Below are 56321 nucleotides of genomic sequence, written 5' to 3' on the forward strand. Positions count from 1 at the left end.
GCTGGGGGCCGAACAGGTGCAGGCGCCAGCCCAAGGGGCTAGGTTTTTAGCAAAATTGGCCGCTAGCGCTTATCCATAAAGCGCTTACAGCTATTATTTTTGTAGTTATTTGGGTGCGGCCCGTCATGCCGAGAATACCGCAGCCCACAGCGCCAGGACGGCCTCGCGCTCGGCTTGCACGGTCTCTGGCGGCACGCGGGTGGGCTCTTCGTTCAAGCGTGCGCGGTGCTGTATCTGGCGCAGGCGCCGGTAGGCGGCACCGGCCGCTGCCCCCACGCCTGCTGGCAGCAGGCCGGCGTCTTCCGCGATCTGCAGCAAAGCGATATTGCCTTTGTTCTCCACCAGAGCGTGGTGTGTGCGTGATTGCGACAGCACCAGAAACTGCATCGCGAACTCCGCGTCCACCATGCCGCCCTGGCTGTGCTTCACATCAAAGCTGCCCGCCGGCACCGGGTGGGCGGCGCGCACGCGTTCGCGCATGGTGGTGATTTCCTGCGCCAGCGCGACGGGGTCGCGTTCGGCGGTGACCACGGCGGTGCGCACCGCGTCAAAGCGGCGTTCCAGCTCGGGGCTGCCAAGCACGAAGCGCGCCCGCGTCATGGCCTGGTGCTCCCAGGTCCAGGCGGTGTTGCTGCCGCGCCGTTCCTGGTAGTTGGCAAAGGCTTCGAAGCTCGTGACGAGCAGGCCTGAGTTGCCGTTGGGGCGCAGGGCGGTGTCGATTTCGAACAAATCGCCCTCGCCGGTCTTCACGGTGAGCCAGTTGATGAGCTTGCGCACGAAGGCCGCGTAGATCTCGGGGGCGTTCTCGTCGTCATCGTCAAAAACGAACACGATGTCCAGGTCGCTGCCGTAGCCCAGCTCTTTGCCGCCGAGCTTGCCGTAGCCAATGATGCCGAACTGCGGCACTTCGCGGTGGCGGCCGCGCAGCCGCTCCCAGCACCAGCGCGCGGTCAGGCGCAGCACGCTGTCGGCCAGGGCGCTCAGGTCGTCGGCCACCTGCTCGACGGTGATGCGGCCTTCCAGGTCGCGCGCCAGGGTGCGGAAGGTTTCCGCGTGGTGGGCGCGGCGCAGCAGGTCGAGCAAGGCTTCGTCGTCGTCTTCCTGGGTCGATTGCAGCGAGTGGCGGCGCAGCTCCAAATCGCGTTCAAAGTCGGCGGGCACGAAGCGCTCGGCCAGCATCTCGGTGCCGGCCAGCTCGTCGATCACCCCGGGGTGCTGCTGCAGGTAGCGTGCCGGCCAACGGGCGGCGCCCAGCAGGTGCAGCAACTGCTCGTGCACCGCCGGGCGTTCCAGCAACAGCGCCAGGTAGCTCTCGCGGCGCAACAGCGTTTCAAGCCAGTCGACGAGGCGAACGGCGGCTTCCTCGCTGACGCGGCCCTCGGTGACCCACTGGGCGGTGCGCTGCACCAGGCGCAGCAGGCGCACGCGGGCCTCGTGGCGCAGAGCGGTCACGCGCGGGTTGCTGCGCCATTCCGCGACGCGCTCTTGGAGCTGCCCGGGGAGCGCCTCGATCAGGCCTTCCAGGTCGGGGGCGCTGGCCATGGCCTCGCCGGCTGCGTTGCGCGGCGTGCAGCGCTTGCCGTTGCAACCGCGCTCCTCGCCGCCGAGCAGCTTGTCGAACTCCTCTGCCACGAGTTCGCGGTGCGCGTCCAGTTCGTGCAGGAAAGCGCAGCAGTTGGCACTTCCCAAGGTGTCGGCAATCCAGGCCAGGTCGTCGTCGCGCGTCGGCAGGATGTGCGTTTGCAGGTCGTCCAGGTACTGGATGCGGTGCTCTACCCGGCGCAGGAAGACATAGGCACGCGCCAGTGCCTCGGCCGTCTCTGGCGGCATCAGCCCGGCCTGGGCGATACGCGGCAGCGCATCCAGCGTGGGGCGCCGGCGCAGTTCGGGAAACTGGCCGCCGCGCACCACCTGCAGCAACTGCACGGTAAATTCAATCTCGCGTATGCCGCCGCGCGAGAGCTTGACGTCGTTGGCCCGCTCCGGGTGGCCGGCGCTGCGCCGCGCCGCGTGCTCGCGAATCTGGCGGTGCAGGGCGCGCAGTGCATCGAACACGCTGTAGTCCAGGTAGCGGCGGAACACGAAGGGCAGCACCACGCCGCGCAGCGCCTGCACGCCCTCGCCGGTGATGCTCGCGCGCGGCGCCACCACGCGGCTCTTGAGCCAGGCAAAGCGCTCCCATTCGCGCCCCTGCACCTGCAGGTACTCCTCCAGTGCCGCGAGCGATACGGCAGCCGGGCCCGAATTGCCGTTGGGCCGCAGGGCCAGGTCGACACGGAACACGCAGCCGTGCTCGGTGACTTCGCCCACCAGGGCGTAGATCATCTTCACCGCGTGGGCGAAGTATTCGTGGTGCGAGATGCGGCCGCGCCCCTCGGCGGTGCCCGCGGTCTCGCCGTCGCAGGCGTAGACATAGATCAGGTCGATGTCGCTCGACACATTGAGCTCGCGCGCTCCGAGCTTGCCCATGCCGATCACCCACAGATCGACAAAGGCACCGCCTTCCCCTTGCGGGGCGCCGTGGCGGCTGTCGAGCTCGGCGCGGGCGTGTCGGCAGGCTTCGTCCAGGGCCAGCTCGGCGAGATCGGTCATGGCGTGCGTGACGTCGGCCAGATTCGCCTGTCCGGCGCAGTCGAGCCGCATGGTGCGTTCGAGCACGATCTGGCGCAGGATGCGCAGCGCCACCGGCAGCGCGTGGCCCTGGGCGCGCAGCGCTGCCAGGGCGGTTTCCATGGCCTCCCGCACCGGCATACCCGCTGGCAGCAGCGCCATTTCAGCCGCATAGCGGCGGTGCAAGCGCTGGAAAAACCGGGAATGGGCGGCCGGTTCGGTCGTGGCGGCGGCGCGGGCGGGCAGTTCTATGGGCATGGCCTGTGCGGCACCTCTGGTGCTGCGGATGGGTCTCGGGTTCTAGAACCCCTGGGCGCCCTCAGCGGGTCATAATTCTTGTCAGCTCCCGCCAAAACATGACAGAACCTGTTGCCCACCCCACACGCCTCCTGAAACTGGTGGCGCTGTTCGCGCGGTGGTCACTGGGTCTGCTGCTGGCGTTCAGTTTGCTGCTGGCGGTCGCCTGGGGCGTACTTCACGGCTGGATTGTGCCGCGTATCGGGCAATACCGTGCGTTCATCGAGGCGCGCGCCGAGCAGGCCCTGGGCGTGCCCGTGCGGCTGGGCTCGATCAGCGCGCGGACCGAGGGCGTCATTCCCACGTTGGAACTGGGTGATCTGGCCTTGCTCGATGCCCAGGGCCGCGAGGCGCTGCACCTCAAGCAGGTCGTGGTCGCCCTCTCTCCCCGCTCGCTGCTGAGCCTGGAGTTCGAACAGCTTTTCATTCAAGGCCCAGACCTGGACGTGCGGCGCACGCCGGATGGGCATATCTGGGTGGCGGGCTTGGACCTCAGCGCAGCAGGCGAGGGCAGCGGGGCGGCGGACTGGCTTTTTTCCCAGCCCGAGGTGGTGGTGCGCGGCGGGCGGGTGCGCTGGACCGACGAACTGCGCGGTGCGCCGCCGCTCTCGCTGGACAACGTGGAGGTGTTGCTGCGCAATGGCAATTGGCGCCACGCCGCACGGATCGATGCCACGCCGCCGGCTGGCTTTGGCGAGCGTTTCACGCTGATGGCGCGCATGCGCGAGCCGCTGCTGTCGGTGCACAGCGGGCGCTGGCAACAGTGGAGCGGGCAGGTGTATGCCTCTTTTCCGCAAGTGGACGTGTCGCAGCTTGGGCGCCATGTGGATTTGGGTCAGGTCGCGCTCACGCAGGGTGCCGGGGCCCTGCGCGCCTGGCTGGACGTGGAGCATGGCCAGGCCAGGGGCGGCGCAGCGGATGTCGCCATTGCACAGCTCGATTTGCGCCTCGCCCCGGAGCTCGAGCCCTTGGTCCTGCACGGCGTTCAGGGCCGCGTGGGCGGCCAGCGCGATGCAGCAGGCTTTCAAATCTTCACGCAAGGCCTGCGCTTTGCCAGCGAGGACGGGAACTGGCCTGGCGGCAACCTGCGTCTGTCTTACCAGCAGGCGCAGCGTGGGGCCGTGGCACGCGGGCAGTTCGACGCCGACCAGCTCGATCTTGCGGCGCTCGCGCGCATTGCCGAGCGGCTGCCGTTTTCCAAGGAGGTGCATGCCCAGCTCCACCGCTACGCACCCAGCGGCCTGGTGGAACGCATTGCCGCGCGCTGGCAGGGGGCGCTTGAAGCGCCGCAGAGCTACGAGGCGCGCGGGCGCGTCAGCGCGCTGGCCCTGGCCGCTACGCCCGCGGCAGGCGAGGCGCTGGCGCCGGGCGAGCAGGCCCCGCCGGGGGTGCGCGGACTGGACGTGGATTTCGACCTGACGCAGCTAGGCGGCAAGGCGGCGCTGCAAATGACTGGCGGCGCCCTGGTGCTGCCGAACGTGTTCGAGGACGCCACGCTCCCGCTGGACGAACTGCATGCCGATGTGACCTGGAAGCTGGCCGGTGAGCGTATCTCGGTCGAAGTGCCACGGGCGCAGTTTGCCAATGCCGACGCCGCCGGCGAAGCGCGTGCCAGCTGGCACACCAGCGACCCGGCCAAGTCGCCTTCCAAGGCACGCTTTCCTGGCGTGCTCGACCTGCGTGGGCAGTTGACCCGCGCCGACGGTACGCGCGTGCACCGCTACCTGCCGCTATCGGTCCCTGCCGAGGCACGCCACTATGTGCGCGACGCCGTGCAGACCGGACGCGCCAGCAGCGTCACGTTCCGGGTGCGGGGGGATCTGCACGACATGCCCTTCACCGACCCGCACCAGGGGGATTTCCGCATTGCGGCGCGTGTCAACGGCGTGACCTATGCCTATGTGCCGCCGCAGTTGCAAGCGGCAGGCGAGGCCCCCTGGCCGGCGCTGGTGAAACTCTCGGGCGAGTTGATTTTCGAGCGCGCAGGCATGCAGGTGAAGGGCGCGGTCGGAAGCTTTGCTGGTCTGCCAGGTGTCGAGGCACGCAATGTCGAGGCCAGCATTCCCGACTTCTCGCACAGCGTGGTCAGCGTGGCGGCGGACGCGCGCGGCCCCCTGGCGCAATTGTTGGGCTTTGTCGCGGCATCGCCCCTGGCACACATGACAGGCGGTGCGCTGGCGCAGGCCAGTGGCACGGGCAGCGGTCAGTTGCACCTGCGCCTGCATCTGCCGATCAGTGAACTGCAAGCATCCAAAGTGCAGGGCAACCTGCAGCTGGCCGGGAACGACGTGCGCATCACGCCCGATACGCCGCTGCTGGCACGCGCGCGCGGCAGCGTCCAGTTCACGGAAAGCGGCTTCTCGCTCTCGGGCGTGCAGGCGCAGGCGCTGGGCGGCGAGGTGCGTATCGAGGGCGGCATGCGGGGGGCGCCGGAGGGCGCCGGTGTGCAATTGCGTGCCCAGGGAACGGCCAGCGCCCTGGGTCTGCAACAGGCCAGCGAACTGGGCCTGCTTTCGGCGCTGGCGCGCCACGCCACGGGGACGGCCCCGTATACGCTGGCGCTCACCGTGCGCCGTGGGGTGCCGGAAGTGCTGCTGACCACGGGCCTGCAGGGGATGGCGCTTGACTTGCCCGCGCCGCTCGCCAAATCGGCCGACAGCAGCTTGTCCGTGCGCTTTGAGAACCAGTTGACCGCGGCCTCGCTGGCCCTCCCTGCAGAGGCGACTGCTCTGCAGGACAGGCTGAGCGTGGAAGTAGGCTCGCTGGCCGCGCTGACCTATCTGCGCCAGTTGGGCAACGCTGCACCCGAGGTGCTGCGCGGCAGCATTGCGTTGGGGGTGCCGGATGTCCAACTGCGCACTCTGCCGGAGAAAGGCGTCGAGGCGAACCTGCGCTTTGGTGACCTGGACCTGGACGCCTGGCAGGCCGCGCTGGCGGCTCCGGGGGATGGCACGAAGGCCGTTGGCGCCCCCAGCGCGACTTCCGCCGTTCCAGGCGCATTGCAGCGCTACCTGCCCGACATTTTCGCTCTGCAGGCGGGCAGCCTGCGCCTGGACGGCCGCACCTTGCACAGTCTGGTGGTGGGCGGCTCGCACGAGGGGGCGGTGTGGCGCGCCAACCTCGACGCGCAGGAACTGGCCGGCTACCTCGAATACCGCCAGGCGGCGAGCGGCAACCAGGGCGCGGGCGGGCTTTTTGCGCGGCTTTCGCGCCTTTCCGTGCCGGAGAGCGCGGCCACGCAGATCGACGCCCTGCTCGACGAGCAGCCCGCCAGCCTGCCGGCGCTCGACATCGTCGCCGAGGCCTTCGAGCTGCGCGGGCGCAAGCTCGGGCGCCTTGAAATCGATGCCCGCAACCGCGGCGGCGAAGATGCGCAGCGCGAATGGCGGCTGGCCAAGTTCAACCTCTCCAACCCCGATGCGGTGTTCACCGCCAGCGGCAACTGGACGCAGGTACAGGCCGCAGGCGTGCACACGGGTCCGCAGCCAGGAAAGGCCGATGCCGCCGCGCCGCAGCGGCGCACCGTGCTCGGCTTCGCGCTGGATATCCGCGACGCCGGCGCACTGCTGGGGCGCTTTGGCATGCAGGACGTGGTGCGGCGTGGGCGCGGGCGCATGGAGGGGCAGATCGCCTGGCTGGGCGCCCCCATCAGCCCCGATTACCGATCCATGACGGGGCAGGTCCATCTTGACGTCGGTACGGGGCAGTTCCTCAAGGCCGAGCCAGGTCTGGCCAAGCTGCTGGGCGTGCTCAGCCTGCAATCGCTTCCGCGCCGTTTCGCGCTCGACTTTCGGGACATCTTCAGCCAGGGGTTTGCCTTTGATTTCGTGCGCGGCGACGTGCGCATCGCACGCGGTGTCGCCACGACCAACAACCTGCAGATGAAGGGCGTCAACGCCGCAGTGCTCATGGAAGGCAGCGCCGACATCGAGCACGAGACGCAGGACCTGCACGTGGTGGTCGTGCCGGAAATCAATGCGCTGACCGCCTCGCTCGTGGCCACCGCCATCAACCCTGTGGTGGGCCTGGGCAGCTTTCTTGCGCAGGTGTTTCTGCGCGGACCCTTGATCGCGGCCGCTACACAGGAGTTTTCCGTGCACGGAACCTGGAGCGACCCGGAAGTAACGAAACTCCCCAGGCGGCTTCTGCAGGCGCCGCCGGAGCCTGCGCCCGCACCCACTCCGTCTGCGGCTGCTGCCGAAGCGTTGGAGGAAAAACCATGAAAATCGCTGCCCTACAAATGGTGTCTGGGCCGCGCGTGCCGGACAACCTCGCCACTGCCCGCGCTCTGCTGGAGCGCGCTGCCGCGGGCGGCGCCGAACTGGCGGTGCTGCCCGAGTATTTTTCGGCCATGGGGCTGCGCGAGCGCGACAAGCTTGGCCATGCAGAGCAGCCGGGCGACGGCCCCGTACAAGCGTTTCTGGCGCGTGCCGCGCAGGAACTTGGCCTGTGGATTGTCGGCGGCACGCTGCCGCTCGCCTGCAGCGACCCAGAGCGCGTGCGCAACAGTTCGCTGGCGTTTTCGCCCCAAGGCGAGTGCGTGGCGCGCTACGACAAGGTGCACTTGTTCCGGCTGGCGCACGGCGACGAACACATCGACGAGAGCCGAACCATAGAGCCGGGTGGCGCGCCAGTGCAGCTGCATCTCACCGACCGCAGTGGCCGGGATTGGTGCGTCGGCCTGTCCATCTGCTACGACCTGCGCTTTCCTGAGTTCTACCGGTTGCACGCGCAAGCAGGTGCTGACCTGCTCGTGGTGCCGGCTGCGTTCACGTGGACCACTGGCAGCGCCCATTGGGAGGTGCTGCTGCGTGCCCGCGCGATTGAAAACCAGGCCTTTGTATTGGCCGCGGCGCAAGGCGGCCGGCACGAGAATGGCCGCCGCACCTGGGGCCAGAGCCTGGTGGCCGACCCCTGGGGCAAGGTGCTGGAGGCACTGCCGGATGGGGCCGGCATGGTCCTGGCGGACGCCGACCCGGCGCGGCTGGACGAGGTGCGGCGCCAGTTGCCGGCGCTTTCGCACCGGGTTTTTTAGCCTCTGCCGGGCTCGCCAACGTAAATTTCGACGCGGCGGTTCTGTGCCCGGCCTTGTGCCGTATCGTTGCTGGCCACCGGCTGGTGCGAGCCATGGCCTTCGATACGGATGCGCGCCGGGTCCACACCGCGCGCGGCCAGGTAGCTGCGCGTGCTGGCGGCGCGGTCCACCGACAGCGGGTCGTTCACGGCGTCGCTGCCGGTGCTGTCGGTGTGGCCGACGATGCGCACCTCGGTGTGTGGGTTGTCGCGCAGGCCCTGGGCGAACTGGTCCAGCAGCGGGCGGAAGGCACCGCGAATGTTGCTGCTGTTCGTATCGAAGGAAATATCGCTCGGAATCTCCAGGCGCAGCTGGTTGTCGGCCGTCTGCGTCACGCCGACGCCAGTGCCGCGGGTCGCCTGCTCCATGCTGCGGCGCTGGTTTTCCATGTTGCGTGACCAGATATAGGTGCCCAGCGCTCCTACGCCCGCGCCCAGCACGGCGCCGGTGCCTGCGCTGCCGCCGGTGGCTGAGCCAATGACTGCGCCGGCGAGCGCGCCGACGCCTGCGCCGGTGGCCGTGCGGCGCTGGGTGTCGTCCATATTGGCGCAGCCGGTGATGAGGAGCGCGGTGGCGGCGGCGGCGAGGATTCGGGAATGGTGCATGTCGGAACTCCTTGGCAAATACAGGAAAAGGCCCACCCCCGCGTGGGCAGCAGGCTGGCTTTTCATTGTTTTCCAAGGCGCCTGGCGCCGCAGCGGCGTCAGCGGCCGTGTCGCTGTAGGACGCGGGCGACGGTGTCAGGCGGCGGGCGGTGGGGGTTCCGAGGGCGGCGGCGCCTTGGCGGTTGCTTTCTCGCCGCTGTCTTCCTTGTGCTGCCGCGGCGGTTCGCCGCGCGGCCGCCCCGAAAACATCGTCCACCAGACAATGAGCAGCAGCGCCACCATGGCGCCGAACGCCTCAAGCAAAATAACTCCCATGAATGTCACACTCCTGCGCCGTGCGCTCCTGGCCCTGATTGTAGGAAGCCTGGCGGCTTGCGCCAGTCGGCCCGCGCCAGAGCCCACGCCCGCCGGGCCACCGATCGCCGAAGTGGCGCCCCTTCCCGGAGAGCCGGCCGCCTTGCCGGCGCCGCTTGCCCAGCCGCGCAGCCACTGGGTGCCGGTGCATTGGGGCGCGCTGCCCGGCTTCTCGGACGATGCCCTGTACGAAGCCTGGAACGCCTGGATCAAAAGCTGCGAGCGCCCCGCGCCGGTATTCGCCCCGCTGTGCAGCGAGGTGCGCCAGCTCAGTATTGCCAGCCCCGAAGAGCAGCGTGCCTGGATGGTCGCGCGCCTGCAGCCCTACCGGGTCGAAGCGCCGGGTGGTGGGGGCGAGGGCCTGCTGACCGGGTATTTCGAGCCCGAATACGACGCCGCCCGTGTGCCCGGCAATGGCTTCTCGGTGCCGCTGTATGCGCCGCCGGCAGACTTGGGGCGTCGCCGTCCCTGGTATTCGCGCCAGGAAGTCGACACCCTTCCCCAGGCCCAGGCGGCGCTGGCCGGCCGCGCCATCGCCTGGCTGCGCGATCCGATCGAGGCCATGGTGCTGCACATTCAGGGCTCAGGCCGGCTCAATCTGTTGGAGCCCGACGGCACCCGCCATCTGGTGCGCGTCGCCTACGCCGGGACCAACGATCTGCCGTACCGCAGCATCGGCCGCTGGCTGCTCGACCAGGGCCTGGTGCGCGACGCCACCTGGCCGGGCATCCGCGCCTGGATGGCGCAGAACCCACAGCGGGTGAACGAGCTGCTCTGGGCCAACCCGCGCTACGTGTTCTTCCGTGAAGAGCCCATGGACGCGCTCGACGCCGCCTTCGGCCCACGCGGCGCCCAGGGCGTGCCGCTGACGCCGGGGCGCTCGATTGCGGTGGACAAGGCGAGCATCCCCTACGGCACACCGGTATGGCTGGCCTCGCCCGGGCCGCTCGTGCCGCTCTCGCGCCTGGTGCTGGCGCAAGATACGGGCAGTGCCATCGTCGGCGCGGTGCGGGCCGACTTCTTCTTGGGCTGGGGCGCGCAGGCAGGGAATACGGCGGGTCGCCTCAAGCAGCCGCTGCGCCTGTGGGCGCTGTGGCCGAGGCAGAGAAATTAAGAGTCAAATTGGCCTCCAGCGCTTTGTGCATAAGCGCTGGCAGCTATCAATACAGTAGTTTTTGTTGATGTGGCGTGCTGCGGATTCCGATTTTTGCCGGACTACCGCCCGCCGCCCAGGTGCGACAGCGGCAGGGCGCCACCCGCCTTCACCTCGCCCAGCGAAAAGCTGGTGTGCATGTCTTTCACGTTGGGCAGGTGCAGCAGCACGTCGCGCGCGAATTGCGAAAAGCTGTCCAGATCGCGTGCCACCACCTGCAGCTCGAAAGTGCCGGTGCCGCTGATGTAGTGGCAGGACACCACTTCGGGAATCTGGCGGATGGCCTCTTCCATGGCGCGTGTGACGCCGCCGGTGTTGCGGTCGGCGTCCAGCCGCACAAAGGCCAGCACGCCCAGGCCAATCTTGCGCCGGTCGATTTCGGCCCGGTAGCCCAGGATGAAGCCGGCCTGCTCCAGCGCGCGCACCCGCCGCCAGCAGGGCGCGGCGGAGAGCCCCACGCGCTGCGCCAGTTCCGCATTCGTCAGGCGCGCGTCCTGCTGCAGCTCGCCCAGGATGGCGACATCGAATTTGTCCAAAGTTTCCACAAAGCGCCATGCAAGAGAAAGAACCTTGCTGAACATAGCGCATTTGCAGCATCAAACGCAAACACTTATCGCCAGCACCCCCCTACACTTGTTGCCACAATGGGTGCGTGGCTTTATCTGGCTGTGCCCGCTGCGAACCTTCTCGCGCCACCAGCAGCGAACCCACGAAATCACTGGAGACCAACCCCATGAATGCGCCCCTGCCCGAGCACATCCGCAAAGCCCTCGAAACGGTCAGTCTGGAAGACAAATACACCCTCGGCCACGGCCGCGCCATGATGAGCGGCGTGCAGGCCCTGGTGCGCCTGCCCATGCTGCAGCGCCAGCGCGATGCGGCCGTGGGGTTGAACACCGCCGGCTTCATCAGCGGCTACCGCGGCAGTCCGCTGGGCACTTACGACCAGGCGCTGTGGGCGGCCAAAAAGCATTTGGCCGAAAACCATATCGTCTTCCAGCCAGGGGTGAACGAAGAACTTGGCGCCACGGCGGTGTGGGGCACGCAGCAGCTCGATCTGTACCCGCAGAGCAAAAAATACGACGGCGTCTTCGGCATCTGGTACGGCAAAGGCCCGGGCGTGGACCGCTGTTCCGACGTGTTCAAGCACGCCAACATGGCTGGCACGGCCCGGCACGGCGGCGTGATCGCCATTGCCGGCGACGACCACATCAGCAAGAGCAGCACGGCGCCGCACCAGAGCGACCATATCTTCAAGGCCTGCGGCACGCCGGTGTTTTTCCCGAGCAATGTGCAGGACATCCTGGACATGGGACTGCACGCCTTTGCCATGAGCCGCTTTTCCGGCGTGTGGTCCGGCATGAAGACGATTCAGGAGGTGGTGGAGTCGTCCAGCAGCGTCTCGGTGGACCCGGACCGCGTGAAGATCGTGCTGCCCGAAGACTTCGTGATGCCGCCCGGCGGCCTGCACATCCGCTGGCCCGACGCGCCGCTGGAGCAGGAAGCGCGCCTGATGGACTACAAGTGGTACGCGGCGCTGGCCTATGTGCGTGCCAACAAGCTCAACTACAACGTCATCGAAGGCCCGCATGACCGCTTCGGCATCATCGCCAGTGGCAAGGCCTACAACGACACGCGCCAGGCGCTGGTCGACCTGGGTCTTCATGATGACACCTGCCGCCAGCTCGGCATCCGCGTGCACAAGGTCAACGTGGTCTGGCCGCTGGAGGCCACCATCACGCGCGACTTCGCCAAGGGGCTGCAAGAAATCCTGGTGATCGAGGAAAAGCGCCAGGTCATCGAGTACCAGATCAAGGAAGAGCTCTACAACTGGCGCCCCGACGTGCGCCCCACGGTACTGGGCAAATTCGACGAGGCCGAGGGCGAGAACGGGCAGGGCGGTGAATGGTCCATGCCCAACCCCAGCCAGAACTGGCTGCTGCGCGCCAAGGCCGACCTGACGCCGGCGATCATCGCCAAGGCGATTGCCAAGCGCCTCAAAAAACTCGGCGTACCCGAAGATGTGGTGGCCCGCATGGACAGCCGCCTGGCCATCGTGGAAGCACGCGAGCGCGCGCTGGCCGCACCCAAAGCCGACACCGGCGACCGCGCCCCGTGGTTCTGCAGCGGCTGTCCGCACAACACCAGCACCCGCGTGCCCGAGGGCTCGCGCGCCGTGGCCGGCATCGGCTGCCACTACATGACGGTGTGGATGGACCGCTCCACCAGCACCTTCACGCAGATGGGCGGCGAGGGCGTCACCTGGGTGGGCCAGGCGCCGTTCACCAAGGACGCGCATGTGTTTGCCAACCTGGGCGACGGCACGTACTTTCACAGCGGGCTGCTGGCGATCCGCCAATCCATTGCCGCCGGCGTGAACGTCACCTACAAGATTCTCTACAACGACGCGGTTGCCATGACGGGCGGCCAGCAGATTGGCGAGCGGCCCGAGGGCCACTCGGTGCTGCAGATCATGAACAGCGTGAAGTCCGAAGGCGCGGTCAAGATCGTTATCGTCACCGACGAGCCCCAGAAGTACGACGGCGCGCCGCTGGCGGCCGGCGTCACGGTGCACCACCGCGATGAATTGGACCGTATCCAGCGCGAGCTGCGCGAAATCAAGGGCTGCACGGTGCTGATCTACGACCAGACCTGCGCCACCGAAAAGCGCCGGCGCAGGAAGCGCGGCAAGCTCGCCACGCCCGCCAAGACGGTGTTCATCAACGAGCTGGTGTGCGAGGGCTGCGGCGACTGCTCGGTCCAATCCAACTGCCTGTCGGTGGAACCGGTCGAAACCGAGTTTGGCCGTAAGCGCAGGATCAACCAGAGCACCTGCAACAAGGACTACTCCTGCGTCAACGGCTTTTGCCCGAGTTTTGTCACCATCGAGGGCGGTTCGCTCAAGAAGCCGAAGAAGCAGGCCAAAGCCGATGCGGCCGCACTGCCCCCGGTGCCCGAGCCGGTGCTACCGAATGCGGAGCAGCCCTGGGGCATCGTGGTGGGCGGCGTCGGCGGCACGGGCGTCATCACCATCGGCTCGCTGCTGGGCATGGCGGCGCACCTCGACGGCAAGGGCGTGGTCACGCAGGATGCCGGTGGCCTGGCGCAAAAGGGCGGCGCCACCTGGAGCCATGTGCAGATCGCCAACCGGCAGGACAGCATCCACACCACCAAGGTCGATATCGCCAAGGCCGATCTGGTCATTGGTTGCGACGCCATCGTGGCGGCGAACCCGGCCAGCCTGGCCGTGATGCAGCCGGATCGGACCTTTGTTGCGCTCAATACGCACAGCACGCCCACGGCCGCCTTCGTCACCAACCCGCAGTGGCAGTTTCCGGGTGTGGCGTGCGAGAGCGCTATCGCGGCGGCAGTCGGCAGCGAGCTGGTGGGCACCTTCGACGCCGAGCGCGTCGCCACGCAGATGCTGGGCGACAGCATCTACACCAACCCGCTGATGCTGGGCTACGCCTGGCAGAAGGGCCGGGTGCCGCTCTCGCACGCGGCGCTGATGCGCGCCATGGAGCTCAACGGTGTGCAGGTGGCCAACAACCAGTCCGCTTTCGAGTGGGGCCGGCGCTGTGCGCACGACCTGGCGGCGGTGCAGGCGCTGTTGGCTCCGGCGCAGGTGATTGAATTCGTCAAGAAACCCACGCTGGCGAGCGTGGTGGCGCGGCGCGTGGAGTTCCTCACGGCCTACCAGAACGCAGCCTATGCGGGCGACTACCAGGCCTTCGTCGCCAAGGTTCAAGCAGCAGAGGAAAAGCTGGGCGGCACGCGCCTTGCGGAAGCCGTGGCGCGCTATTTGTTCAAGCTCATGGCCTACAAAGACGAGTACGAAGTCGCGCGCCTGCATACCGACCGCAGCTTCACCGACAAAATCGCCGGTATGTTCGAGGGCGACTACAAGGTGGTGCACCACCTGGCACCGCCTTTGCTGGCCAAACGCAATGACAAGGGCGAACTCGTCAAGCAAAGCTATGGCCCGTGGATGCGCAAGGCCTTTGGCGTGCTGGCCCGGTTCAAGGGCCTGCGCGGCAGCGTGCTCGACCCGTTTGGCTACAGCCAGGAGCGCCAGACCGAGCGCGCGCTGATTGGCGAGTACCGTGCCTGCATCGATGAGCTGCTGGCCAAGCTCAGCGGCGAGAATCTGGCGCTGGCCGTGGAAATCGCCAGTATTCCGGAGGACATTCGCGGCTACGGCCACGTGAAAGACCGCCATCTGAGCGCCGCGCGTGCCAAGTGGAGCGCGCTGATGGCGCGCTGGCGCACGCCAGGGGCCGAACAGAAGCTCGCGTGAGACAATCCTATATTGATAGCTAATAGCGCATGCTGCATAAGCGCTAGAGGCTGTTTTCTATTAAAAATAATCCGTAGAGGCTCACTCAAAGCGGGCCGTAAACCGCACGCTGCCCCCGCCCAAAGCGGGCCGCATACAATGGCGCGCTTGCGGTTTAGCCGCCTTTCTTGCGCCCGCAGCTTCAGTGCAGCGTGTCTGCCATCCGTTTTCCTTGGAGTTTTCCTGTGTTCATTTCTTCTGCCTTTGCCCAGACCGCGCCGGCCGCCGCCGCCGGTGGCGACATGATGTCCACGCTCACCGGCATGCTGCCGCTGGTGCTGATGTTCATCGTGCTGTACTTCGTGATGATCCGCCCCCAGATGAAGCGCCAGAAGGAGCACCGCGCCATGGTGGAAGCCGTCGCCAAGGGCGACGAAGTGGTGATCGGCGGCGGTATGCTGGGCCGCATCACGCGCCTGTCCGAGCAGTACCTGCATGTGGAGATTGCCAGCGGCGTCGAGGTGCAAGTTCAGCGCGCTTCACTGGTGCAAGTGCTGCCCAAGGGAACGCTGAAGTAATTTTGGTCTCTCACTGGCGCGCACAGCCAGTGCGAGCGGCGCGACGCAGCTGCGTCGCGCCTTTTCTTTTGTTTCCGCGTAGGGACGCCCGAACATGAACCGTTTTCCGATCTGGAAATACGCCATCCTGGTGGTGGCCCTGCTGGTAGGCGTGATCTACACCCTGCCGAACTTTTTTGGTGAAGCCCCTGCGGTGCAGGTGTCGTCTGCCAAGTCAACCATCAAGGTCGATGCGGCGGTCGAAGAGCGGGTGCGCGAAGCGATCAAGGCAGCCGGTGTCACCACCGACCTGCTGCAGCTCGAAGGCGCGTCGGTGCGGGCGCGCTTCGATACACCGGACAACCAGCTCAAGGCCAAGGACGCCATTGAGAAAGCCCTGGTTCCCGATCCGCAGGACCCGGCGTACATCGTCGCGCTGAACCTGGTGTCGCGCTCGCCCGCCTGGCTCTCGGCGATCCATGCTGCGCCCATGTACCTGGGCCTGGACCTTCGCGGCGGCGTGCACTTCATGCTGCAAGTGGACATGCAGGCTGCGCTGACCAAGAAGGCCGAGTCCTATGCAGGCGATCTGCGCTCCTCCATGCGGGACAAGAACATCCGCCACGGCGGCATCTCGCGCGAAGGCCAGAACATTGAGATTCACCTGCGCGACGAAGCCACGCTGACGGCGGCGCGCAACCTCATTGCCGACCAGTTCCCGGATTTGCAGACCTCGGTCAGCCAGGATGCCGATGGTGGACAGCTGCTGCGCGCCAGCATCAAGCCCGAGGCGACGCGCCGCGTGCAGGAGCAGGCACTCAAGCAGAACATCACCACGCTGCACAACCGCATCAACGAGCTGGGCGTGGCCGAGCCGGTGATCCAGCAGCAGGGTCTTGACCGCATCGTCGTGCAACTGCCCGGCGTGCAGGACACTGCCAAGGCCAAGGAGATTCTGGGCCGCACGGCCACGCTGGAAGTGCGCATGGTGGACGAAGGCACCGAGGCGCGTGCCGCCGAAATCGGCCGCGGTGCGGTGCCGTTTGGCGATGAGAAATACCTGGACCGCAACGCCCAGGCGGTGATCGTCAAAAAGCAAGTGGTGCTGACCGGCGAAAATCTGACCGATGCTCAGCCGGGGTTTGACGGCCAGACGCAGGAGCCCACCGTCAACCTGACGCTGGACGCCAAGGGCTCGCGCATCTTCAAGGACATCACGCGCGAGAACGTCGGCAAGCGCATGGCCATCGTGCTGTTTGAAAAGGGCAAGGGCGAGGTCGTGACGGCGCCCGTCATCCGCTCGGAAATCGGCGGCGGCCGGGTGCAGATATCGGGGCGCATGACCACCATGGAAGCCAACGACACAGCGCTGCTGCTGCGTGCCGGTTCGCTGGCCGCGCCCATGGAAATCATTGAAGAATTCACCATTGGCCCGAGCCTGGGCGCTGACAACATTGCACGCGGTATCCACAGCGTGGTCTGGGGCATGCTGGCCATCGTGGTGTTCATGTGCTTTTATTACATGCTGTTCGGCGTGTTCTCCAGCATTGCGCTCTCGGTCAACATCCTCATGCTGCTGGCCGTGCTGTCCATGTTGCAGGCGACGCTCACGCTGCCCGGCATTGCCGCCATGGCGCTGGCGCTGGGCGTGGCGATTGATTCGAACGTGCTGATCAACGAGCGCATCCGCGAAGAATTGCGCGAAGGTGCGTCACCGCAGATGGCGATCCACACCGGCTACGAGCGCGCCTGGGCCACCATCCTCGACTCCAACGTGACGACGCTGATTGCCGGCTTGGCGCTGCTCGCCTTCGGCTCCGGCCCGGTGCGCGGCTTTGCCGTGGTGCACGTGCTCGGGATTCTGACCAGCATGTTCTCTGCGGTGTTTTTCTCGCGCGGCCTGGTGAACCTGTGGTACGGCGGCAAGAAGCGGCTCAAAAGCCTGTCGATCGGTCAGATCTGGAAGCCAGAGGCGAGCGGAACTTCCGTTGCTTCAGTGAAATAAGGGAACTGTCATGGAATTTTTAGTTCCAGCGTCACATGCGCTCAGCGCATATGAGCCTTCTCTGAAAACTCCAATTAAGGAATAGAAATCATGGAGTTTTTCCGCATCAAGAAAGACATCCCTTTCATGAAGCACGCGTTGATTTTCAACGCGATCTCCTTCATCACTTTTGCTCTGGCGGTGTTCTTCCTGTTCTCGCGCGGCCTGCACCTGTCGGTGGAGTTCACCGGCGGCACGGTCATGGAGGTGGCCTACAGCCAGCCTGCCGATCTGGCGACGGTGCGCAAGGCCGTGTCCGATCTGGGCTATCAGGACGTCCAGGTGCAGAACTTTGGCACCGCGCGCGACGTGATGATTCGCCTGCCGGTGCAAAAAGGCGTGACCTCTGCGCAGCAAAGTGAGCGCGTGATCACGGCCCTCAAAGCCACCGATCCGCAGGTGACGCTGCGCCGCAACGAGTTTGTCGGCCCTCAGGTGGGCGACGAACTGGTCAAAGGCGGCTTGATGGCGCTGGGCATGGTGGTGCTGGGCATCGTCATCTACCTGGCGTTTCGTTTCGAATGGAAATTTGGCGTGGCGGGCATCATCGCCAACCTGCACGACGTCGTCATCATTCTTGGTTTTTTTGCCTTCTTCCAGTGGGAGTTCTCGCTCTCGGTGCTGGCGGCGGTGCTGGCCGTGCTGGGCTATTCGGTGAACGAGTCGGTGGTGATATTTGACCGGATCCGTGAGGCCTTCCGGCGTTTTCGCAAGATGAATACGCACGAGGTGATCGACCACGCAATCACCAGCACCATGAGCCGCACCATCATCACCCACGCTTCGACCGAAGCGATGGTGCTCTCGATGTTCTTCTTTGGTGGTCCGAGCCTGCACTACTTTGCCCTGGCGCTCACCATCGGCATCCTGTTTGGCATCTATTCCTCTGTTTTCGTGGCGGCCGCCATCGCCATGTGGCTCGGCGTCAAGCGCGAGGATCTCATTAAGTCGACGCGCAGCGAAACCGACCCCAACGACCCGAACGCCGGCGCAGTGGTCTGAAAACATCATGGCCCGCCGGTGGGCTGTTGCCTTAGAGACTTTTGGGGTGGGTGCCGGGCCCGCATACCAACGCGGCGCCGGACTTCCGTACTAATATCCGGCTATGCAGACGCCACGGGCTCCGGCCGCTTCTTCTCGCAGACTCGCGCGCATGGCGCGAGAGCGCTGGGGCGATATTCTCGCCGGTGGCGCTCCGGGGTTGGACAAGGCAGCGGCAGATTTTTTTGCTGCATTAATGGACCAGGTGGGTACCCAGCGCGAGCGCCAGGCGCGGCGCGATGCCTGGCAGGGTTACCAGGACAAGCGCAAGGATTGGCTGCTGGAATTGGGGCTGGTATTGCGTGCCCCGCAGGATGCGCCCCTCGCAGCGGCGCCCCCTGCGCCGCGCTCAGCCTTCACCGTCGACGCCAGCCTGGAACTGGTGGGCGACGATGTGGTGGAAAACAAGATCATTGCCTCGCGCATCGCGCTTACGGTGATGGAAGAGGTGGCGACCGAATTCGACGCCTTGCGCCTGCGCATGCGCTCGCTTGAGCAAACCGAACTGGCTCCTACGGACATGCTGCGTCCTGAGGCCGTCAGCCTGAAACTGGTGGAAGCCTGGCTCAAGGTTGGATTGTCGCGCGACGACCTCCAAATGGCGGTCGAGCCGCTGCAAAGGGCCATGGCTGCACTCCTGCAGTCGGGTTATCAGGCCTGCAACAAGCTCCTGGCCGACCAGGGCGTGCAGGCGCAACAGGAAATGCGGGTGCGTATTGCTGCGCGCCCAAGCGGTTCAGGCACTTCGAGCTATGGCGACTCTGGCAGTTCGGGCGGAGGCTTGGCCTCGCATGCGCTGCAGCAATCGCGCCAATCGTTGCAGTCGAGCCGCTCCGGTAGGCCACACTCCGGCCCCTCAGCGTATCCCCATTCCGGCGGCTACTCTGGCGCGCCCATGGGTGGGTTTGATGCCGCGGCCACGCCGCTGCTGCGTGCCAGGCAAAGGGCGCAGGGCGTCATGGTGCAGTTGCGGCGCCTGTTGGCGCCAGCCATGGGCGGGGTCGACTTGTCCCAGGCGCCGCCGGCCTCTGTCGCGCTGGCGCACGCGCTGGCGGCCCACCGCGTGCAGGCTGACGTCTACTACAGCACCATGGGCGCCGTCGTGGAGGACTACAGCCCTGCAGCGGTCGTTCAATTGGCTGGCGCGGTACGTGAGCGCTCGGCAGAATTCAAGAAAAAGGCCGAAACCGATAGCGAAAAAGCCATCATCGAAGTGGTGGCGCTGATGTTCCAAAGCATTCTGTCCGAAGACCGTATTCCGTCTGCAATCCGCGTCTGGTTCGCGCGCCTGCAGGTGCCGGTGCTGCGGGTTGCTCTGGCCGAGCCCGAATTTTTCAGCAATACCGATCACCCGGCGCGCAAGCTGATTGACCGCATGGGCGCGGTGGCGCTTGGCTTTGATTCGGCGTCGATCACCGGCAGTGCGCTGGAGGCCGAGGTCCGGCGTGTCGTGCAGGTGATCGAGCAGTATCCCGAAACCGGTCGCCGTGTGTTCCAGCTCGTGCACGATGAGTTTGAGAAGTTTCTGGCCAAACACCTCACTGAAAAACAGCGAACCAACCAACTCGTTAGTGTGGCGCAGCAGGTGGAGCAGCGGGAAACCCTGGCCATCAAATACACCATTGAGCTGCGCACCATGCTCAGCGACATGCCGGTGCGTGACGAGGTACGCGAGTTTCTGTTCAAGACCTGGGCGGAAGTCCTGGCGTTGTCCGCTGTGCGCCATGGCGCACAGCACGCCGAAACCGCGTCGTTCAAGCGCACTGCAGCAGACCTGGTCTGGGCCTCTAGCGCCAAGCCCAATCGCGGCGAGCGCGCGCAGGTCATTGCGGCGCTGCCGGATATCCTCCATCGATTGCGCGAAGGGCTTGCGCTGGTGGGCGTGGCCGGAGAAGCGCAAGATGCGCAAATCAAAGTGCTGACCGACACCCTGGCCGAAGCTTTTCTGTCCAAGACCGCCGCCATTCCGCTCGAGCTCATTGAAGCGATGGCGCGGCGACTGGCCAATGTTGAAGAGTTTCTTGGCGACGCTGTGCTGGGAGAACTGCCGCTCGATGCCGAGCACATTGAGTTGATGACGGGTATAGACGCCAGTGCCATTCACGTGATTGCCGACAATGGTGCTCCCGTGGACGAAGCGATGGTGGCCTGGGCCCAGGAACTGGAGCCAGGCGACTGGTTCACCCTCGACCACAGTGGGGCCAGCGCCCAGGTGCAATATGCTTGGCACAGCCGGCACAAGCAGTTGCATTTGTTCGTATCGACCGACAGCATCAGCTACCTGATCCAGCTGCACCGGCTGGGCGCATACCTGCAGTCAGGTTTGCTGGTGGCTCGGGATGAAGAAGGTTTGACTGTGCGCGCCACACGCGATGCACTGGCCAAACTGGATGCAAACCCGGAACGTTTGCTGGAGTAATTCCGGTTCTAAATCAAGCCATTGCTTTGTCGGCTTCACTTCGCCGAAGCCTGCACTGCCTGCATTTCGCCTTCGTGCAGTCGACTGATTGAGAAACGGAATATTTCGGGTCTTGCGGGCGTCAGGCCCGTACCAGCCTCTGGAAAAGGCCCCCAGGCAGGCGCGTGAGTTCCCCCGCCAGTTCGAGTTCCAGCAGTTGCACCTGAAGGCTTGCCGTGTCCATTCCGGTACGTGCCTGCAGAGCATCAAGGCCGACCGGATCAAAACCCAGGGCTTCCACCAAAGCGCCTTCAGCCAGCTCTGGCACTGGTGCGGTTGAACCAGATGCTGCGCCTTTGCTGAGGGGGAATTCCTCCAGCACGTCGGCCACGGTTTCCACGAGTTTGGCGCCCTCTTTGATGAGGGCATGGCAACCCCGTGATTGCACGGCGTGGATGGAGCCCGGAATCGCAAATACTTCGCGGCCCTGTTCCACGGCCATACGGGCCGTGATGAGCGAGCCCGAAGCGGGCGCAGCCTCCACCACCAGGACGCCGTGCGAGAGCCCGGAAATGATGCGGTTGCGGCGCGGAAAATTGGCCGCCACTGGGGGTGTTCCCAAAGGGTATTCGCTGATCAGCAAGCCATGGGCTGCAATGCGCCGCGCAAGCTCCAGGTGGCGCGAAGGGTAGACGCGGTCGAGCCCCGTGCCGACAACAGCTACTGTGGCAGGGTTGTCCGATTCAACACCTGCCTCCAATGCCCCCTCGTGCGCCGCTGCATCGATGCCCAAAGCCAAGCCGGAGACAATGCTCAAGCCCCCTTGCCGCAAAGCGTGCGCAAATTGCTGTGTCGTCTCGCGGCCTTGGGGGGTCGGGTTGCGGCTGCCAACGATGGCCAGGCTGGTTTCGCGCTGCATGCAGGAGGCCTGTGCGTGCAGGAAGCGCTCCGCACCCATCAGGTACAGCATCAAAGGCGGGTCTTCAATTTCCAGCAGGGCCGATGGGTACAAAGGATGGCCCAGCGGCGCAAGGGCACGCCACACACTGGATTCCCCCGATGCAGACAGCCAATTCCAGGTGGCATCCAGCAGAGCCGAGTGCCGTTCGGACACCTGGAGCAGCGCTGCCGCCTTTGCCGGCGTGACGCACTGCAGCCAAGCTGCCTGGCTTTGCGAGAAGATCGCTTGGGGGCTGCCAAAGGCCGCCAACAGGCGGCGTGCTGCTGCGTTGCCTAGGCCATGTGAGTGGCCAAGGCGCAACCAGGCGGCGAGCTCATCGCGAGGCATGGCCGCCGGCGGCATAGGCAGCGCCGCCATTGCCTCAACGTGGATTGATCAGGAGGTCACCTACGCGCACGGTGTTGTGCACATCAAGAATGAGTGCATAGGACACGCGGTCAAACGTACGGAACACCATGGCCATGCCATTTTTTTCGTGTGGCAGTCTGATCATGGTCTTGGCTTCGTCTGTGGTGTCCTTCATGCGCTGGCCGGCAGTCAGTAGTTGCAGCACGTGGCCACTTTCAATGCCATCCTGCCGACCGACGTTGATGGCCACGACCTGGTTTTGAGCCGCATTGACCAAGGACGATGCACCGTAAATGGAAACCACGCGCGCGTTGACTTCTTGTCCCGGTGCGTGGGGCACGTAGCTCATGAAGCCGCGCGTCGCCGCAGGCAGTAGGCGGTCGCCCGCGCGCACTTCTTCGCGAGTGCTGAGGATATCCACCGTTGCCGGAACATAGTCGGACGTGGCACCACCTTTGCCATTCGGAGTGTCTTCGATGGATTCACCACGAACCAGTTCAGCTTTGCCCACGAATTGGGCTTCATAGCCCAGAATTTCACCTGTTCCAGGGTCCTTCAGTGCCACAGCATTGCGGTAAATGCCGAAGTAGCGGGGTTCGCCGGGTGCAATCTCGAGTGGTTTGACCATGTCACCGCGGGCATAGGCACGGTCGCCAGCAGCCATCAGCACGCGATCGTCCACCGTGGCGACGATGCGCGGCGCTTGTTCCAGCGTATTGGCCTCCACGACCTGAGGCTCGACGAGGAAGGGCTCTATCAGGTTGGGCTGCAAGGTGGGCAAGGCGCTGTCGGCGAGGCTCTCGGTGCGCGTACGGGGCGAAACGCGTACTTCCTCGGGTTGGCCAGGAAGGCCCGAACGTAGGCGCGCAAACCCGCCGGTCTTGTCCAGATACAGCGTCTGGCCGGGGAAAATCAGGTGGGGGTTGGCAATGCTCTGCAGATTCATACCCCAGAGTTCGGGCCAGCGCCAAGGCTTGCGCAGGTACATGCCGGAGATCGCCCAAAGGGTGTCGCCACGCTTGACCATGTAGACATCGGGAGCATTGGGCGCCAGGTCGGCAACTGGCACACCCTGCTTGGCAACCTGCTGAGCCGTTGCGCGCTGGACGGGTGTAACGGGATAATTCTGTGCCCACGCAGCAGGCGGCGCGCCAAGCGCAGCCACAAGCAGCGCCACAGCGCCACCGGCGGTGCGAAGAATGCCCTGGCGTGCGGCGTGCTTAGTCGTGTTTCCTTGCATGGTTCCCTGCCCCCTCGCTGGTGCCGTCGCCTCCCCAGAACGTTGGAAAAGCGCAGCCAAAGACGTTACAAATCAACTGAGATTCTCTGCTCAAGCCCTTGATTGGGCAATGATTATTGGACCAGCAGGCTGCGTGCGAAGGAAAAAGTGGCGAAAATAGCGACATCCTTCCCTATTGACCATGGCGATTCTTCCTATTCTCTGTTATCCCGATCCGCGCCTTCACACCATAGCCAAACAGGTGGAGGCCGTGGACGAACGCATACGCCAACTGACCCAGGATATGCTGGATACCATGTACGAAGCGCACGGCATCGGCTTGGCGGCTACCCAGATCAATGTGCATGAGCGGATTGTCGTTATTGACGTGTCAGAAGAGCGCAACCGCCCGCTGATTCTCATCAACCCCGAGATTCTGTGGGCCAGCGACGAAAGGCTGGTGGGAGACGAGGGGTGTCTCTCGGTGCCCGGCATTTACGATGGTGTGGAGCGTTCTGTGCGGGTGCACGTGCGCGCGCTGGATGCGCAAGGCAAAGAAGCGACAATCGAAGCAGAAGAATTGCTGGCCGTGTGCATTCAGCACGAAATGGACCATTTGCTCGGCAAGGTATTTGTGGAATATTTATCTCCTCTGAAACGCAATCGCATTCGCTCGAAAATGCTCAAGCGCCAACGCGAAGATCTCTTATGAGCGCACTTCGCACGTTGCGAACCTGGGGCGCTGCTTGTGGGCTGGCCGCCCTGCTCGCCGCCTGCGCTTCGGTCGGCACGCCGGCGCCCGGCGCCACGCGCGAACAGGTGTACAGCCGCTGGGGAGAGCCGCGTGCGAGCTACGCACTGCCTGACGGCCAGCGTCTGTTCTACCGCCGCAAACCGGGCGAGCTCGAGCGGCTCGATTTTGATGCCGCCGGGCGCCTGACTGCCATGGAGCAGGTTTTCACCGCCGCGCGCTTTCGCGCTCTGGCGCAGGGACATTGGGACGCCGCCGAGGTGCAGCGCAGCTTCGGTCCGCCGGAGCGCCGCATGGCTGCAGGCGAGAATCAGAAAGAGAGCAGTTCCGTCTGGGTCTATTCCTGGCTGGACTTCGGCACGTGGCGGCTCGCTCGGGTCCGCATGAACGGTGCGGGTGCCGTACAAGGCGTGGAATTTACAGACGACCCTCTGGCTGACGATCGCTACCGCTAACGGCGCGTCCAGCCCTTCTGCGTCGGCGCGCTCTGCAGGCGCGCTTGCTGCTTTCCATCTGTTGCCCATGAATGTGATTTTCGCTGGTACACCGGAATTTGCCCGCCAGGCGCTGGACGCTATTTTGGCGGCCGGTTTTTCCGTCCCTCTGGTGCTGACGCAGCCTGACCGGCCTGCGGGGCGCGGCCTCAAGCTTGCGCCTTCGCCCGTCAAGCAACTGGCGCAGACGCGGGGCGTGGCGGTGGCGCAGCCGCGGGGGCTGCGTCTCGATGGGCGCTTTGCTGAAGATGCGGCGCAGGCGCGCGCGGCCATCGAGGCCAGTCAGCCCGACGTGCTGGTGGTAGCGGCCTATGGCTTGATACTGCCGCAGTGGGTGCTTGATGCGCCCCGCCATGGCTGTATCAATATCCATGCCAGCCTGCTGCCGCGCTGGCGCGGCGCGGCGCCCATTCACCGCGCCATCGAGGCCGGCGACCCGGAGACTGGCATCACGCTGATGCAGATGGATGCGGGGCTCGATACCGGCGACATGCTCGCGTGTCGGCGTGTCGCGATTGCGCCGGACGACACCACGGCAAGCCTGCACGACCGCCTGGCTGCGCTGGGCGCGCAGATGGTCGTCGAGGCGCTGGCACAGCTGGCGCACGGGCCGCTGGCACGCACGCCGCAACCGTCAGAGGGCGTGAGCTATGCGCACAAGATCAGCAAGGCCGAGGCGCGGATTGACTGGAGCCAGCCGGCCGTCGTGATTGCGCGGCGTGTGCGTGCCCTGCTTCCCGCACCGGGCGCCTTCACGCAGATCGGGGACGATGCTATCAAAGTGTTAGATTGTGAAATTGATAGCAATAATATCAATCAGGACAAGCGCTACGGCCATATTTTGTCTGTAACTGACGCTGGTGTGACGGTCGCTTGTGGCGAAGGCTCCTTGCGCTTGACGCGCCTGCAGCGCGCGGGCGGGCGGGCGCTGGCAGCGCGGGATTTTGTGCGCGGCCATGCGCTGCAGCCGGGCATGCAGTTCACCAGTGCGGAACCGAATGGGGCCGCGCCTTGAGCTTGTCGCGGCTGGCGGCACAGCTGCGCCAACCGGCGTTTCGCGATGGCGTGGTGGATTTGATTGGGCCGGCCGTGGGCGTTGGTGCCTGGGGACTTGTGACGGGCGTGGCCATGGTCAAGAGCGGCATGAGCGTGTGGCTGGCGCTGCTGATGTCGCTCGTTGTCTATGCCGGAAGCGCCCAGCTCTCGGTCATCCCTTTGCTGGCGGTCGGTGCGCCTTTGTGGGTCGTGTGGCTCACGGCGACTTGCGTCAACCTGCGTTTCGTGATCTTCAGCACCTTGTGGCGCGGCTACTTTCAGGCGCAGCCCTTGGTTCAACGCCTGGCCATTGGTTACTTCAGCGGCGATGTGATCTTCGTCGCCTTCATGAAGCGCTTTCCACGCGTGGAGCCGGCGCCTGAGCAACTGCCGTATTTCTGGGGCGCTGCCTCGCTCAACTGGCTGGCCTGGCAAATTCCGTCGGTGGCAGGCATCTTGCTGGCAAATGCGATACCGCTCTCGTGGGGGCTCGGCTTTGCGGGTGTGTTGGCCATCCTGGGCGTGCTGCTCTCACTGCTGGTAGACCGTGCAACCGGGGTGGCGACCGCCGTGGCCGCCGCTGCTGCCGTGGCTGCCTGGGCACTACCGCTCAAGCTCAATATCTTGGTCGCGGTCGTTGCTGCCGTGGCGGCCGGTCTCGCCATGGAGTCGGGCGAACGCCATGCACGCCAGAATGCCTTGCGCCGCCGTGCTGCCGGGGAGCAGAAGCGATGAGCGCCGAAAATTTGTATGGACTCGCCGCCATCGCCGGCTTGGCCCTCGTCACCCTCATCGCGCGCACGTTCTTCATGCTGCCCGAGCGCGAGCTTCCCATGCCCGACTGGCTCAAGCGCGGTCTCAAGTACGCTCCGCTGGCGGCACTCACCGCGGTGATTGCCCCCGAGGTATTGATGACGCAGGGCGCGCTGGTCAACACCCTGCAGGATGCCCGCCTGCCGGCAGTGCTGTGCGCCTGTGCGTACTACTTCTGGCGCCGCGGCATCCTTGGCACCATCGTGGCCGGCATGGCGGTGTATTTGCCGCTGCACATCGGCTGGGGCTGGTAGCGCCGGAAGCATTGCCGGGCGACTGGGTCAGGGAGGCCTGTCAAAGCGGGTGCCTAAAATGTGGCGACTTCCCAGCCATTCTCCAACGCCGTTTTCGGCCTTGAACAGACACCACCATGCACATTCTTCGTTTTTCCGACCTTTGCGCACAAGGCCAGGTCGCCGGCAAGCGCGTCTTCATTCGTGCCGACCTCAATGTGCCGCTGGATGCGAGTGGCCACATTACCGAAGACACCCGCATTCGCGCCTCGGTGCCCTGTATTCGCATGGCCCTCGAAGCGGGCGCGGCTGTGATGGTCACCAGCCACCTGGGGCGGCCAGTGGAAGGGCAATTCAAGCCAGAGGACTCGCTAGCTCCCGTGGCGCGGCGACTGTCGGAACTGCTCGGCCGTGCAGTGCCGCTGCGCGCGGATTGGGTCGGCGGCGTGGCAGTGCAGCCCGGTGAGCTGGTCTTGCTGGAAAACTGCCGCGTCAACCCTGGGGAGAAGAAAAACGACGAGACACTGGCACGCGCCATCGCGGCACTGTGCGATATTTTCGTGAACGATGCTTTTGGCACCGCGCACCGTGCAGAGGCCACCACCTACGGAGTCGCTCAGTACGCGCCTACCGCCTGTGCGGGGCCGTTGCTGGCAGCAGAAATCGACGCATTGACCAAGGCACTGGCGCATCCAGCACGCCCCTTGGCAGCTATCGTCGCCGGGTCCAAGGTGTCCACCAAACTCACGATTTTGAAAAGCCTGGCGGGCAAAGTGGATCAGTTGATCGTGGGGGGTGGCATTGCCAATACTTTCATGCTGGCTGCCGGCTTGCCTATTGGCAAGAGCTTGGCGGAGCCAGGCCTGGTAGACGAAGCACGCGCCGTGATGGCCGCCATGAAGGCAAGAGGAGCCGAGGTGCCCATTCCAACCGACGTGGTGACTGCCAAATCGTTCTCGGCCGAGGCTCCTGCAGCCACCAAGCGCGCTGAAGATGTGCAGGAAGATGACCTGATTCTCGATATTGGCCCTGAAACTGCCAACCACCTTGCGAGCCAGCTGCATCAGGCGGGCACCATTGTGTGGAACGGCCCCGTGGGTGTATTCGAATTTCCCGCGTTTGAAAATGGCACGCGCGTACTCGCCCAGGCCATTGCCGATTCCAAGGCTTTCAGCATTGCCGGTGGTGGCGACACCTTGGCCGCCATTGCCAAATACGGCATTGAAGACCGCGTGGGCTATATCTCGACTGGAGGAGGCGCCTTTTTGGAGGTGCTGGAGGGGCGTACGCTACCGGCATTCGAGATTCTGGAAAAGCGGGCTGCAGAAAAATAACGCACCGCCGTGAAAGACTGTGACAAAAACAACAAGGGGTGTGTAGTTCAGCGCTCTTAGCGCATCTTTTTCTTGTTTTTGTTGAGCCGCGCGCCCAGAATTATTTTGATCCGGGTTGTGGGTGCCAGTTGGCCCGTTGCCCCCGCTTTCATTCGTTAGGAGGGAATCATGGTGTTTTCAAAGGCAATCAGTGCCGCCTTGTTGGCTGGCGCTGTAGCGAGCATGATGGGCTGCGCGACCAAGTCGCCCATTCCGCTTGCGGAGAATTTCGATCTCACCGTGCAACCCAAGGTGCGTTCGGCGGGCCACTGGGACTTGGTGTCCCGCGATGTGGTTTCCCAGACTCTTGCGACGCTTGATAAGTCGGGTATCCCGGCCGGAACCCAAGTTCACGTGGGCTTGCCCCCCAATCCAAGCCAGTTTGATTTGGCGTTTCGCGATTTCCTGATCACGAAATTCGTGCAGAGCGGCGCAAATGTGCAACAAGCACCTGGGCACGGTCTTGAGGTGAGCTACCACGCTCAGGTGGTGCGCCACAACAGCGACAGGCCGCATTTCATTCCTGGTGAATTCACCATGATTACCGCCGGTGTGATGGCCGCTTATGGTTTGCGCCATGAATACATTGATACGCAGCTTGCGGCCGGACTCGGCCTGGCGGCTTTGGCAGATTACGGCGCAAGCGTCAATACAGGCGGCCCTACCAACACCGAGATGGTGCTCACCACTACAGTGACGCGCGGCGGGCAATACGTAGCACGCAAGACCGACGTGTACTATCTTGAGAATGTAGACGCGCCGCTGTTCATGCGGTCGCCGCCTCCCTACCAGAGCGTGAACATGAAGGTGGTGTCGCAATGAAATCCTATGCCCTGTTGACTCTGTGCGCCGGCGCCTTGCTGGCCGGCTGTGCCAACAACGCCGCCCCATTGCGTGTTGAACCTACTTACCAAGAGGCGGCCAGCAGCCAGTTTTTGCTGAGCAGTGCCGATGCCATTGCCAAGTTGACGGCTGGCTTTGATATGCCGGCTGTGAGCGGCGGTCCAGTACTCGTGGCTACGATTGTCAATGTCAATGATCTCAGTCGCTCTGCTCCGCTGGGGCGCACGCTCTCCGAGCAGTACGCCTCGTCGATGGCTGCCAAGGGCTTCAATGTCAAGGAAGTGAAGCTGCGTGGCGATGTATTTGTGAAGGAAGGTGCGGGTGAATTGCTGCTTTCCCGTGAGATCAAGGACATTGCGCGCAGCCACAACGCAGCTCTCGTGCTCGTGGGCACTTATTCGGCAGCAGCGAACTTCACTTATGTGAGTCTCAAGCTTGTGCGTACCGAGGACAGCCGTATTGTGCGTGGCTATGACTATGCGCTGCCCAACGATAGGGATGTGCAGCGACTGCTTCAGGCCGCACGGTAGGCTGGTACGTCGTTTCAAAATGGGCTCCTTCGGGAGCCTTTTTTGTTTTAGCGGGAATGTCGCTCGCTTACCGTCCGGAAGGGCTTTCGATGTAACCGAATTAGTGAGAAAATTGAAACTCAATTACATATTTACCCAGAGAGATTCATATGCCCTTGCGCCGCGCCACCAAAATCGTAGCCACCCTCGGCCCCGCATCTGGCGAGTTGGCCATGTTGGAGAAGATGGTGCTGGCAGGCGTGAATGTGGTTCGACTGAACTTCAGCCACGGGCAGGCGCAAGACCATATTGAGCGTGCCCGCCTTGTGCGCGAGGCGGCCAAACGTGCCGGGCGTGAGGTCGCCATCATGGCGGATCTGCAGGGTCCGAAGATACGGGTTGGCAAATTTTCCGAAGGGCGCGTCATGCTGGAGGAGGGGGCGCCCTTTGTGCTCGATGCGTCGCGTACCGAGCCCGGAGATCAGGCCGGGGTAGGTCTTGACTACAAAGAATTGCCACGGGACACCCGACCGGGCGACGTGCTGTTGCTTAACGACGGCCTGATCGTCCTCGTGGTCGATGCGGTGCGGGGTGAAGCCGTACATACCACCGTGCGAGTGGGCGGGGAGCTGTCCAACAACAAGGGCATTAACAAGCAAGGCGGGGGGTTGACTGCGCCAGCGCTGACGGCCAAGGACATGGAGGATATCCGTACGGCGATGAGCTTTCAGGCCGATTACGTGGCCGTCAGTTTTCCAAAGAATGCGACGGATATGGAAATGGCGCGCCAGTTATGCAACGTGGCAGCGGCGCAGTACCGGCACAAGCCTGGCTTGATAGCGAAGATAGAGCGCGCCGAGGCGATTCCGCGACTGGAAGAGATCCTGCGGGTGAGCGACGGCATCATGGTGGCACGCGGTGATCTCGCGGTGGAAGTGGGCAATGCAGTGGTACCGGCCTTGCAGAAAAAAATGATTCGCATGGCACGCGACATGGACAAACTCGTCATCACCGCGACGCAGATGATGGAGAGCATGATCACCAACGCTTCGCCTACGCGCGCTGAAGTGAGCGATGTGGCCAACGCCGTACTCGATGGAACCGATGCGGTCATGCTCAGCGCAGAAACCGCAGCGGGGCGCTACCCGCTCGAGACGGTGCAAGAAATGGCCAAAATTTGCGCAGCTGCAGAATCTGCAGAGGATGTGCAGCTCGACGCAGACTTCAGTGGGCGGACCTTTGGCGCCATCGACCACTCGATCGCCATGGGCGCACTCTTCACGGCCCACCACCTGGGTGCAAAAGCCATCGTCGCCATGACCGAGAGCGGCTCAACGGCACTGTGGATGAGTCGCCACCGCATCCACATTCCTATCTACGCACTCACGCCCAAGGTTGCCACCCAAAGGCGGATGGCGCTGTACCGCAATGTCCGGCCGATTTTGATGGATACCAGTGCCGACCGCGACACGGCGCTCGAGCAAGCCGAGCGCCATCTGAAGGACCGGGGCATTGTCAGTTCAGGCGACGTCTATGCCATCACTTGTGGTGAACCCATGGGGGCGCCCGGTGGGACCAATATGCTGAAGATTTGCCGCGCTACCTGAATCGGGACGGGACCAGATTCGTATTCGCGAAGATGGCGTGAAAAGGCGCTGGATCGGGCCAGAGTTCAGCTACCAGATCGCACGGCAGGAATGTCGGGCACGCTGTGTGTGGGACGCAGGTGCATGACCACGTCAACCGCCCAGGCACAAATCCAGCACAACCAGCCAGTCCAAAGCGTATGGCTTTGGAAATGCGCGCCGCGCATCTGCTGGGCGAAGCCCAAGACCGTGCCTGCGCACAGTGCGCAAGCGAGCCAGACGCGTGCGGCGCGCGGTTGGCTTCTGCGCAATGCGAAGTAGCCGCCGACGAATGCGAAACCCGCTGATGCGTGCCCTCCTGGAAAGCACTTCCCGGCGCCGCCGTCAGCCAAGCCCCACGTCCAGTGCGAGACATACCGTGCGACGCCACCGAATTCGTTGAGGTCCCAGGGGCAACTGGTGGCGCTGGCGTACCTGATGCTCGTCACCAAGGCCGGCGCCGCCAAGGTGGTGATCGCCAGTTGCAGGCGCTCAGGGCGGCTCGTCGTGCGCAGCACCCAGAAGGGCCACCAAATGGCGAATACCAGTACCAAAACGAGGGCCCAAGCCAGACGTCGTGCGTCCTCGTGCATGACCTGCACCAGGAACCAGTTGCTACGCAAGGGGAATCCCAGGCTACCGCCAAATACATGTGCAAGCGCCCGATCCATGCCGGACGCATCCCACAAAATCAGCGCAGCAAGCGAGACGGTTGTCCATAGAAGAAGGTGCCAAAAATTCTTCTGCGCAGATGATTCTGGATGTGCTGAAGGGTTGAAGTGAACAGGCATGCTGTGCTTTAAGCGGAATGACTTGAGCGCGAATGAAGCGAATCCTGCAATCTACCAAAGAGACAGTTCATGCGGGCCAACTCCTGCAAAAATGCCATCATGCGGATATTGGTAGTCGAAGACGATGCGGGCATCGCCAATGGACTTGTTGTGAACCTCAGCAAGCGTGGATATGCCGTGGACCTGTGCTCCAGCGTGGCTGGTGCCTGGGGCGCCCTGTGCAGCGAGCGTTTTGCTGCCGTCGTGCTTGATCTCGGTTTGGTGGATGGAGATGGTGAAGAGCTGCTCCAGCGTTTGCGCGCGAGTCCCGTTCTGGATGGCCGCATCGGGCAGCTGCCGGACCCTGCCACGCCAGTGCTGATCATGACGGCACGCGACGGGGTGGAGCAGCGCATTGCCGGGCTCGACAAAGGGGCGGACGATTACCTCGTCAAACCCTTTGATGTGAATGAACTTGGTGCACGCTTGCGTGCGCTGCTGCGCCGTTCGGTGGGCCGTGCGCAGCCGCTGGTGGAGCATGGGGACATTTCCTTGGACCCGGCAACCCGTACCGTTCTTCGTGCCGGTCAGCAAGTCGATGTGTCGCCGCGCGAATTTGCCATCCTGCTCGTATTGCTGGAAGCGCGTGGTCACGTGCTGTCGCGCGCGCAACTGGAGGAGCGCCTCTACAGTTGGAACACCGCCATCGAGAGCAATGCCATTGAAGTCCATATTCACCATTTGCGCCGCAAGTTGGGCAATGGGCTGATCCAGACCATGCGCGGTGTGGGCTACTTTGTCCCCAGGAGTGCAGATTGAAGTTCCCTCTCGCCTGGCGAGAGGCCTCGTTGATGCGCCAACTGCTGCTGTGGTCCTTGGGCGCGCTGGTAGTCGTATGGGGATGCTTCGTATTCCTTGCGTACCGAACGGGAATAGAAGAGGCCGATGAGCTGACCGATGGGCATCTGGCCAGCGTCGCGGTACTTTTGCTAGGCATTCAGGACTTGCCGTCATTGAGGCAGGTACCAGAAGTCCTGCGGCTGCGCCAGGAGCGACTCAAAAACCACGATTATCAGCAATCGTTCAGTGTGCTTGTGTGGGATGCGCAGGGCAAACTGCGCTGGCGCAGCGGCGCTGCGCCCGTGATCGTCTTTGATCCCGGTGAAGGCTACGCAACACTGCTGGCGGGCGATGAGCAGCAAGCTTGGCGAACCTTCTCGCAGTGGAACCAAGAACACACGCAAAAAATCGCGGTCATGCTCTTGTTGGAGAAGCGCGATGCGCTTGCCCAGGATATCGCGGGCCAGATGATGGAGCCTGGACTGTGGTTGCTGCCCGTCGTGGCCCTTGCGTTGGGCCTTGCCATTTCGCGGGGACTGCTGCCCCTCGTTGAACTCTCCGACGAGGTGGCGGCGCTGGACGTACAGAGTGCGAACAGCCTGGTGGCGCGCCATCCGGTGCGGGAATTTGATTCCGTAGTGGCCTCGATCAACACATTGCTTGAGCGCCAGCAGCAAGCCTTGCTGCGCGAACGGCGGCTCGCAAGCGAGATAGCGCATGAGCTGCGTACGCCACTCACGTCTATCGTTCTGCAAGTACAAGCGCTGGAGGCAGACCCCAGGTTTCAAGCACAGGGCGACGTATTGGCGCGTATTCGATTGGACACCTTGCGTGCCGGTCATGTGTTGACGCAGCTCCTGGCCTTGGCACGGTCGAGCCGAGGCGATGCAGGGGGCGCGCCGGAGCTTGTGGACATGACCCAGCTCGTGCGCCTCGTTGTTGCGCAATACGCCCAATCCGCCTGGGAACGACGTGACTCCATCGAAGTGCAAGCTCCGATGTCCGTACGCGTAGTCGGTCAGCCGATGCTGCTGGACATCGCCCTACGCAATTTGGTCGAAAATGCATTGCGCCATACGCCAAAAGGAACGCGCATCAGCATCCAGTGCGGAGCCGTTGGCGAAGGAGGGGCAGCTTGGCTGCAGGTGTGTGACGATGGGCGGCGCGCCAATGCGGATGCCGACCCTCCACCTGCCGACAGCCTTCACCTGGGGCACGAAATTGTCGGGCGAGTGGCTGCTGCACATGGGGCGGTTTTTTCGGCTGCTCCTGCGCCTACCCCCTACACCACCTGCTACCGGATCGATTTCCCTGCCAACGCTTGCCAAGGGCTTGGCTAAAATGCAGAGTTACCAAGCGGTTACATGTCGTGTGCCGCGTCCTACTACTTTCACCGGATACACAAGATCATGCCTCTCGTCTCGATGCGACAGCTCCTGGACCACGCCGCCGAATGTGGCTACGGCATTCCCGCTTTCAACGTCAACAATCTTGAACAGGTGCAGGCTGTCATGGCAGCCGCTGATGAAACGGGTGCACCGGTGATTCTTCAGGCCAGTGCCGGTGCGCGCAAATATGCCGGGGAAGCCTTTGTCAAGCACCTGATCCAGGCTGCGTGCGAAGCCTACCCCCACATTCCGCTGGTCATGCACCAAGACCATGGCACATCGCCCGCCATTTGCCAGGGTGCGCTCACTCTGGGATTTGGCTCGGTGATGATGGACGGCTCGCTGATGGAGGATGGCAAGACGCCGTCGTCCTTCGACTACAACGTGGACGTGACGCGCAAGGTCGTCGCCATGGCCCATAAGGTAGGTGCCACGGTTGAAGGAGAGCTGGGTTGTCTGGGTTCGCTGGAAACTGGAGAGGCGGGTGAGGAAGACGGCGTGGGAGCGGTAGGCAAACTCGACCACAGCCAGATGCTCACCGACCCTGAGGAAGCGGCCCAATTTGTCAAAGCGACCCAGCTCGACGCGCTGGCCATTGCCATTGGCACCAGCCACGGCGCCTACAAGTTCACGCGCAAGCCCACGGGCGACATTCTGGCCATCAGCCGTGTCCAGGCGATCAATGCCCGCATTCCCAACACCCACTTGGTGATGCACGGTAGCTCCAGCGTCCCGCAAGACTTGCTTGCCATCATCAACCAGTACGGTGGCAAGATGAAGGAGACCTATGGCGTGCCGGTTGAGGAGATCCAGAAGGCCATCCAGTTCGGGGTGCGCAAGATCAACATCGACACAGACATTCGCCTGGCCATGACGGGCGCGGTACGCAAGTTTCTGGCAGAGAACCCGGAAAAATTCGACGCCCGTGAATGGCTCAAGCCTGCGCGCGAGGCGGCCAAGGCCATCTGCAAACAGCGCTATATCGAGTTTGGTTGCGAAGGCCAGGGCGGCAAGATCAAGGGCGTGTCGCTGAGCGTGATGGCGCAGCGGTACGCCGCAGGCGACTTGGCCCAAGTCGTGAACTGAAAGTCCAGCATCCCATCCCGTGCAAACCGGCAGCCTCGTGCTGCCAGTTTTGTATTGAGGCACTTCTCGACAGAAACGTATCCGATGGGCGATAGAAGCCGAATATTCTTAATGTAAGCTCGCGGTCAGTTAACCCGTGCGGGCTGGGGTACTGAGCGGAGCCTCCTGGCTAGGCGCTATCGCGCATGCAAGCCTCCGGGGTGCCGGTGCAACGATTTTGAAACTCGGAGGAGGCGATTCATGCAAACAAGCCCAACACCAGCGGTGCAGTGCATCGGCGTGCCCAGGGAAACCTTCAACGGCGAAAAGCGTGTGGCCACCGTGCCGGACGCGGTGGAAAAACTCGTCAAACTCGGTTTCAAGGTCGCTGTTGAGTCTGGCGCTGGCGATGCAGCCCATTGCAGCGATGACACTTACCGCGCCGCAGGCGCAGAGGTGTTGCCAAGTGCCGCCGCGCTGTGGGCTGCTTCGGATATTGTGCTCAAGGTCCGTCCGCCAAGCAGTGACGAAGTCGCGCTGATGCGCGAAGGCGGCACGCTCATCGGGTTTATCTGGCCTGCGCAGAACCCGGAATTGATGCAGCAGCTCACGGCCAGGAAAGCCACGGTACTGGCCATTGACTGCCTGCCGCGGACCTTGAGCCGCGCACAGAAGATGGACGCGCTGACCTCTACCGCCGGTGTGAGCGGTTACCGCGCCGTCATTGAAGCGGCCAACGCCTTTGGCCGCTATTTCAACGGCCAGATCACGGCAGCGGGCAAGGTGCCACCGGCCAAAGTGTTCATTGCCGGTGCGGGCGTCGCGGGCCTGGCAGCCATCGGAACAGCAGCCAGCCTGGGCGCCATCGTGCGCGCCAACGATACACGCGCCGAGGTGACCGACCAGGTCAAGTCGCTGGGTGGCGAGTTCATCAAAGTCGACTATGAGGAAGATGGTGCCGGCGGGGGTGGTTACGCCAAGGTGATGAGCGAGGGGTTCCAGGCCGCGCAGCGCCAGATGTATGCCACACAGGCCAAGGACGCTGACATCATCATCACCACGGCGCTGATCCCCGGCAAGCCGGCGCCCAAGCTCATCACCGCCGAGATGGTGCAGTCAATGAAGCCCGGCAGCGTGATCGTGGACATGGCTGCCGAGCAGGGCGGCAACTGCGAGCTGACCGTCCCGGGTGAAGCCGTGGAGCGCCACGGCGTGACCATCATTGGCTACACCGACCTGCCCTCGCGCCTGGCCAAGCAATCGTCCACGCTGTATGCCAACAACCTGCTGCGCCTGGTCGAAGAATTGTGCAAGGCCAAGGATGGCGTGGCCGTGGTCAACATGGAAGACGATGCGATCCGTGGCCTTACCGTCACCAAGGACGGCGCCATCACCTGGCCGGCACCGCCACTCAAGGCGGCGCCGGCTCCCGCGCCCAAGCCAGCGGCTGCGCCCGTGGCCGAGAAGAAGGGCGGCCATGGTCATGGCGGCCCCGTGCCTGCCAAGAATCTGGCCATCATCTTTGCCGTGGCCGCGCTGGCGTTCTGGTTCATCGGCGCCTATGCGCCTGCCGCTTTCCTGGGGCACCTGACGGTGTTCGTGCTCGCCTGCTTTATTGGCTACATGGTGGTGTGGAACGTGACGCCTGCGCTGCATACGCCGCTGATGAGCGTGACCAACGCCATTTCCAGCATCATCGCCATCGGTGCGCTGGTGCAGATCGCACCGCCGGAAGCGGCCGTCAATGGGCGCCCGGGTGGGCTGATCCTCTGGCTGGCTTTTGCCGCCCTCGTGCTCACGTCCGTCAATATGTTCGGCGGCTTTGCCGTGACGCGCCGCATGCTTGCCATGTTCCGCAAATAAGAACACGACACCAGTAGAACAAGCTAGGAAAGACGCACATGTCCCAAAGTCTCGTCACGGTGGCTTATATCGGCGCCGCCATTCTCTTCATCCTGAGCCTGGGGGGTTTATCCCATCCGGAAAGCTCGCGGCGCGGGAATCTGTTAGGCATGGTCGGCATGGCATTGGCCGTGTTGGCCACGGTGTTCGGCCCGCGCGTGGGCAGTGCGGGCATCGCCTGGATCGTCGGGGCGCTGGTCATCGGCGGCAGCATTGGCCTGTATGCAGCCAAGGTTGTGAAGATGACGCAAATGCCCGAGCTGATCGCGCTCATGCACAGCCTGGTGGGTCTGGCGGCCTGCATTGTGGGCTTTGCCAGCTACGTGGATACCTCGCTTCAGTTGCAAGGTACGGAAAAAACCATCCACGAGGTGGAGATCTACATCGGCATCCTGATTGGCGCGATCACCTTCTCGGGTTCGCTGATTGCCTTCGGCAAGCTCAACGGCAAGATCGGTGGCAAGCCACTTCTATTGCCCGCGCGCCATTGGCTCAACCTGGTTGCGCTGCTGTTGGTGATCTGGTTTGGCAAGCAATTCTTGGTTGCGCACGACGTGCAGGCCGGCATGCTGCCGCTGATCGTGATGGCCGCCATTGCCTTGCTGCTTGGCGTTCACATGGTCATGGCCATTGGCGGTGCCGATATGCCGGTGGTGGTGTCCATGCTCAACAGCTACTCGGGCTGGGCCGCTGCGGCCACGGGCTTCATGCTGGGCAATGACCTGCTGATCGTGACCGGTGCGCTGGTGGGGTCCTCGGGCGCCATCCTGTCCTACATCATGTGCAATGCGATGAACCGCAACTTCATCAGCGTGATCGCGGGCGGCTTCGGCTCAGGCGGCGGCAAGCCGGCCAAGAAGGGCGAGGTTGCCGAGCCCCAGGGTGAAGTGGTGCCCGTCAGTTCCGCCGAGACCGCCGATCTGTTGCGCGATGCCAAGAGCGTCATCATCGTGCCCGGCTATGGCATGGCGGTGGCCCAAGCGCAGCACACGGTGTACGAAATTACGCAAACCCTGCGCGAGCGAGGTGTCAATGTGCGCTTCGGCATCCACCCGGTCGCCGGTCGCATGCCCGGCCACATGAACGTGCTGCTGGCCGAGGCGAAGGTGCCCTACGACATCGTGATGGAAATGGATGAGATCAACGAGGACTTCCCCGACACCGATGTGGCCATGGTGATCGGTGCCAACGACATCGTGAACCCGAGCGCGCTGGATGACCCGTCCAGCCCGATTGCCGGAATGCCAGTGCTTCAAGTATGGAAGGCCAAGACCTCGATCGTGATGAAGCGCTCCATGGCCTCGGGCTATGCGGGAGTGGACAACCCACTCTTCTACAAGGACAACAACCGCATGCTGTTTGGTGACGCCAAGAAGATGCTCGACGAGGTGCTGGTGGCGCTCAAGAGCTGACGAGGCAGAAAAAAGTATGACCGTGCCAAATAATTTTGGCACGGTCAAAACTACGCGAAAGTAGACCAGGAGATTTTGGAGATGACCGAGCGCATTTGGCTGAAAAGTTACCCGACGGGCGTGCCCGCCGACATCGATCCCGGGCAGTATCCGTCCCTTGTGGCGCTGATGGAAGAGGCCTTCCGCACGCATGCGCTCAAGACCGCGTACAGCTTCATGGGCAAGGACATCACCTATGCCCAGGCCGATTCGCTGAGCAGCGCCTTTGCCGCTTATCTGCAGAGTCTTGGCTTGGTCAAGGGCGACCGGGTCGCCTTGATGATGCCCAATGTGCCGCAGTACCCGGTGGCGGTGGCAGCGGTGCTGCGCGCTGGCTACGTGGTGGTGAACGTGAACCCCATGTACACGCCGCGCGAGCTTGAGCACCAGTTGCGCGATTCGGGTGCCAAGGCGATGGTGATTCTGGAAAATTTCGCCACCACCTTGCAGGCTTGCCTGGCCGATACACTGATCAAGCACATCGTTGTTTGCAGCATGGGCGATCAGCTCGGGCTGCTCAAGGGGGCGTTGGTCAACTACGTGGTGCGCAACGTCAAGAAGATGGTGCCTCCCTGGAACCTGCCGGGCGCGGTGCGGTTCAACGAGGCCGTGGCGCGCGGCACGCGTGGCGTACTCAAACAGCCTGAGATCAGGCCAGACGACATTGCACTGCTGCAGTACACCGGCGGAACCACGGGTGTGAGCAAGGGCGCCGTGCTGCTGCACCGCAACGTGATTGCCAACGTGTTGCAGTCCGAAGCCTGGAATTCCCCGGTCATGAAACTGGTGCCTGAGGGCGAGCAGCCCACCAGCATTTGCGCGCTGCCGCTGTACCACATCTTCGCCTTCACGGTGAACATGATGCTCAGCATGCGCACCGGTGGGAAAACCATTCTGATTCCCAATCCGCGCGATTTGTCGGCGGTGCTCAAGGAACTGTCCAAGCAGCGTTTTCACAGCTTTCCTGCGGTCAACACGCTGTTCAACGGCCTGGCGAACCACCCGGATTTCAGTACTGTCGACTGGAGCCACCTCAAGGTGTCCGTGGGTGGCGGCATGGCCGTGCAGGGCGCGGTGGCCAAGCTCTGGCTTGATAAAACGGGCTGTCCGATTTGCGAAGGCTACGGTCTCTCTGAAACCAGCCCCTCTGTCAGCTGCAATCCGGTCACGAACAAGGAATTCACGGGCACGATCGGCGTGCCGCTGCCGAGCACCTACATGAAGCTGCTGGACGACGAAGGGCAAGCTGTCAGCGCTCTGGGGCAGTCGGGCGAGATTGCCATCAAGGGGCCGCAGGTGATGGCGGGCTACTGGCAACGCCCGGACGAGACGGCCAAGGTCATGACCGACGACGGGTACTTCAAGTCTGGCGACATCGGCATCATGGACGAGCGCGGCTACTTCAAAATTGTGGACCGCAAGAAAGATATGGTGTTGGTGAGCGGCTTCAACGTCTACCCCAATGAGGTGGAAGAGGTGGTGGCCGAGTGCCCAGGCGTGCTGGAGTGCGCGGTCGTCGGGGTACCCGATGAAAAAACCGGCGAAGCCGTCAAGCTCGTGATCGTCAGGAAGTCTCCAGAACTGGCGGAGGCACAGGTGCGCGCGTTCTGCCGCACCAATCTCACGGGCTACAAGCAGCCGCGCGTGATCGAGTTTCGTGAGGAATTGCCCAAAACACCGGTAGGCAAGATTTTGCGGCGCGAACTGCGCGACAAGAAGTAATCCGCGCCCCGAGCCATTCCGGCCCCTGCTGCCCTGGGGCGGGACCCCATGATGCCGCGCTGGCGCACGGCAGCCTGCACCTTCCGAAGGTTCTATGGCGCCGATCTGAGGTAAACAGACGCGTGCGCAAAGCGCGTAGGCTCTGCACCCTGGCGCTTCGCAAGAGCTTCAGGGTTTTCTTTTGTGCGATTCTTTCCCAGCATGACCACCGCCATCCTCAGCGCATTACCCGAAGAGCAATCCGGCCTGCTGGCGCGACTGGAGCAGGGCCAGCGCCTGGTGCACGCCGGGCGCGTGTTCTGGCGCGGCAGCCTGCATGGGCACAGCGTCGTGCTGGCGCTTTCGGGGATTGGCAAGGTGGCGGCGGCGACGACCGCCACCGTGCTGATCGAGCGCTTTCGCGTGGCGCGCATTGTGTTCACCGGGGTGGCGGGTGGGGTGGGTGAGGGCGTCGCCGTCGGGGACATTGTGGTGGCGCAGGACTACGTGCAGCACGACATGGACGTCTCGCCTCTGTTCGAGCGCTGGCGCGTGCCGGGGTACGAGGGGGTTTGCCTTCCGTGTGATCCCACGCTGACCGCTATTCTTTCAGAAGCTGTCAACGCATGCCTGGTAAGCGCTGGCAGCTATTTCGACCATGAATTCATGGACACGGCCCCACGCCTGCACCTGGGGCTGGTGGCCAGTGGCGACCGCTTCGTCACCTGCTCCGAGGTGGCACGCGCGCTGCGTGAGCCGCTGGTAGCGGCTGGCCACGACGTGCTGGCTGTGGAAATGGAAGGCGCTGCCGTCGCCCAGGTGTGCCTGGACTACCGGCTGCCCTTTGCAGCGGTGCGCACGGTATCAGACCGCGCCGACGCCAGCGCGCATGTCGATTTTCCGGCCTTCATGGAAAAAGTGGCCAGCCGCTACGCCGAGCGCATCGTGCAGCAGTTTTTGGAAGCACTTCAAAAACAATAGCTGAATGCGCTTATTCTATAAGCGCCAAAGCCTGTTTTGACCAAATTTTCCAAATGGGCGTGGCTCCATCAGCGCTACCGGGGAACCGGCTTTGCCGGGCCACCGGAGGCGGCCCCCTCAGGGGAAGGCGCGCAGCGCCGCAGGGGGAGCCTATTTCAGCCAGCCGCGCCTTCTGAAGTACCACATGGGCACGAGGGCGCTGGCCAGCATCAGCACCAGCACATAGGGGTAGCCCAGTGTCCAGTCCAGCTCCGGCATGAACTTGAAGTTCATGCCGTAGATACTGGCGATCAAGGTGGGTGGCAGCAGCGCCACGCTGGCCACCGAGAAGATCTTGATGATCTTGTTCTGGTTGATGTTGATGAAACCGACGGTGGCGTCCATCAAGAAGTTGATTTTGTCGAACAGAAAGGCGGTGTGGCTGTCGAGCGATTCGATGTCACGCAAAATTTGCCGCGCTTCCTCGAACTGCTCGGCGTTGAGCATCTTGCTGCGCATCATGAAGCTGACCGCGCGGCGCGTATCCATCACATTGCGGCGGATGCGGCCGTTCAGGTCTTCCTGGCGGGCGATGGCGCCCAGCACTTCGCCGGCGCGCTCGTCGGTCACGTCGCCGGACAGCACCTGGGTGCTGACCTCCTTCAAGTCGTCGTAAATGCCTTCGAGCGTGTCGGCCGAGTATTCGGCGTCGGCGTCAAAGAGCTTGAGCAGCACGTCGCGTGCGTCTTCGATGAGCCCCGGCGCCCGCCGGGCACGCAGGCGCAGCAGGCGAAACACGGGGATATCCTCGTCGTGAATCGAGAACAGCACGCCCTTGCTGCGCAGGTCAGGGTTGGTGAGGTTGAGGATGAAGGCGACGCGCACCGAGCGCGAGTCTTCGTCGTCGTCAATGAGAAAGTCACTGCGGATGTGCAGTTCACCGTTGTCTTCTTCGTAAAAACGCGCCGACTCTTCGATGTCGGTGTCCATCGCGTCGTGTGGAATCGACAGGCCGTAGTACTGCGTGACCCAGCGCTTTTCGTCTGGCGTTGGGGCGTCCAGGTCTACCCAGATGGGCTGGAACCTGGAGAGCTCTTCGAGCGACTCGATTTCTTCCTGAACGAGCCGCCCGTTGGCGAGCGTGAAGATGTTGAGCATGGGCTCACTCCCTGGATACGAGGCCGGTGGCTGGGGCGGATGGGGCGCTTTCAGCCCCGGCGCTGGCCTGGGAGCTGAAAGCTATCGACTGGGATAGGCTTCCATGGGTCTTGGTAAGAATTAAGACGCGCGATTATGGCATTGGCGTGGCAACGCCAGGCCCCGCCAGAGCCCTGGCGCGGCACAAATCGGCCCAGGCGGCGCTTTTCGATTCCGGACTGCGCAGCAGAAAATGGGGGCCAAAGGTGACCACAACGGGCACTCCCGCAATCGCCAGCGCTGCGCCGCGCAACTTGCCCAGGGGCTCGCTGCGCGCCAAGGCGGCACGCACCGCGCCGCGCCCCATCACCAGGACGACGGAGGGGGCAAAGGCCTCGACATGGTGCGCAATGGCCGTGGCTGCGTCGCTCTCACTGCCGTTTGCGGCGCTGGGGTCCGCCTGGTGCACGCTGCACAGCGCCACACGGGGGTGGTGGTGCAACTGCAGGGCGTGCAGCATGTTGCCCAGCAAGCGCTCGGCGGCTTGCGCCGCGCCGTCGCCCGCCGCAAACGCTTCTGCGACGACCAACCAACCCGCGCCGAGCGCGGGTGGGGCGAGCGACGGGTCGGCCTCTGGGTAGAGCAGGCGCGGTGCCTGCACCTGCCAGTGGGTGGTGGCTGTGGCGCCGCGGTCCTGGCTGCGGAGCGGATGCGGCGCGGGCGCCGCGCGCAACGCCCGGGCCGGCGGCTCCTCGTGCGGTGCAGGTGTGGCCTCGACCGTCGGGTGGGTGGCCGCTGCCGGGTTCGGGCGTGCCATGGCACCTGCCTGCGCGTGGGGTGTGGGCCAGACGCGCACGCCCATGTCGAGCAGCATGGCGCGTTGGCGGGCGTCCAGTGTCTTCACAGTTCCAAGCTCATCACAATGGCATCTTCACGCCCGCCGCTTGCCGCCGGGTAGTAGCGTGGCCGTTCGCCAACCCGGCGAAAACCATGGCTTTGGTACAAAGCGCGTGCTGGCGCGTTGCTGGCGCGCACTTCCAACCAGAGCCAGTGGGCGCCCTGGGCGCGCGACCACAGCACCAGCGCGTCGAGCAGCAGGCGTGCCCAACCCTGGCGCTGAAAGGCGGGCGCCACCGTGAGGTTGAGCAAATGCGTTTCCTCCACACCGCGCATGGCGACGTAGTAACCGAGCAAATGCTCGCCCGCGCACAGGAGCTGCACGGCATAGCCGCTGGCGAGCGAATCGGTGAAATTGCCACGTGTCCAGGGAAATTCGTAGGCTTGCGCCTCGATCTCCAGCACCTGTTCCAGGCGGCCCAGCGTGAGCGTCTCCAGCCGCACCTCGGGTCGGCCAGGGGGGTGCGCCAGGATGCTGCTCATGGGGCGATCTCCGCACTGCGCGTTGCGGATGTTCTTAGGGTGGCCCGGCGCGCGCTCATATTTTTTCCCTCTGTGCGGCGCGCTCGGCGGTGGTTTGCGCCACCTTGTCGCGTACGTACAAGGGCAGCGCTGCGCTGGCAGGCTGTGCCAGGCCGCGCGCCAGCAACTGCGGGGCCAGGCGCAGCAAGGCCTGCGCCTGCGGCAAGGCGTCTACATGCCGTGCATTGGGGGCGAGGCGCTGGCCATAGGTGTCCAGCGCATTGCCGGCCACGGTCCAGCCTTCGGGGACCTGTACCGCTTCCGGGGCGCACACGGCAAAGTCGCCGCTGCCACTCCACCCGTCCGCACCGAACTGGTAGCGTGCGCTGTAGACCTCGTCCATGCGCGCATCAAGCACCGCCACGACCTGCGTGCAGCCGCAGCGCTCGCGTGCATCTTCGGCCACGGCGAGCAAGGTATCGACTGGCAGGACGTCGATCCCCCTGCCGCCGCGTGCGCCGAAGGCAAGCCCCTGCACCACGGAGCACGCCGTGCGCACGCCGGTGAACGAGCCCGGCCCGCGCCCGAATACCAGCGCATCCAGCGCGTCAAGCGAAAGATCTGCCTGCGCCAGCAGGCTGCGAACCGTGGGAATCAGGTGGGTGGAGGCCTGCGCGCCGCCTGCGCCGCTGTACGTCCATACGCGCGACGCGTGCTGCACCGCGACGGACAAATGCGCGGTACTTGTGTCCAGGGCGAGCAGGTTCAGGGGCAAAGACAAAGCCATGGGCGGATTATCCGTGCGCCGGACGATGCTGGTTGCGCGCATAAACTTGGCGCCCTATGTGCCCACCGCGACTTTCCTCTTGGCGCCATGCCTGCGCCGTGTTCGCCAGCGTGCTCACGCTGTGGTCTGGGCCGGCCGCGGCACAGCCCCCGCAGACCCTGCCGACGGAAGTCGCCGTGGCGCTCGATCGTGCCGGCATCCCGCGCGAGGCGGTGGCGGCAGTGGTGGCGCCGGCGGACGGAGCCGGCCCTGCGCGCCTGGCATGGCGCGTGGACGCGCCCCTGAACCCGGCGTCGGTGATGAAGCTCACCACCACCTTTGCCGCGCTCGACCTGCTCGGCCCCGCCTACACCTGGCGCACGCCCGTATTTGTGGACGGGCCCATTCGGGCGGGTACTTTGCAAGGCAATCTGTACCTGCGCGGCAGTGGCGACCCGACACTGGTCATGGAGCGCCTGTGGCTGCTGCTGCGCCAGGTGCAGGCGCGTGGCATCACCACGATTGCGGGCAATATCGTGGTGGATGGATCGGCCTTTGCGCACCAGACGCGCGATGCGGCGGCCTTCGATGGGCAGCCCCTGCGGGCTTACAACGCAGCGCCCGAGGCTTTTCTGGTGAATTTCAAGTCGGTGGTGCTCGACTGGGCGCCGGATGCGGCGGCTGGTGTGGCTCGCGTTCAAGTCTCACCCCCGCTGGCCGGTCTTGCCGTGCAAGCCACGGTGCCGCTGGCGCCGGCTGGAACGCCTTGTGGGGATTGGCGCGCGCGCACGCAAATGCAGACCGAGGACGCCGGGCGCTGGTCGTTCAAGGGCAGCTACCCGGTGTCCTGCGGGGAGCGCAGTTGGGCCATTGCGCCGGCTCAGCCAGAGCTGTTTGCGCCGCGGGCGGTGGCCGGGATGTGGCTGGCGCTCGGCGGAAAGCTCGGTGGCAAGGCCACCCTGGGCAGCGTGCCGGTGGGGCTCGCTCCGCTTTTCGTCTACGCCTCGCAGCCACTCTTCGACGCGGTGCAAAGCGTCAACAAGTTCAGCAACAACGTCATGGCGCAGCAGATTTTCCTGACCCTGGGGCTGGAACAAAGCGGGGTTGGTAGCCCCGAGGCTGCGCGCAGCGTGCTGCAGGCCTGGTGGCAAAAGCGCATGGGGGGAGCCGCGATGCCGGTTTTCGACAATGGCGCTGGACTCAGCCGTGAGGCGCGCATCAGCCCCGCGGCGCTGGCACACATGCTGCAGGTCGCCTGGGCATCGCCCGTGATGCCGGAACTCATGGCCTCCATGCCCATCGTGGGCATGGACGGTACGCTGCGCCGCAGCCACAGCAGAGCCGTGGGCAGCGCCCATCTCAAGACCGGGAGTCTGGAGGGCGTACAGGCCATGGCTGGCTACGTGCTGGGCAGCGACGGGCGTCGCTGGGTGCTGGTGGCGCTGGTGAACCACGATCGCGCAGCAGCGGCGCGGCCGGCGCTGGAGGCCTTGATCGATTGGACAAGCGCGCCGGGGCATCCTTGATGTCTCGCCGGCTCGCAGAGCAGCAAGGCGGAAAGCGTATTGAAAACTCTCTTTCGCTGCAGCCAAGGCGTTGCAGGCCTTGTGTTCTGAACGTCCGCATTGACGGCTGGGGGGCTTTTGCCTGTCGGCTATTGGCGTTTACCCGCTGGAGCCTGCTCACAGCTAGCGGTAACATTTGGAATTAAATAGAACGGTCGTTCTTTTTTTTAATTTCAGGAGTGCGGTGTATGGATTTCCAGCGCAAGACAAGGTGGGCTCTATTGGCGGTGGCTGCAGCAGTGCTGTCGGCCTGCGGCGGCGGGGGGTCGGATACCACGCCGGTGGCACCGATCACCGGGGTCAAGGTCATGGGCGACAGCTTGGCCGACAGCGGCACTTTCGGATTCAAGTTCACGGTTCAGGGAGCGGCTCCTACCGGAGCGGGCTCCACCGCCATCTGGCCTGAGCGCGTCGCCAGTGAATACGGCGTCTCGCTGTGCCCCAAGTACCAATTCACTGGGACGGCCTTCAACGCTGCTGCCGGATGCACCAATTACGCCATCGGTGGCGGGCGCATCAACAACTTCACCGCGCCGACTTCACCGGTGTCCATCACCACGCAACTGGCCGATGCGGGCGCCGCAGGCTTTGCCGCCGGGGATCTTGCGCTGATAGACGGCGGTGGGAACGATGCAGCCGATCTGGTGGGCGCCTATCTATCCGCCTCCAAGGACGGTGGCGCTACCTATAAGGCCCTCTTGACCACGCTGCTGCCAGCTTCCATGGTCGATGCGGCCTTCGCTGGCGGCACGACCGGGATGGCCCAGGTGGGCGGTGCCTACATGCAGGCACTGGCCGACAAATTCACGGCCGCCATTGCTGCCAACGTTCTGGGCAAGGGCGCGCAGCACATCGCCATATTGAATGTGCCGGGTATCGACCAAACGCCCCGTCTTCAGCAATTGCTGGGCGGGATCGCTGCCGCGGCTGGGCCGGCCGCCAGCGCCCAGGTTCAGGGGCTGGTCAAGGCGTGGGTGGAGGCCTTCAACGCCAAGCTCGCCGCCAATTTTGCTGGCAACGACAAAGTCGTGGTTGTCGATTTCTACACCTCGCTCAATGATCAGGTGGCGCATCCCGAGCAGTTTGGGCTGACCAACGCAAAAGATACGGCTTGCCCCATCACCGGCGTTGGCACCGATGGCCTGCCCACCTACACCTTCCCTTCTTGCACGGTTGAAGCGTTGTCCGCCATGACGCCACCTGCCGGTGCGACGGGCGGCGCGGACTGGTGGAAGACCTACGCGTTTTCCGACAGTTTTCACCCCACGCCCTACGGACACCAGTTGCTGAGCCAACTGGTCTCGCGCGCCATTGCCCAGGCAGGCTGGCTGTAATTGTCCAACCGAGGAAACACCATGAAAAACACAAACCAATGGCGTTGGGTGGCCGGTGCACTGCTGCTGGCAGGCGCACCTCTGGCACAGGCACAAAGCGCAGGCAGTTGGCTTGCACGCGGCGGGGTGACGCAGATTGCCCCGGACGTCAGCAGCGGCAACCTTACGGCGCCCAGCTTTGCCAATACCAAGGTGGACGTGCGCTCGGATACGGAGCTCTCAGGCGGCATCACCTACATGATGACCGACCATTGGGCCATCGATGTGCCGCTGGCATTGCCCTACAAGCACGACACGGTGGGTGCTGGCGCGATTGCCGGCGTGGGCAAGATCGGCGAGGTCAAGGCCTTGCCGATCACCATCTTCGCGCAGTACCGCTTCCTGGAGCCCCAGGCCAAGATACGCCCGTATGTGGGTCTGGGCCTGACCTACGCCAAGTTCTACAAGGAGCGCGGGACGGCCGCGCTCAACGGATTGACGGGCGGTACGCCGGCCAATCCGACGACGCTCAGTGCAGAGTCCAATTTTGGCCTGACGCCGCAGGTGGGGGTGAGCATTGCGCTCAACGACCGGTGGTTCGTGGACCTGGCGTACTACAAGACGTTTGTGAAAACACGCAACACGCTCTCCACGGGCCAGCATATCGACATCAAGCTCAACCCCAACGTGTACGCGATTGGCATTGGCTACCGATTCTGAGTTCTGGCCTATTGCCAGCCAACAAAAAACCGGCCGAGGCCGGTTTTTTGTTGGCTGCATGCCCTGTGACTACCAGCGCGCACGCAAGCGATCGTAGGCGTAATCGCCGAGTTGGCGCTGGGCGGAAGGCGTAAGGTAGACCGCGTCGGCAAATACATAGAGGCTGGCATTGGCACCCGAGACCAAGGTTGTGGGTGTGCACAGCGCAGAATTCACCTGCCCGGCGCCGATTCCGATGCCTGCGCCAGGATCCACCGAGGTGCATACGGGGGTGGTGGAGTTCGAGAAGGAATAGGCCGTCGGCGTGGTGTGAAACAGGTTCACGTAGTAGGCCGCGTCGATGTACAGGACATGGGCGCCCAGGTCGTTGATGTCAATCAGCAAGCCTTGGTTGAAGGCACTGCTGGCCCGGCTGAGAAGATCGACGCGGTCGATGGTCACCGCCCAGGGCGTCACGCTCAGGTCGTAGGGCCCAGACACCAGCACATGCGGTGCGCCTGCATCCACCAGGCGTTTGACCTGTGCTGCCAGCAGCTTGCCATTGGCGCGGGCGTTGGCTACGAAAGCGTCTTCCGACAGTGTGCCTGCCTGCACGGCGGCCATGTCGACAATCAGGTCGCTGATGCCACCGTTGAGCACGACCAGATCGTTCGGGGCAAAGCTCTGTGCGGCCAGAAATTTGTCAATCTGCGCCGTCACCGTCGGGGTGGCCGCGTTGCCGGCCGCGTCGGGCGTGGCGGCGATGCGGGCATTGCCCTGGGCGTAGCTCAGTCCTCCCGCTGAGACGCTGGTCAAGGATTTGCCGTAGCGGCTGGCCAGTTCCTGCGTCCAGTTGTTGATGCTGCCGTCGTTGACGGTGTAGCGCGAGCCGGTCTGCCCCAGGTCGCTGTAGGCATCGCCAAACGCGATGAAGCGGTCGGGGGTGATGGCCGATTCGGTGCTGCTTGAGCCGCAGGCTGCAAGCAGGGCTGCCCCCGCGCAAGCGGCTGCGAGCAGGCTGCGGCGCATCCAGTGTGTTGCCATGGTGTGTGTTCTCCAATAGGACGGGCTAGTTTAACGATGTGGCTTGCGGTTCAGGCGGCTGCGCGCCGCAAGCGGTCGCGCACGCCTTCCCACGTAGGGGTGTCGGGCGGTGTTTCGACCCAGATCAGGCGCACGGCCGCGTCGTCGAAGCCGCGCAGCACGGCAAACAGCTGCTGTGCCGTCGCCTCGGCATCGTCGGGCATGCGGCGCAGCAGCACGCGCGATGAGGCGCTCTTGAGCGGCGTGCGGGCATACACCGCCAGATGCGCGGCTTCGGCGCCCAGCAGGTCCAGGCCGGTCTGCAGCGCGCGGGCGTCCATCAGCCGCAGCTTGGCTTCTGGGGCGTAATGCGATTCCAGGGTGCCGGAGGCGCGCGGCGCCGGATCGGGCAGATCGTCTTTCAAGCGCAACTTGCGCTCGCAGACGGCCTCGATTTGCGCGCGGGTAATCCCGCCGGGGCGCAGCAGCACTGGAGCGCCGCGCGTGCAATCGACGATGGTCGATTCAATGCCCACGGCGCAGGCGCCGCCGTCGAGTACCAGCAGTTCGCTGCCCAGTTCGTCCTGCACGTGCTGGGCCGTCGTGGGGCTGACGCGGCCAAAGCGGTTGGCGCTGGGCGCGGCCAGGCCGGCGATGGCGCGCTCGCCTGGAGGGGGCGCGGCGCAGGCGGCCAGCAAGGCCAGGGCCACCGGGTGCGCGGGGCAGCGCAGACCGATGCTGTCCTGCCCGCCAGCGGCGGCCGCGGCCACCCCTGCGCGGCGCGGCAAAATCACCGTGAGTGGCCCAGGCCAGAAGGCGCGCACCAGCGCCTGCGCAAAATCCGGCACTTCGCGGGCGAAGTGCGGCAGCGCGTCGGCGCTTGCCACGTGCACGATCAAAGGGTGGTCGCTGGGCCGGCCCTTGGAGGCAAACACCTGCGCCACGGCAGCGTCGCTGTCCGCGTCGGCGGCCAGGCCGTACACGGTTTCGGTGGGCAGGCCCACCAGGGCGCTGCTGCGCAGGGCACGCGCGGCCTGTGCAATGGAATCGGGCAGATGGCCGTCGAGGATCATCGCGGCACGCTCAGAAGGCCGGTAGACCAAGCAGTGCCGCAGCCTGCAGCGCGGTGCTGCGCGCTTGCGCCGCACTGGCCGCCGTCACGTTCAGGTGGCCCATCTTGCGGCCGTGGCGCGCTTGCTCTTTGCCATAGAGGTGCAGATGCGTGCCCGGTAAGGCGAGTACCTGGGCCCACGGGGGTTCCTGCGGTGCCTCGCCCTGGGCAAACCACAAATCGCCCAGCAGATTGAGCATGATGGCGGCGCTGTGCTGGCGCGGCGGCGTCAGCGGCAAGCCAGCGAGCGTGCGCACCTGCAGCTCGAATTGCGAAACGTCGCAGGCGTCCACGCTGTAGTGGCCGCTGTTGTGCGGGCGCGGGGCGATCTCGTTGACCACGAGGCGGCCGCCCTCCAGCACAAAGAATTCGACGCACAGCACGCCCACGTATTCCAACTCGTCAGCTATGGATTTTGCAGCTGCTAGCGCTTGCTGCATAAGCGCTAGAGGCACATTTTCCTCATAAACTTCGGTCACCGCCAGAATCCCGTCCCGGTGCAGGTTGCGCTGCAGCGGCAGGTGCACAGAGTGGCCGTCCGCGCCGCGCGCGACGATCACCGAGCATTCCAGTGCCAGGGGCAGCATCTTTTCCAGCACGCAGGGCGCGCGGCCCATGGCGTCCCAGGCGGTGACCAGCTCGGCGGGCGCCTGCACGCGGGCTTGGCCCTTGCCGTCGTAGCCCATGCGGGAGGTTTTCAGGATCCCGGGAAAGAGCGACTGGTCGGCGCTGGCCATTTGTTCCGGCGTTTCGATCACCGCATACGGCGCGCAGGGCACGCCGCAAGCGGTGAAATGGGCTTTCTCTTCGGCCCGGTTCTGCGCCACGGCCACGGCGCGGGCGGCCGGCGAGACGGTGCACCGGCCGGCCAGCGCCGCCAGCGCCACGGCGGGAACGTTTTCAAACTCGGTGGTGACGGCGGCGCACAGGCTGGCAAGCTGGCGCAGACCGTCGGGGTCGTCGTAGGCGCTCTGGATATGGTGGTGGCTCACGCGCCCCGCCGGGCTGGCCGGGTCGGGGTCGAGCACCACGGTGAAGTAGCCCATGGTCTGCGCCGCGTGCACGAACATGCGGCCAAGCTGGCCGCCGCCGAGTACGCCCAGCGTGGCGCCAGGCAGGATGGGGAGCATGTTGGTGCTCATTCGGGGGGCAGCCGCATGGCGCGCGCCGCCTCGGTTTGCGCCTTGCGGAAGACGCGCAACTGCTCGCGCAGCGCCGGATTCTGGTTGGCCAGCATGGCCACGGCGAACAGCGCCGCATTGGCCGCGCCCGCCGCGCCAATGGCAAAGGTGGCGACCGGAATGCCTTTGGGCATCTGCACGATGCTGTGCAGCGAATCGACGCCTTGCAGGTGGCGGCTGGGCACCGGCACGCCCAGCACCGGCACGGGCGTTTTCGCTGCCAACATGCCCGGCAGGTGCGCCGCGCCGCCCGCGCCAGCGATGATGGCCTGCAGGCCGCGCTCGGCTGCGGCCTCGGCGTAGGCGAACATGTCGTCGGGCATGCGGTGCGCCGAGACCACCTGCGCTTCGTAGGCGATCCCGAATTGGCTGAGAATCTCGACTGCATGCTGCATGGTGTCCCAGTCGCTGCTGGAGCCCATGACGACGCCGATCTGGAGGCTTGTCATAGTGTCTGGAGGCGCAGCGCCCGCGGGTCTGCGCTAGAGTGAACCTGCAATTTTACTTTTGGGGCGGCAAGCACGCCCCGCTGCCCTTGGAAAACGATTCCCATGATCGATGTCACCCTGGTAAATTTTGAAGTCGAAGTCATCACCGCCTCGCTCCGCGCCCCGGTGTTGGTGGATGTCTGGGCCGAGTGGTGTGGTCCGTGCAAGCAGCTCGGGCCGCAGCTGGAGTTGCTGGAGACCGAATACGCCGGCCGCTTCGCCCTGGCCAAGCTCGACGCCGACAAGGTGCCCGAGATCGCCGGCCAGTTGTCGCAGATGTTCGGCACGCGCAGCATCCCGCTGTGCGTGCTGTTCGTGCAGGGCCAGCCGGTGGACGGTTTCGTCGGCGCGCTGCCGCCTGCGCAACTGCGCGCCTTCCTCGACAAGCATGTGCCCTCCGAAGGCGCGCTGGAAGCCGAGGCCGAGGTGGACGAAGCCCATGCCCTGCTCGACGCGGGCGACACGCAGGCCGCGCTCGCCAAGATGGCGGACGCGCTGGCGGCTGACCCCACCAACGACGATGCCCGATTTGACTATGTGCGTCTGTTGATCGGTACGGGCGCCTACGAAGAAGCGCAGGCGCTTTTGCACGAGCCGCTGGCGCGCATCCCCAAGCCGCTGCGCTTTGAGGCCTTGTCGCACTGGCTGGGCGCACTGCAGTTCGTGCAGCAGGACGATCGCGGCAACTGGCCGCTGGAGCAGTTCGACGCGCAGATTGCCCAGAACAAGCGCGATTTCGACACCCGTTTCGCCAAGGCGCGCGTGCTGATGGCCGAAGGCCAGTGGACCGCCGCCATGGACGAGCTGCTGGAGATCCTCCTGCGTGACAAGGCCTGGCAAGACGGCGCGGCGCGCAAGACCTATGTCGCCATCCTCGAACTGCTCACGCCCCCGAAGCCCAAGGCCGACGCCGGCGTCCCTGGCAAGAGCGCGGGCGGTATCGAGCTGATGGGCAAGGCGGGCGCGCAGGAAGACGAAGCCACGGCCCTGCTGAACAGCTACCGGCGCAAGCTCAGCATGGCGCTGAACTGAGCTCTGGCGTTCAATCGCTATTGAAAAAATAGCTACTAGCGCTTACTGGATAAGCGCTAGAGCCTTATTTCCTCAAATATTTCAACCTGTCAGCCGCTCCAGCGCCTCGCGGTATTTGGCGGCGGTCTTCTCGATCACCGCCTGCGGCAGGCGCGGGGCCGGCGGCGTCTTGTCCCAGGGCCTGCCGCCCACCTGGGCCTGCTCCAGCCAGTCGCGCACGAACTGCTTGTCGTAGCTGGGGGGGTTTTCGCCAGCGGCCAGCGCGGCCTTGTAGCCTTCCACCGGCCAGTAGCGCGAGCTGTCGGGTGTGAGCACCTCGTCCATCAGCACCAGCGTGCCGTCCGGGGCCAGGCCAAACTCGAACTTGGTGTCGGCGATGATCATGCCCTTCTCCAGCGCGATGGCGGCCGCTGCCTGGTACAGCGCAATGCTGAGGTCGCGGATGCGGCTGGCGTGGTCAAAGCCAATCATCTCCACCGTGCGCTCGAAGCTGATGTTCTCGTCGTGCTCGCCGGCCGCGGCCTTGGCCGCCGGCGTGTAAATGGGCGTCGGCAGTTTGGCGGCGTTGGTCAGGCCCGCGGGCAGCGGCACGCCGCAAACCGATTGGGTGGCCTGGTATTCCTTCCAGCCGCTGCCGGCCAGGTAGCCGCGCACCACCGCCTCGACGGGCAGCGGTGTGAGGCGCTGCACCAGCATGGAGCGGCCGCGTACCTGTTCGACTTCGTCCGCGCGCACCACGCTCTCGGGCGCCTCACCGGTCAGGTGGTTGGGGCAGATGGCGCCGAGCTTGTCGAACCAGAACAGCGCCATCTGCGTCAGCAGCTCGCCTTTGCCTGGGATGGGCTCGCCCATGATCACGTCAAAGGCCGAGAGCCGGTCGCTGGCGACCATCAAAATACGGTCACTCCCTACCGCATAGTTGTCGCGCACCTTGCCACGCGCAAGCAATGGCAGCGAAGTGAGCGTGGATGTGTGCAGGGCAGGGCTGGCGGATGCGGTCATGGGAAGGGTGTATCAAGCGAGGGGGCGCTGGCGGACGCCAGGCAGGGGATTTTATGCGCCAGCGCCGGGTGCAGCGCATGCGATTACCGGCTGGCGCAGCATCGTCCAAGGTGCTCGCACGGAGGGGCGCTGCACCCCAATCCAGCCATTGTGCGCTCTTTCCCGCCTTCAGGCGACCGGCGGGCAAGAGCCCCGCTGCCGCTTGCTGGAATGGCGTTGCCTTGCCTGCGGGTGCGGTGCATAGTGGGGGCGTGTGCCCTGCAGACTGACTTTTTCGGGCCGCCCATTCACACGGGTGGTGCGGCATTTGTTCCCAAGAGCCAAGGAGACTCCCTCATGAATCTGACGATCAGTGGTCACCATCTCGAAGTTACGCCGTCGCTGCGCAGTTACGTCACCTCCAAACTTGATCGCATCACGCGCCATTTCGATCAGGTGGTGGATGTGAAGGTGCTGCTCACAGTGGAAAAGCAAAAGGAAAAGGAAAAACGCCAGCGCGCGGAATGCAATATCCGGGTCAAGGGCAGCGACCTGTTTGCGGAAAGCGCCAACGAGGACCTGTACGCCGCAGTTGATGAGCTGGTGGACAAGCTCGATCGGCAGGTGGTGCGCCACAAGGACCGCATGCAAGACCACCAGTTCCAGGCACGCAGGCGCGAGCAGCCGGCGCAAATGACCGCCTGACGCCAGGTCCCGGTGCTGGTTGGGCACCCCGCCGCCGCCTTCAGGGCGGCTTTTTTTGTGCCGCGCCCTGGGAAATACCCGCAGGCGCACAGGCGGTGCATAATTCCTCCCGATACGCCATGAACCGCCTCGCTTCCATCCTGCCTGCAGCCCAAGTGCTCGTGAGCGTTGACGCCACCAGCAAGAAACGCGCCTTCGAAGAAGCCGGGCTGCTGTTTGAAACCCTGCACGGCCTCTCGCGCGCCCTCATCACCGACAGTCTTTTTGCGCGTGAGCGCCTGGGCTCCACGGGCCTTGGTCACGGTGTGGCCATTCCGCACGGGCGCATCAAGGGCCTCAAGGCGCCGATGGCAGCAGTGTTCCAGCTCGAACGCCCCATCGGTTTCGATGCGCCTGATGAGCAGCCCGTGGGCCTGCTCATTTTTCTGCTCGTGCCCGAAGCGGCCACGCAGAAGCATCTGGAGATACTGTCTGAAATTGCCGAACTGCTCAGCGACGCGCCGCTGCGTGAGCGCATCAAGAGCTGTTCGGATGCGGTGCAGTTGCACGGTCTGATTGCCGACTGGCAGTCTACGCAGACCGCCTAAAGCGCCCCATCTGCGCCGTGAAACCTAACGTCGTCAGCGCGGACGTCTTATTCGAAGCCTTTCGTACGCACCTGAAATGGGAGTGGGTCGCGGGCCTGGGGGCTTCCGAACGGCGCTTTGACGAAGTCGCGGTGCGCTCGGCGCGCTCGGGTGCTGATTTGGTGGGCTACCTCAATTACATCCATCCCTACCGCGCGCAGATTCTGGGCGAGCGCGAGATCAATTACCTGCTCAACGGCACGCCGGAAGACGCGGTGCGCCGTGTGGCGCGCATCGTCACGCTGGAGCCTCCGGTGTTGGTGCTGGCCGATGGCCAGACGGCGCCCGATGCGCTGCTCTCCATCTGCGAGCGCGCGCAGATTCCCATGTTTGCCACGCGGGAGTCCTCGGCCTTTGTGATCGACGTGCTGCGCGCGTATTTGTCCAAGCATTTCGCCGATCGCCTCACCATGCATGGGGTGTTCATGGACATCCTGGGCCTGGGCGTCATGATCACAGGCGAGTCGGGCCTGGGCAAGAGCGAGCTGGGCCTGGAGCTCATTTCACGCGGCCAGGGGCTGGTGGCCGACGACGCAGTGGATCTGTACCGCATCAACCAGACCACCATCGAGGGCAAGTGCCCCGATCTGCTGCAAAACCTTCTTGAAGTGCGCGGCATCGGCCTGCTCGATATTCGCGCCATCTTTGGCGAGACAGCGGTGCGCCGCAGAATGCGCCTCAAGCTCATCGTGCACCTGGTGCGCAAGGAGACGCTGGAGCGCGACTACGAGCGCCTGCCCTACGAGCCGCTGACGCAGGACGTGCTCGGCGTGCCGATTCTGAAGGTGGTGATCCAGGTGGTCGCCGGGCGCAACATTGCCGTCCTGGTCGAAGCGGCGGTGCGCAATACCATTTTGCAGCTGCGCGGCATCGACACCTACCAGGAGTTCGTCGAGCGCCATCGGCGCGCGATGGAGCAGGGCTAGGCTGCGCGCCTCAGACCTTTTGTGCGCGGGCCTTGGCGCAGTTGGCGCACTGGCCGTACAAGGCCATGGAATGGTCTTCCACCACCCAACCCTTGGCTTTCGCCACCGCCTGCTGGCGTTTTTCGATTTCCGGGTCGTAGAACTCTTCCACCTTGCCGCAACTGGTGCAGACGAAGTGGTCGTGGTGCTGTCCTTCGTTCAGTTCGTAGATGGCCTTGCCGCTCTCGAAATTGCTGCGCAGCAGGATGCCGGCTTGTTCGAACTGCGTCAGCACGCGGTACACCGTGGCCAGACCGATGTCGGAGCGCTCGTCGAGCAGCACGCGGAACACGTCCTCGGCTGTCATGTGGCGCTGCGTACCCTTTTGAAAGACTTCGAGAATCTTCAGGCGCGGCAACGTGGCTTTCAGCCCCGTGCTCTTGAGTTCATCGATGTTCGTCATGGCAAGGTCTTTCGTGCCGCCTGGCATGCGGCGGGCGGCCGGGCGCCGTGGGCACCAGGCCCTGTCGCTACAATCGAGCGATCATAGCCCCAAGACCACACCCCATGTACGCTCCAGCCCACTGCGGTGCCCGTCTGGGCGCCATCCTGAGCTTTGGCGCCCTGCTTGCAGGGTGCTCTGCCTTCAACACCGCGAGCAGTTCGGTCGCCAGCGTGGTGACCCCCTACCGCGTCGAGGTGGTGCAGGGCAATTTCGTCTCACGCGAGCAGGTTCAGGC

49 protein-coding genes (1 of these 49 running past the window's edge) are annotated in these 56321 nt (G+C 64.3%); 32 read left to right on the top strand and 17 right to left on the bottom strand.

Annotated features, from left to right (window positions below; genetic code table 11):
- Positions 1-123: 123 nt before the first annotated feature.
- A complete protein-coding gene (gene glnE / locus AC07ZH_RS14620; RefSeq protein WP_495200357.1) occupies positions 124-2868 on the bottom strand; it encodes a bifunctional [glutamate--ammonia ligase]-adenylyl-L-tyrosine phosphorylase/[glutamate--ammonia-ligase] adenylyltransferase in 2745 nt (914 codons plus the stop codon).
- A 98-nt stretch (positions 2869-2966) separates the two neighbouring features.
- Between glnE and AC07ZH_RS14625 the strand changes: the two genes are divergently transcribed.
- Positions 2967-7130, top strand: a complete 4164-nt coding sequence (locus tag AC07ZH_RS14625) for a YhdP family protein (protein ID WP_495200358.1) — start codon at positions 2967-2969, stop codon at positions 7128-7130.
- On the top strand, positions 7127-7942 hold the full coding sequence (locus tag AC07ZH_RS14630; RefSeq protein ID WP_495200359.1) for a carbon-nitrogen hydrolase family protein: 816 nt from the start codon (positions 7127-7129) through the stop codon (positions 7940-7942). Before AC07ZH_RS14625 ends, AC07ZH_RS14630 begins: the two co-directional genes overlap by 4 nt.
- Here the strand turns inward: AC07ZH_RS14630 and AC07ZH_RS14635 are convergent.
- Positions 7939-8586: a YiaD family glycine zipper/OmpA-like lipoprotein gene (locus AC07ZH_RS14635; RefSeq protein WP_119109832.1), complete on the bottom strand. Its 648-nt coding sequence runs from the start codon at positions 8584-8586 to the stop codon at positions 7939-7941. The two genes, AC07ZH_RS14630 and AC07ZH_RS14635, sit on opposite strands and share 4 nt — an antisense overlap.
- Positions 8587-8721: 135 nt before the next feature.
- On the bottom strand, positions 8722-8901 hold the full coding sequence (locus AC07ZH_RS14640; protein ID WP_495200360.1) for a hypothetical protein: 180 nt from the start codon (positions 8899-8901) through the stop codon (positions 8722-8724).
- On the opposite strand from AC07ZH_RS14640, the gene mltA reads away from it, so the two are divergent.
- The gene (mltA, locus tag AC07ZH_RS14645) at positions 8900-10054 is read left to right on the top strand and encodes a murein transglycosylase A (RefSeq protein ID WP_495200361.1); all 1155 of its coding nucleotides are present in this window, start codon (positions 8900-8902) and stop codon (positions 10052-10054) included. The two genes, AC07ZH_RS14640 and mltA, sit on opposite strands and share 2 nt — an antisense overlap.
- A gap of 101 nt (positions 10055-10155) precedes the next feature.
- Here the strand turns inward: mltA and AC07ZH_RS14650 are convergent, their stop codons facing one another.
- Entirely contained in the window at positions 10156-10638 is a 483-nt protein-coding gene (locus tag AC07ZH_RS14650) for an Lrp/AsnC family transcriptional regulator (RefSeq protein ID WP_495200396.1), read from the bottom strand.
- A gap of 188 nt (positions 10639-10826) precedes the next feature.
- On the opposite strand from AC07ZH_RS14650, the gene AC07ZH_RS14655 reads away from it, so the two are divergent.
- From AC07ZH_RS14655 to AC07ZH_RS14675, 5 genes are all read left to right on the top strand, one after another.
- Positions 10827-14390 (top strand): indolepyruvate ferredoxin oxidoreductase family protein, encoded by a 3564-nt coding sequence (locus tag AC07ZH_RS14655; RefSeq protein WP_495200362.1) that lies wholly within the window; start codon positions 10827-10829, stop codon positions 14388-14390.
- A gap of 224 nt (positions 14391-14614) precedes the next feature.
- A complete protein-coding gene (gene yajC / locus AC07ZH_RS14660; protein WP_119109835.1) occupies positions 14615-14947 on the top strand; it encodes a preprotein translocase subunit YajC in 333 nt (110 codons plus the stop codon).
- Positions 14948-15041: 94 nt separating this feature from the next.
- A complete protein-coding gene (secD, locus tag AC07ZH_RS14665) occupies positions 15042-16931 on the top strand; it encodes a protein translocase subunit SecD (RefSeq protein WP_495200363.1) in 1890 nt (629 codons plus the stop codon).
- Positions 16932-17021: 90 nt separating this feature from the next.
- Complete coding sequence (gene secF / locus AC07ZH_RS14670) at positions 17022-17972, top strand: protein translocase subunit SecF (RefSeq protein WP_495200364.1); 951 nt, start codon at positions 17022-17024, stop codon at positions 17970-17972.
- A 103-nt stretch (positions 17973-18075) separates the two neighbouring features.
- Complete coding sequence (locus AC07ZH_RS14675) at positions 18076-20430, top strand: DUF1631 family protein (protein WP_495200365.1); 2355 nt, start codon at positions 18076-18078, stop codon at positions 20428-20430.
- 121 nt (positions 20431-20551) lie between these two features.
- Here AC07ZH_RS14675 and dprA read toward each other — a convergent pair whose 3' ends face one another.
- Both dprA and AC07ZH_RS14685 read right to left on the bottom strand, forming a co-directional pair.
- Entirely contained in the window at positions 20552-21697 is a 1146-nt protein-coding gene (gene dprA, locus AC07ZH_RS14680) for a DNA-processing protein DprA (protein ID WP_495200366.1), read from the bottom strand.
- Positions 21698-21731: 34 nt separating this feature from the next.
- Complete coding sequence (locus AC07ZH_RS14685; RefSeq protein WP_495200367.1) at positions 21732-22958, bottom strand: LysM peptidoglycan-binding domain-containing protein; 1227 nt, start codon at positions 22956-22958, stop codon at positions 21732-21734.
- A gap of 181 nt (positions 22959-23139) precedes the next feature.
- Here AC07ZH_RS14685 and def point away from each other — a divergent pair, with 181 nt between their 5' ends.
- From def to pyk, 9 genes are all read left to right on the top strand, one after another.
- On the top strand, positions 23140-23649 hold the full coding sequence (gene def, locus AC07ZH_RS14690) for a peptide deformylase (RefSeq protein ID WP_495200368.1): 510 nt from the start codon (positions 23140-23142) through the stop codon (positions 23647-23649).
- On the top strand, positions 23646-24143 hold the full coding sequence (locus AC07ZH_RS14695; RefSeq protein ID WP_495200369.1) for a hypothetical protein: 498 nt from the start codon (positions 23646-23648) through the stop codon (positions 24141-24143). The genes def and AC07ZH_RS14695 overlap by 4 nt, the downstream gene beginning before the upstream one ends.
- A 67-nt stretch (positions 24144-24210) precedes the next feature.
- Entirely contained in the window at positions 24211-25197 is a 987-nt protein-coding gene (gene fmt / locus AC07ZH_RS14700) for a methionyl-tRNA formyltransferase (protein ID WP_495200370.1), read from the top strand.
- Positions 25194-25952, top strand: coding sequence for an AzlC family ABC transporter permease (locus AC07ZH_RS14705; RefSeq protein WP_199665467.1), 759 nt, complete (start codon positions 25194-25196; stop codon positions 25950-25952). The genes fmt and AC07ZH_RS14705 overlap by 4 nt, the downstream gene beginning before the upstream one ends.
- Complete coding sequence (locus AC07ZH_RS14710) at positions 25949-26284, top strand: AzlD domain-containing protein (protein ID WP_119109844.1); 336 nt, start codon at positions 25949-25951, stop codon at positions 26282-26284. Before AC07ZH_RS14705 ends, AC07ZH_RS14710 begins: the two co-directional genes overlap by 4 nt.
- Positions 26285-26400: 116 nt before the next feature.
- The gene (locus AC07ZH_RS14715) at positions 26401-27597 is read left to right on the top strand and encodes a phosphoglycerate kinase (protein ID WP_119109845.1); all 1197 of its coding nucleotides are present in this window, start codon (positions 26401-26403) and stop codon (positions 27595-27597) included.
- Between the two features lie 168 nt (positions 27598-27765).
- Entirely contained in the window at positions 27766-28458 is a 693-nt protein-coding gene (locus tag AC07ZH_RS14720) for a hypothetical protein (protein WP_495200371.1), read from the top strand.
- A complete protein-coding gene (locus tag AC07ZH_RS14725; protein ID WP_495200372.1) occupies positions 28455-29009 on the top strand; it encodes a FlgO family outer membrane protein in 555 nt (184 codons plus the stop codon). Before AC07ZH_RS14720 ends, AC07ZH_RS14725 begins: the two co-directional genes overlap by 4 nt.
- A 149-nt stretch (positions 29010-29158) precedes the next feature.
- Positions 29159-30595, top strand: coding sequence for a pyruvate kinase (pyk, locus tag AC07ZH_RS14730; protein ID WP_119109848.1), 1437 nt, complete (start codon positions 29159-29161; stop codon positions 30593-30595).
- Positions 30596-30660: 65 nt separating this feature from the next.
- On the opposite strand, the gene AC07ZH_RS14735 is transcribed toward pyk, so the two are convergent.
- Positions 30661-31236, bottom strand: a complete 576-nt coding sequence (locus AC07ZH_RS14735; RefSeq protein WP_495200373.1) for a phosphatase PAP2 family protein — start codon at positions 31234-31236, stop codon at positions 30661-30663.
- Positions 31237-31503: 267 nt separating this feature from the next.
- Between AC07ZH_RS14735 and AC07ZH_RS14740 the strand changes: the two genes are divergently transcribed.
- The 7 genes from AC07ZH_RS14740 (at position 31504) to AC07ZH_RS14770 (ending at position 40711) form a co-directional block, all read left to right on the top strand.
- A complete protein-coding gene (locus AC07ZH_RS14740; RefSeq protein ID WP_495200397.1) occupies positions 31504-32202 on the top strand; it encodes a winged helix-turn-helix domain-containing protein in 699 nt (232 codons plus the stop codon).
- Between the two features lie 32 nt (positions 32203-32234).
- Complete coding sequence (locus tag AC07ZH_RS14745) at positions 32235-33563, top strand: histidine kinase dimerization/phospho-acceptor domain-containing protein (RefSeq protein WP_495200398.1); 1329 nt, start codon at positions 32235-32237, stop codon at positions 33561-33563.
- A 69-nt stretch (positions 33564-33632) separates the two neighbouring features.
- Positions 33633-34697 carry a class II fructose-bisphosphate aldolase gene (gene fba / locus AC07ZH_RS14750; protein ID WP_119109851.1) on the top strand — a complete coding sequence of 355 codons (1065 nt, stop codon included), beginning with the start codon at positions 33633-33635 and terminating at the stop codon, positions 34695-34697.
- A 240-nt stretch (positions 34698-34937) separates the two neighbouring features.
- Positions 34938-36539, top strand: coding sequence for a Re/Si-specific NAD(P)(+) transhydrogenase subunit alpha (locus AC07ZH_RS14755; RefSeq protein ID WP_495200374.1), 1602 nt, complete (start codon positions 34938-34940; stop codon positions 36537-36539).
- Between the two features lie 38 nt (positions 36540-36577).
- Positions 36578-37990 carry a Re/Si-specific NAD(P)(+) transhydrogenase subunit beta gene (gene pntB / locus AC07ZH_RS14760; protein WP_495200375.1) on the top strand — a complete coding sequence of 471 codons (1413 nt, stop codon included), beginning with the start codon at positions 36578-36580 and terminating at the stop codon, positions 37988-37990.
- Between the two features lie 81 nt (positions 37991-38071).
- The gene (locus AC07ZH_RS14765) at positions 38072-39751 is read left to right on the top strand and encodes a long-chain-fatty-acid--CoA ligase (protein WP_495200376.1); all 1680 of its coding nucleotides are present in this window, start codon (positions 38072-38074) and stop codon (positions 39749-39751) included.
- A 201-nt stretch (positions 39752-39952) separates the two neighbouring features.
- A complete protein-coding gene (locus tag AC07ZH_RS14770; protein ID WP_495200377.1) occupies positions 39953-40711 on the top strand; it encodes a 5'-methylthioadenosine/adenosylhomocysteine nucleosidase in 759 nt (252 codons plus the stop codon).
- Between the two features lie 150 nt (positions 40712-40861).
- Here AC07ZH_RS14770 and corA read toward each other — a convergent pair whose 3' ends face one another.
- The 4 genes from corA to tsaB all read right to left on the bottom strand — a co-directional run bounded on the left by corA (position 40862) and on the right by tsaB (position 43955).
- Entirely contained in the window at positions 40862-41848 is a 987-nt protein-coding gene (gene corA, locus AC07ZH_RS14775; RefSeq protein WP_119109856.1) for a magnesium/cobalt transporter CorA, read from the bottom strand.
- A 133-nt stretch (positions 41849-41981) separates the two neighbouring features.
- Positions 41982-42731, bottom strand: coding sequence for a uracil-DNA glycosylase family protein (locus AC07ZH_RS14780; RefSeq protein ID WP_495200378.1), 750 nt, complete (start codon positions 42729-42731; stop codon positions 41982-41984).
- Positions 42728-43207 carry a ribosomal protein S18-alanine N-acetyltransferase gene (gene rimI / locus AC07ZH_RS14785; RefSeq protein ID WP_119109858.1) on the bottom strand — a complete coding sequence of 160 codons (480 nt, stop codon included), beginning with the start codon at positions 43205-43207 and terminating at the stop codon, positions 42728-42730. The genes AC07ZH_RS14780 and rimI overlap by 4 nt, the downstream gene beginning before the upstream one ends.
- A gap of 55 nt (positions 43208-43262) precedes the next feature.
- A complete protein-coding gene (gene tsaB / locus AC07ZH_RS14790; RefSeq protein ID WP_495200399.1) occupies positions 43263-43955 on the bottom strand; it encodes a tRNA (adenosine(37)-N6)-threonylcarbamoyltransferase complex dimerization subunit type 1 TsaB in 693 nt (230 codons plus the stop codon).
- A 74-nt stretch (positions 43956-44029) separates the two neighbouring features.
- On the opposite strand from tsaB, the gene dacB reads away from it, so the two are divergent.
- The 3 genes from dacB to AC07ZH_RS14805 all read left to right on the top strand — a co-directional run bounded on the left by dacB (position 44030) and on the right by AC07ZH_RS14805 (position 47550).
- The gene (gene dacB, locus AC07ZH_RS14795; RefSeq protein WP_495200379.1) at positions 44030-45478 is read left to right on the top strand and encodes a D-alanyl-D-alanine carboxypeptidase/D-alanyl-D-alanine endopeptidase; all 1449 of its coding nucleotides are present in this window, start codon (positions 44030-44032) and stop codon (positions 45476-45478) included.
- Between the two features lie 227 nt (positions 45479-45705).
- A complete protein-coding gene (locus AC07ZH_RS14800; RefSeq protein WP_495200380.1) occupies positions 45706-46851 on the top strand; it encodes an SGNH/GDSL hydrolase family protein in 1146 nt (381 codons plus the stop codon).
- A 21-nt stretch (positions 46852-46872) separates the two neighbouring features.
- Positions 46873-47550, top strand: a complete 678-nt coding sequence (locus AC07ZH_RS14805) for an OmpW/AlkL family protein (protein WP_119109861.1) — start codon at positions 46873-46875, stop codon at positions 47548-47550.
- A gap of 69 nt (positions 47551-47619) precedes the next feature.
- On the opposite strand, the gene AC07ZH_RS14810 is transcribed toward AC07ZH_RS14805, so the two are convergent.
- From AC07ZH_RS14810 to purE, 4 genes are read right to left on the bottom strand one after another with little or no spacing between them, the layout of a single operon-like run.
- On the bottom strand, positions 47620-48573 hold the full coding sequence (locus AC07ZH_RS14810; protein ID WP_495200381.1) for an SGNH/GDSL hydrolase family protein: 954 nt from the start codon (positions 48571-48573) through the stop codon (positions 47620-47622).
- Positions 48574-48623: 50 nt separating this feature from the next.
- The gene (locus AC07ZH_RS14815; protein WP_495200382.1) at positions 48624-49625 is read right to left on the bottom strand and encodes an L-threonylcarbamoyladenylate synthase; all 1002 of its coding nucleotides are present in this window, start codon (positions 49623-49625) and stop codon (positions 48624-48626) included.
- Positions 49626-49635: 10 nt separating this feature from the next.
- Positions 49636-50793 carry a 5-(carboxyamino)imidazole ribonucleotide synthase gene (locus AC07ZH_RS14820; protein ID WP_495200383.1) on the bottom strand — a complete coding sequence of 386 codons (1158 nt, stop codon included), beginning with the start codon at positions 50791-50793 and terminating at the stop codon, positions 49636-49638.
- Between the two features lie 8 nt (positions 50794-50801).
- A complete protein-coding gene (purE, locus tag AC07ZH_RS14825; RefSeq protein ID WP_119109865.1) occupies positions 50802-51293 on the bottom strand; it encodes a 5-(carboxyamino)imidazole ribonucleotide mutase in 492 nt (163 codons plus the stop codon).
- A 102-nt stretch (positions 51294-51395) separates the two neighbouring features.
- Between purE and AC07ZH_RS14830 the strand changes: the two genes are divergently transcribed.
- Positions 51396-52364 (top strand): tetratricopeptide repeat protein, encoded by a 969-nt coding sequence (locus AC07ZH_RS14830; protein ID WP_495200384.1) that lies wholly within the window; start codon positions 51396-51398, stop codon positions 52362-52364.
- Positions 52365-52445: 81 nt separating this feature from the next.
- Here AC07ZH_RS14830 and AC07ZH_RS14835 read toward each other — a convergent pair whose 3' ends face one another.
- The gene (locus AC07ZH_RS14835) at positions 52446-53366 is read right to left on the bottom strand and encodes a phosphoribosylaminoimidazolesuccinocarboxamide synthase (protein WP_495200385.1); all 921 of its coding nucleotides are present in this window, start codon (positions 53364-53366) and stop codon (positions 52446-52448) included.
- 336 nt (positions 53367-53702) lie between these two features.
- Between AC07ZH_RS14835 and hpf the strand changes: the two genes are divergently transcribed.
- The 3 genes from hpf to hprK all read left to right on the top strand — a co-directional run bounded on the left by hpf (position 53703) and on the right by hprK (position 55602).
- Positions 53703-54050, top strand: coding sequence for a ribosome hibernation-promoting factor, HPF/YfiA family (gene hpf / locus AC07ZH_RS14840; protein WP_119109868.1), 348 nt, complete (start codon positions 53703-53705; stop codon positions 54048-54050).
- 119 nt (positions 54051-54169) lie between these two features.
- Entirely contained in the window at positions 54170-54637 is a 468-nt protein-coding gene (locus tag AC07ZH_RS14845; RefSeq protein WP_119109869.1) for a PTS sugar transporter subunit IIA, read from the top strand.
- A 17-nt stretch (positions 54638-54654) separates the two neighbouring features.
- Positions 54655-55602: an HPr(Ser) kinase/phosphatase gene (gene hprK, locus AC07ZH_RS14850; protein WP_495200386.1), complete on the top strand. Its 948-nt coding sequence runs from the start codon at positions 54655-54657 to the stop codon at positions 55600-55602.
- A gap of 10 nt (positions 55603-55612) precedes the next feature.
- Here the strand turns inward: hprK and fur are convergent, their stop codons facing one another.
- The gene (fur, locus tag AC07ZH_RS14855; RefSeq protein ID WP_495200387.1) at positions 55613-56044 is read right to left on the bottom strand and encodes a ferric iron uptake transcriptional regulator; all 432 of its coding nucleotides are present in this window, start codon (positions 56042-56044) and stop codon (positions 55613-55615) included.
- A gap of 104 nt (positions 56045-56148) precedes the next feature.
- Between fur and AC07ZH_RS14860 the strand changes: the two genes are divergently transcribed.
- Positions 56149-56321: the start of an outer membrane protein assembly factor BamE gene (locus AC07ZH_RS14860; protein ID WP_119109871.1), read on the top strand. 388 nt of this gene lie beyond the right edge of the window; 173 of the gene's 561 nt are visible here — the first part of the coding sequence; its start codon is at positions 56149-56151; its stop codon lies off the right edge, out of view.

This window comes from Simplicispira sp. GW247-4R2A, from assembly GCF_059424465.1.

What these genes read in the sequence shown, in the direction of transcription:
- glnE (WP_495200357.1), bottom strand. Translation starts at nt 2,868, where the DNA reads ATGCCCATAGAACTGCCCGCCCGCGCCGCCGCCACGACCGAACCGGCC.
- AC07ZH_RS14625 (WP_495200358.1), top strand. Translation starts at nt 2,967, where the DNA reads ATGACAGAACCTGTTGCCCACCCCACACGCCTCCTGAAACTGGTGGCG.
- AC07ZH_RS14630 (WP_495200359.1), top strand. Translation starts at nt 7,127, where the DNA reads ATGAAAATCGCTGCCCTACAAATGGTGTCTGGGCCGCGCGTGCCGGAC.
- AC07ZH_RS14635 (WP_119109832.1), bottom strand. Translation starts at nt 8,586, where the DNA reads ATGCACCATTCCCGAATCCTCGCCGCCGCCGCCACCGCGCTCCTCATC.
- mltA (WP_495200361.1), top strand. Translation starts at nt 8,900, where the DNA reads ATGAATGTCACACTCCTGCGCCGTGCGCTCCTGGCCCTGATTGTAGGA.
- AC07ZH_RS14640 (WP_495200360.1), bottom strand. Translation starts at nt 8,901, where the DNA reads ATGGGAGTTATTTTGCTTGAGGCGTTCGGCGCCATGGTGGCGCTGCTG.
- AC07ZH_RS14655 (WP_495200362.1), top strand. Translation starts at nt 10,827, where the DNA reads ATGAATGCGCCCCTGCCCGAGCACATCCGCAAAGCCCTCGAAACGGTC.
- secD (WP_495200363.1), top strand. Translation starts at nt 15,042, where the DNA reads ATGAACCGTTTTCCGATCTGGAAATACGCCATCCTGGTGGTGGCCCTG.
- secF (WP_495200364.1), top strand. Translation starts at nt 17,022, where the DNA reads ATGGAGTTTTTCCGCATCAAGAAAGACATCCCTTTCATGAAGCACGCG.
- AC07ZH_RS14675 (WP_495200365.1), top strand. Translation starts at nt 18,076, where the DNA reads ATGCAGACGCCACGGGCTCCGGCCGCTTCTTCTCGCAGACTCGCGCGC.
- dprA (WP_495200366.1), bottom strand. Translation starts at nt 21,697, where the DNA reads ATGCCTCGCGATGAGCTCGCCGCCTGGTTGCGCCTTGGCCACTCACAT.
- AC07ZH_RS14685 (WP_495200367.1), bottom strand. Translation starts at nt 22,958, where the DNA reads ATGCAAGGAAACACGACTAAGCACGCCGCACGCCAGGGCATTCTTCGC.
- def (WP_495200368.1), top strand. Translation starts at nt 23,140, where the DNA reads ATGGCGATTCTTCCTATTCTCTGTTATCCCGATCCGCGCCTTCACACC.
- AC07ZH_RS14695 (WP_495200369.1), top strand. Translation starts at nt 23,646, where the DNA reads ATGAGCGCACTTCGCACGTTGCGAACCTGGGGCGCTGCTTGTGGGCTG.
- fmt (WP_495200370.1), top strand. Translation starts at nt 24,211, where the DNA reads ATGAATGTGATTTTCGCTGGTACACCGGAATTTGCCCGCCAGGCGCTG.
- AC07ZH_RS14710 (WP_119109844.1), top strand. Translation starts at nt 25,949, where the DNA reads ATGAGCGCCGAAAATTTGTATGGACTCGCCGCCATCGCCGGCTTGGCC.
- AC07ZH_RS14715 (WP_119109845.1), top strand. Translation starts at nt 26,401, where the DNA reads ATGCACATTCTTCGTTTTTCCGACCTTTGCGCACAAGGCCAGGTCGCC.
- AC07ZH_RS14720 (WP_495200371.1), top strand. Translation starts at nt 27,766, where the DNA reads ATGGTGTTTTCAAAGGCAATCAGTGCCGCCTTGTTGGCTGGCGCTGTA.
- AC07ZH_RS14725 (WP_495200372.1), top strand. Translation starts at nt 28,455, where the DNA reads ATGAAATCCTATGCCCTGTTGACTCTGTGCGCCGGCGCCTTGCTGGCC.
- pyk (WP_119109848.1), top strand. Translation starts at nt 29,159, where the DNA reads ATGCCCTTGCGCCGCGCCACCAAAATCGTAGCCACCCTCGGCCCCGCA.
- AC07ZH_RS14740 (WP_495200397.1), top strand. Translation starts at nt 31,504, where the DNA reads ATGCGGATATTGGTAGTCGAAGACGATGCGGGCATCGCCAATGGACTT.
- AC07ZH_RS14745 (WP_495200398.1), top strand. Translation starts at nt 32,235, where the DNA reads ATGCGCCAACTGCTGCTGTGGTCCTTGGGCGCGCTGGTAGTCGTATGG.
- fba (WP_119109851.1), top strand. Translation starts at nt 33,633, where the DNA reads ATGCCTCTCGTCTCGATGCGACAGCTCCTGGACCACGCCGCCGAATGT.
- AC07ZH_RS14755 (WP_495200374.1), top strand. Translation starts at nt 34,938, where the DNA reads ATGCAAACAAGCCCAACACCAGCGGTGCAGTGCATCGGCGTGCCCAGG.
- pntB (WP_495200375.1), top strand. Translation starts at nt 36,578, where the DNA reads ATGTCCCAAAGTCTCGTCACGGTGGCTTATATCGGCGCCGCCATTCTC.
- AC07ZH_RS14765 (WP_495200376.1), top strand. Translation starts at nt 38,072, where the DNA reads ATGACCGAGCGCATTTGGCTGAAAAGTTACCCGACGGGCGTGCCCGCC.
- AC07ZH_RS14770 (WP_495200377.1), top strand. Translation starts at nt 39,953, where the DNA reads ATGACCACCGCCATCCTCAGCGCATTACCCGAAGAGCAATCCGGCCTG.
- corA (WP_119109856.1), bottom strand. Translation starts at nt 41,848, where the DNA reads ATGCTCAACATCTTCACGCTCGCCAACGGGCGGCTCGTTCAGGAAGAA.
- rimI (WP_119109858.1), bottom strand. Translation starts at nt 43,207, where the DNA reads ATGAGCAGCATCCTGGCGCACCCCCCTGGCCGACCCGAGGTGCGGCTG.
- dacB (WP_495200379.1), top strand. Translation starts at nt 44,030, where the DNA reads ATGTGCCCACCGCGACTTTCCTCTTGGCGCCATGCCTGCGCCGTGTTC.
- AC07ZH_RS14800 (WP_495200380.1), top strand. Translation starts at nt 45,706, where the DNA reads ATGGATTTCCAGCGCAAGACAAGGTGGGCTCTATTGGCGGTGGCTGCA.
- AC07ZH_RS14805 (WP_119109861.1), top strand. Translation starts at nt 46,873, where the DNA reads ATGAAAAACACAAACCAATGGCGTTGGGTGGCCGGTGCACTGCTGCTG.
- AC07ZH_RS14810 (WP_495200381.1), bottom strand. Translation starts at nt 48,573, where the DNA reads ATGGCAACACACTGGATGCGCCGCAGCCTGCTCGCAGCCGCTTGCGCG.
- AC07ZH_RS14815 (WP_495200382.1), bottom strand. Translation starts at nt 49,625, where the DNA reads ATGATCCTCGACGGCCATCTGCCCGATTCCATTGCACAGGCCGCGCGT.
- AC07ZH_RS14820 (WP_495200383.1), bottom strand. Translation starts at nt 50,793, where the DNA reads ATGCTCCCCATCCTGCCTGGCGCCACGCTGGGCGTACTCGGCGGCGGC.
- purE (WP_119109865.1), bottom strand. Translation starts at nt 51,293, where the DNA reads ATGACAAGCCTCCAGATCGGCGTCGTCATGGGCTCCAGCAGCGACTGG.
- AC07ZH_RS14830 (WP_495200384.1), top strand. Translation starts at nt 51,396, where the DNA reads ATGATCGATGTCACCCTGGTAAATTTTGAAGTCGAAGTCATCACCGCC.
- AC07ZH_RS14835 (WP_495200385.1), bottom strand. Translation starts at nt 53,366, where the DNA reads ATGACCGCATCCGCCAGCCCTGCCCTGCACACATCCACGCTCACTTCG.
- hpf (WP_119109868.1), top strand. Translation starts at nt 53,703, where the DNA reads ATGAATCTGACGATCAGTGGTCACCATCTCGAAGTTACGCCGTCGCTG.
- AC07ZH_RS14845 (WP_119109869.1), top strand. Translation starts at nt 54,170, where the DNA reads ATGAACCGCCTCGCTTCCATCCTGCCTGCAGCCCAAGTGCTCGTGAGC.
- fur (WP_495200387.1), bottom strand. Translation starts at nt 56,044, where the DNA reads ATGACGAACATCGATGAACTCAAGAGCACGGGGCTGAAAGCCACGTTG.